Raw genomic sequence first — 57,671 nt, forward strand, 5'->3', positions numbered from 1 at the left:
AAGGGTCGCTAAAGCGAGGTGAAGGGTTTGACAGGCGCTTTGCTGGTCAAAGGTGATGGGTTTTCCGTGGGAAAAAGCTATGGATGATTTTTCTCCGCTATGCTGAGAAAAATCTTTGAACTTAAGTATATTGTCCTTCACCTTTGACGGCTTTAGCTACGATAAAAAGATTTAACCTTGTTTCACAATTTTTTTGTGGTATGCTTCATCTTAATCTTTTAATAAAACGTCTATTTGCGTAAGCTATAAAAAGGGTTAACGCATAATCACAAATTAAAAATATAAATTCAATAGCTATTACAGCAAAAGCTAAAGGCAATTTTATTTTTAGGACATCCATAAAAAGTAGCTTATATATGTAATAAATTATAAACATACAGAGGTTAAAAAATATAAGCTTTAATAATATCTCCAGTGGAAGTTTATTAATTCTTTCAATATAATATTTTATAAAGCCATAGCTGCCAAAGAATATTATATAGGCAAATACGTTCCATCTAATTCCTAGTAGTAAAATTGATAAAATGGAAGCAGCAGCATATACAATTAAGCTATTTCTTATATTTGTTGTTAAAATAGATATTGGAATTATACATGATGCTACACCTAAAACATATAATTTAGTAGTAGGAATAATGCTTGAAAGGTAGATACACAAAACTGAAAGAGCTGTGTATATTCCTCCTTTTGCTAAGAGGCTCGACTTTGACATAAAATCTTCATCTCCTTTAACCTTTAACATCCACCGCCCATGCCACCGCCCATACAGTCACAAGCCTGCTCTGTGCACCAAATTGTAATACACATGTTCATACAATCATTGTCCCTATTGCCACCCATGCCGCCTCCATAAGGATTTCTATATGAGGTATTTCTTTGTGATAAAGATTGAAGAGCATTTCTATATTCAGGATTTTGAGGTTCCATATTATAAGCAGTGTTTATGTATGTGTAGGCATTGTCATACCAGCCTTTTCTAAGGTATAGATTTCCCATTAAGAAATTCCATTCAGCATCTCTAGTTTTTATTAAGTTTAGTTTTTGCTCAGCATTTTGTAAGTTCCCATTATTTATATCCATTCTTATAGAATTATATTCACTGCTGCTACTTGATGAATAATTTTGACTACTATAGTTACCATTGTGTGCGCTTCCACTTGAACTATTTTTTAATAGATAATCATAAGCTTCATTAACTTCTCGCATTTTTTCTTCGGCAAGTTCCTTTAGTGGGTTGTTGCCATATTGGTCAGGATGATATTTTTTAGCCTGTTCTCTATAAGCTTTTTTTATTTCTTCTTGAGAGGCGCCCTCTTTAACCCCTAGTACTTCATATGGATCTCGCATGTATAATTTCCTCCTCGTTTACGCTTAAATATATATTTTTATTATTTATTTTTTGAATAAGCTTTATCAAATACACTTTTCATTTTTCCTAATAAGCCATCTTGTAGTATATTATATAGAATATCATTATTTGTTCTAAGTGACAATTTATTTAAATTGTCAAAGCAATTTCTTGCAGAAGTAACTAACAGAAAATCGATTCTGTCTTTGATTGAAGCTCTAAACTGATAAAAATCTAAATTATCTTTGTTTAAAGTTTTACATAATGCATTAAATTTACCGTCTCGCATGTCTTCTTCAAGATCGTCAAAAGCATCGATAATATATATCCATTTTCCAAGGTTATAACCAAGATTATAAAGAGAATCCTTTTCTTTATTATTACCTTTATATTCACTAACTATAAATGCAGTTAATTCAGCAAATGGGTGTGACAATTCATCTATGCTTACATTATCTTCAGCATCCTCTAATATATACAAAGATTTTAATCTATCTTTTATAAAATCACTATGTGATTTAAGTGTGTCAGGAAATTTGTGAACATAATTCTTAATAAGCAGTGTAAACAATTTTGCTTTTAATGATTTATCATCTTTTATATCATCAGCAAGTTTATAATAAGCTAGAGCCACATTTAGAAAACTTGCGTAATCTAATGCTAAATTGTTAGTAATAAATATTCTTTTTTTCAGAGGATGAACAACACATCTAGCAGTTATAAAGTCACACGGTTTATCTTCAAGGGCATCTAAAAGTACTGCAATAAAAGTCATATCGTAATTAATAAGAAGCCTTGGAATATTGCCATAATTTTTTTTTATAGACAAGCAAAGCCCACAATAATAGGCTTTAAATTTCTCATAGTCTTTCATTTTAAGTTCAGGTTTAAATGGTGTAACATAACCAAACATTAAGGATAAAACAACACCTTTCTTTTTTGTCCACCAAATGGGTGAAATTTATTTTATTATAACATAGTAGACTTAATTGATATATGTTTTTCATTACAATTAGGTGGTTAAAACTTTTAACATATACGTACTGCAGCCTCTTAATATTTTGTAGGTCTAAAATAATTTTATATGTTATAATTATTTTATGAATTTTAAAAGTCTTAGGAAGGTGAAAAATTGGAATACGTTAATGAAGTTAATTTAAATGGGGCAACTATACATATATTAGATAATAATAGTGAAGAACCTGTTTATAATGAGTATCAACTTAAACTTATGGATGAAACATATGAATATATTTTAAAGCATATACAGAAGTGTCTTAAAGATGAAGAATTAAAGTACGCAGTTTTTAATAATGAAAGGAATATTGTAAAAGATGTTTCTATGGAGTACTTTAATGGTAAGATAGATTTAATTACAGCATCAAAGGATATAGCCAATCAACTTTTTGTTTTAATGAAGTCAAATGGAAGTATACCATCATGTGATTTAATGGTAGTGTCAATATCAACAGAATATGGATTAATGCTTGCAATTCTAAAAATGGATTACGTTAAAAATTATACTCACTCTATTGATTTTGTAGAAAATAAGATTGGTATAAACATTATCCCACAATTTGTAGGTCTTCCATCAGGAGGTCAAAGACTTCAAAAATGTGCTTTTATAAAACCATTAAAAGATGAAAATAAATTTGACTTAATGGTTATTGATAAACAAAGCAAAAGCAAAGATGCAGAAGACTATGGTTCTAATTATTTTATAAACAATTTTTTGGGATGTACTATTGTGAATAATGAAAGAGATGTCACTCGTAATTTTATTAAGACTACTGAAAAATGGACACGTGATAATTTAAAAGACAATGCAGATAAAGCGGAAATTGTAAGAACATCTATAAAGAAAAAGCTTAAAGAAGAAGATAACATAAATATAAATGAACTTTCAAGTGAAATATTTGGAGATAATGCTGAGGAATCACAAAACTTTGTACAGTATGCTAAAGAGCGAGGCATAACTGAAAATGTGGAAGTTGATAAGCAATGGATTGATAATAAATTTAAAAGAGTGAGACTTAAAATTGATAAAGAAATTGATATATATATCGATGAAGAAGCTTATAATGACAATTCAAAATTTGAAATTATAAGAAACGGTGATGGAACCATAAATATGTTAATTAAACATGTAAAAAATTATATTGAGAAATAGATATGAGGACATTCAAATTTGAATGTCCTCATATCTATTTTTAAAACAAGTTTTGAAGATTTATTGTTTCTAATTTCTTTATTCTTTCCAATAAAAACTCTATGCTTTCAGAAGATGCAAGTGCTTCTTCTTTATCTTTAGTTTTTATATATGCTTCAAGTTTATGCTCTTCTAGACTTAAATCATCTATCAGTGTATGATTTACGAATACAGAGCAGTTGTTAGAATATATGTGCCATTGATTAGACATTTCTTTTGATTTGCTGTTAGCTTTAGTCCAATTTTCTGATTGTATATATTTTTTTATTGAAGTATTTTCAGCATATACTTTATCAGATATATTATTTAAATATCTAACTGAAAAGAAGCAAATTAATATCACACCTATAAATAAAAATAAAGTCATAAATATGTTTTTCATATTTTCTCCTATTTTTTTGAATGCGCCTTATATGTTTGCATATAAAATTTACCTTTTGAATCTGATAGAGCGATAAAAACCTCTTTGGGAGAATTAATATTTTTACTATGTAGAGTTGTAAGTAGCCATTTTTCATCCATCCCAAGTATTTTAAGATTTTTATAATTAATCTTACCATCTAAAATTAAAGTTATAGGTATAGTGTCTTGAGAGCATTTTACATTCAAATCTTTTTTTGTAGTATTAGACAGCTCTGTTTTAGGTATAATAGACAACTGTCCACTTGTCTCAAGAATAGCAAATTCTATGTCTTCAAGGTTGTAATAACCTTTTAATCTTATTTCCTCTAAAAGGTCGTTTAGATTTAATCTTTGAGCCCGCATTATATCAATATCAATTTTACCCTTGTTAATTAATATACTTGGTTTGCCCGATATTACTAATCTTGCAGTTTCACTTTTTAGTTGTAATAAGGATATTAGTATTTCTAAAAATAATAAAGTTACAATTGGTATTACACCATGGATAAGTGGAATTCTAGTATCTTGCATTGGTAGAGAAGCAAGATCAGATATCATTATTGTGATTACAAGTTCAAAAGGTTGCAATTCTCCAATTTGACGTTTACCCATGATTCTCATAATTAATACTACTAATGTATATAATATAATTGTTCGGAGCATTATTATAAACATACAAGCCACCGCCTTATTTTAGTGCATACATATTGTTTGCAAGTTTCAAAAAAATAATACATTTATTATTTTTTTAAAGTATAATAATATTGTCAAATAAGAATGTCGAAGGTGAATGCATGAAAGCTTATAGAAGAACGTTACAATTTGTACTAATATGTGCAACTCTTGAACTATTCAAAGAGGCCAAAATAACTATAGAACATACCTTAGGAGAAGGACTTTTTGGAGAAATTCATAAAGACCACCAACTAACAGAGGAAGATGTAAAAGCAATTAAAGTAAAAATGTTAGAGATAATAAAAAAAGATATAAAAATAAATAAAGTTTCAGTGACGAGAAAGAAAGCTATAGAAATATTTGAAATGTATAAGATGGAAGACAAGGTTAAACTTCTAAAAACTATATCATATGAAAATTTGAAACTTTATGAACTTAATGGTAGATATGACTATTTTTATGGAGATATGGAGCCTTCAACTGGAGTATTAAAGGTTTTTGATCTTTTTAAATATGAATCAGGCTTTATTCTTAACTACCCAAGCGAGAAAGAACCTGATAAACTTATTGAGTTTAAGGAACAAAAAAAATTATATGAAATATTTCATGAAACAGAAAAATGGGGAAACATTTTAGGTGCTAGTGATGTTGGATCATTGAATGAAAAAGTTATAAATGGGGATATAATTAATATTATAAGAGTAGCAGAGGCACTTCATGAGAAAAAAATTGCATATATAGCAGATATGATAAAGGAAAAAAAGGACATAAAAGTAGTTCTCATAGCTGGTCCATCATCATCAGGGAAAACTACATTTTCTAAAAGGTTAGGAGTTCAGCTTAGGGTAAATGGATTTATACCTGTACCAATTTCTTTAGATGATTATTTTTTAAATAGAAAAGATACGCCTAAGGATGAAAATGGAAATTGTGATTTTGAATCAATTTATGCCTTAGATTTAAAATTATTTAATGAAAATCTTAAGGATTTAATGAATGGAAAAAAAGTTGTTTTGCCTAGATTTAATTTTAAAAATGGAGAAAGAGAATGGTGCCAAGAGGCCACTAGTTTGCCAGAGAAATCCATAATCATAATTGAAGGCATCCATGGATTAAATGAGCTTTTAACCTCATCAATACCTAAAGATAAAAAGTTTAAAATATATATAAGTGCTTTAACACAATTAAATCTTGATAATCATAACAGAATAGCTACCACAGATGTAAGAATCATAAGAAGAATAGTAAGGGATTATCTGTCAAGGGGTTATGGTGGTGAGGAAACATTAAAAATGTGGGATTCAGTTAGAAAAGGTGAAGAAAAAAACATATTCGTATTTCAAGAAGAGGCAGATGCTATGTTTAATTCAACTTTAGTTTATGAGTTATGTGCACTTAAAAAATACGCTATTATAGAATTAGATAAAATAAAAGAAGATAGTCCTGTATATGATGAAGGGGTTAGACTAAAGAGTTTCTTAAACTTCTTTAAAGAAATAGATGTAGAATATGTACCTGAAAATTCTATATTAAGAGAATTTGTTGGAGGAAGCTGTTTTTATAAATACTAAAGATAGATAGAGGTGTTTCAATGCGAGAATATAGTTGTTTCGATATTTTAGGTCCAATAATGATTGGTCCATCAAGCTCCCATACAGCAGGAGCGGCTAGGCTTGCAAAAATTGCAGCCATAATAGCAGGAGAGGATAAATTTAAAAAAGTTGAATTTTATTTACATGGGTCCTTTGCTAAAACTTACAGAGGACATGGAACAGATAAGGCTCTTGTTGCAGGAGTTTTAGGATTAAATCCTTGGGATGAAAGACTTAAAAATTCATTTGACATTGCAAAAGAAAATAATATGGAGTTTAGATTTATTGAAACTGATTTAGGTGATGAGCACCCAAATACAGTAAAAATTATATTTACAAAAGATAATGGAATTAATGTTGAAGTTATGGGATCGTCTGTAGGTGGAGGAAATATAAAAATTACGGAAATTGACGGACAAAAAATTGAATTCACAGGAAATTATCCAACACTTATAATTAAGCATAAGGATGTACCTGGAATGATATCAAAGGTAAGTACAATTATATATGAAGCGGAAATAAATATAGCCTTCTTAAAGGTATACAGAAAGAATAGGGGATATAAAGCCTCTATGATATTTGAAACGGATAGTGTTATACCAGAAGATATTGCGACAAAAATAAAAGCACTTGGAAATATAGAGAGTATAAGAATTATAAATCCAATTGTAGAAGCTGATTAAAAAAGAGAGCATAGGGAGAGAAAAGATGTTTGTAAATACAGGAGAAGAACTCATTGAGGTTTGCCAAAGTAAGAACATTAAGATATGGGAGTATACATTATCAGAAGAAATAAACAGAGATGTACAGTCTAAAAATAAAATAATAGAGAGAATGAAAAAAAACCTTGATGTAATGAGAGAAGCAGCAGAATATGGAATGAAACATGAGGTTACATCAGTAAGCGGACTTATAGGAAAAGATGCGGTAAAAGTATATAAATATGCAAAAAGTGGCAACACAATATGTGGAGAATTCTTAACTAAAGCAATGGCTAGAGCATTATCTTCTGCAGAAGTAAATTCAGCCATGGGCAAAATAGTAGCAGCACCTACAGCCGGTTCATGTGGTATATTACCAGCGGTTATCATTACTGTTGGAGAGAAGTATAAAAAATCTGATGAGGAACTTGTTAATGCCCTTTTTACAGCGTCTGGTATAGGCGTTTTAATAGCTAAAAATGCTACTTTAGCAGGTGCAGAAGGAGGATGCCAAGCAGAATGTGGTTCTGCAGCAGCAATGGCAGCGGCAGCTGTGGTGGAAATGATGGGTGGAACCGTTAAGCAATCATTAGACTCAGCAGCTATAGTTATAAAAAATATTTTAGGACTTGTATGCGATCCTATAGCAGGTTTAGTAGAAATACCTTGTGCAAAAAGAAATATAGCAGGTGCAGTTAGTGCACTGTCTACAGCAGATCTTGTTTTAAGTGGAGTGGAGAGTAAAATACCATTTGACGATTGCGTTAGTGCAATGTATAAGGTAGGGAAAGATATGCCATGTGAACTTAAGGAAACAGCTTTAGGAGGGCTTGCTGTAACTAAAAAGGGACTGGAGCTTAAAGAATTAATAAAAAATAATTAGGAGTAACAGATTAGGTTTTAAGTCATAAATTAATAGTGGGATTTTATTTGGAGGCTAATTTATGATTTTAAAGGGAAGTAAGACTGAAAAAAACTTATACAAAACATTTGCAGGAGAATCAAGGGCAAGAAATAAATATACATTTTATGCTGAAAAGGCAGGAGAAGAAGGATTACAATACATTAAAAGTGTATTTTTACAAACAGCTGAAAATGAAATGGCACATGCTAGAGAAGTTTTTAGAAGATACTTGAAGTTAGTAAAATCAACTGCTGAAAATCTTCAAGATGCATCAGAAGGTGAATCTCTTGAAAGCTCAAAATTATATAAGGAATTTGAACAAGTCGCAAGGTCAGAAGGGTTTACTGAAATAGCTGATTTTTATAAGGAACTTAGAGAAGTAGAAGAACACCATATGGAGAGATTTTCTTATATTCGGAAAAATCTAATTAACGGTAAAGAATTTAAAAGGAACCAAGATGTCATGTGGCAGTGTATGAATTGTGGATATATCCATATAGGAAAAGAAGCACCTGAAATATGTCCTTTATGTAAATTTCCAAGAGGTTATTTTAAAATTTATTGTGAAGATTTTAAATAGGAGGATTTGAAAATGTTTATATATTATCCGGAGTATTTTTTATGCCCTGATTTTGAGGTGACAGATATAGATGAAGAGCTTTCTAGAAGTAATGATTGCAGTGAGATAAATTTTGATGAGGATATAGATGTATATGAGAATATAGATGATGAATATTGTAATGAAGCAGTATATAAAGAGAATAATTAATAGGTATAACGGAACAATATAAGTAAATATAATAATTAGTAATATTCATATTTATAGGGTGAAGTTAATTGTCAAATAGAAAAGTTTTAGAAAATTACTATTCAGATATAAATAATCAAGTAGAGCTTTTGGGGAAACTTACAAATTCATATAGACTTTTAATTGGAGGAGCAGGGGAGTTAAATGGCATAGCACTAGCAACTAAAAATGATGTTAGGAATGCTATAAAAAGAGTAAATAAACTTGGGCAGGTCATAGATAACATATTGTGTGAAATGAATGAACATGATAAAGCATATATTAAGTACTGTAAGTTAAAGGATGAATTAATGCGAGAGTTAGTGGATAAAGTCTATATAAGTGATGAAATAGAAGAAGAATTTAAAAAAACTCCATAAAATGGAGTTTTTTAATTTCCTAAACTTTTTTAAACTTTAAATTACATACCATAAGGTAAGCTAACATTATGATAAATACTACGGTTATAGCAATATTTGGAGTTGAGTTCATTAAAAGTATTATTAATGAATAAAATGCAAGAATAACTCCAGCAGCAGTTATAGGAATTCCAGTAAAGTTTCCGTCGAAGGTTGTTGTATTAAACCTTGCTAATCTATATGCGCCTGCAATTGGAAAAACCAAAACTAGCACATAACCAATTGGTCCAAACTTTGAAAAATCATATAGATTATAAGCAAGTATAGATGGTGCAACTCCAAAAGAAACTAAATCTGCAAGTGAATCAAGTTCTTTACCGATTTCACTTGAAACGTTAAGAAATCTAGCAACTCTTCCGTCATATCTATCTATAAGTGCTGCTAAAAGTATAAATAAACAGGCCCATTTATAGGCTTCTACATTTTGAGACGATGCTTCAAATGTCATTAAAATAGATAACACACCACAAGCTAAATTACTAAATGTAAAAATATTTGGTACAGCATTTTTAGCCATTTTATTATCACTCCTATGTTTTCAATAAAAATATTAGATAATTCCTAAAAATAAAAGTAAAAGGTACATTAAACAATTATAACACAATAAATAAAAAAATCATGTTAATTTTTAAGTGTAATATTGTTATAATATATTATAACGCATTTTTTTTTATAAGTTAAGGGCTTATTCAATATATTATATTATAATTAGTTAGTTTTTTACAACTACTAGAAATGAAAGCATGAAAATGTTATTATATATCTTATAACGCAAGGGGAGAAAAAGTATGAAGGGTTTTATAAAAAACAACTTAAAGTACATAGGAATAGTTGTAGTGGTTATCATTATTTTACTTTCAATTTTTAGATTTAGAAATATATTGCCCAATATAAATCCAAAATATTTAAGACATTATATTTTAAGATATGGTAAATTTTCATCTTTAGTTTTTATTATAATTTACTCTTTAAGACCAATAGTACTCATAATACCTGCATCACTACTCTCAATAATAGCAGGAAATATCTTTGGATCATTTTATGCCTTTATCTTTAGTATGATCGGATGTTTTTTTTCAGCAACTTTGGCTTTTTTTCTTGGAAGAGCTTTAGGTAAACCATTTGTGGATAAAATTTTAAAAGGTAAAACTCTAAAGATAGATTCTGAATTAGAAAAACGGGGCTTTTTAATTATGTTCCTTATGAGGTTGTCATTTGTATTCCCATATGATGCTTTAAGTTACGCATCAGGACTAACTAAAGTTAAATATAAAGACTTTATTATGGGAACTATATTAGGAATAATACCTGAAATGTTTATATATTCATACATAGGTAGAAATTTAGGTAAACATACAATTAAAAGGATATTTGTGCCAATCATAATAATGATTATAATAGCACTATTAGCAAATTATATATATAAAAGCTATAAAAACAAGAAAAGGTAATAAATTAACGCTTATAATAAAAAAACTCTTGGTTAAAATACAATTAGGAGGTGTTTTTATTATGAAGGTTGGAGAAATTATGACTAAAAGCGTGGCAAGTTTAAACAGTGATGACACTGTTGAGAGAGCCGCTCAAATTATGAATGAACATAATATTGGATCATTACCTGTTTGTAGTGGAGAAAATGTAATCGGTATTATTACAGATAGGGATATTGCTGTTAGAAACGTTGCAAAAGGACAAAATCCTAGAGTTCAAACTGTAAGAGAAATAATGTCCTCTAATCCAGTGATTGTAGATCAGGATACAGACATTCACGATGCAGCTAGGATAATGAGTGAAAGACAAATAAGAAGGCTTCCAGTAGTAAAAAATGATAAATTAACTGGATTTATAGCTTTAGGAGATATAGCAACATCAAAGAACCTTAAAGATGATGCTGAAAATACACTATGTAATGTATCAGAGCCTTGTACACCAGTTATGTAGTTAAATTTGTATATAAACTGTAACATTTTATAAAAGTAGTAGAAATTTTTTATGTTTAAATATAAAATTATAATTGAAATTTGAATATAGGTTAGTATGTTTCAAATTTGGAACATACTAACCTAGTAAGAAATAATTAAATTTACATATTGATAGGAGAGTTAAGTATGAATAAAGTAAAATTTATTTATAATCCCTATTCAGGAGAAAATTCTATTGTAAATAATATAGATAAGGTTATAAAAATACATCAGAAACATGGATACACAATAATACCTTATAGAATAAGCATGAAGTTTGGAATAGAACAAGCGTTTGAAGATTTTGATAGAGATTACAAATATATACTTATAGCGGGTGGAGATGGAACTGTAGATAATGTTGTTAATTATATTAAAAACAATGACATAGATATTCCTATAGCAATACTTCCAACAGGAACTGCTAATGATTTTGCAAAATTTATTAATATGCCTATGGAAATTGAAAAGGCATGCAAACAAATATTAAATTCAAAAGTTAAAGAGATTGATTTAGGTAAGATTAATGATAAGTATTTTGTAAATGTTGCAAGTATGGGATTATTTACAGATGTGTCCCAAAAAACAGATATTAATATGAAAAATACCATGGGAAAACTTGCATATTATTTAAAAGGATTAGAACAGATACCGAATTTTAAACCACTTAAATTTAAAGTTAGTTCAAAAGAGAATAATTTTGATGGTGAAATATACTTAATGTTGATTTTTAATGGACAAACTGCTGGAAATATGAATTTTGCATACAAAGCTTCATTAGATGATGGACTTTTAGATGTAATAATAATTAAAACAAGTAAACCAGGGGATATTATTGGTCTTCTTTTTGATATGTTTAAAGGAAATCATTTAGATAAAAGTTCAAGTCTTATTTATTACAAAACAGACGAGCTGACCATTGAAAGTGATGAAGGCATAGTAACAGATATTGATGGTGAGAAGGGACCAGATTTTCCACTTAAAATTTCATGTGTAAAACGTGGACTAAAAATTTTAGGCATTGAGAATAAATAATAATAAATAATAATAATAATAAGTAATAAATGTTAGGAGGAATAGCATGCTTTTATATGCATATGTAACTCTATTATTACTTGTTATTTTTTTTGTATTCTTTGGGTTTAAAGTGGTGGCTAAGGTCCCTAAAAAAATTAGAAACTTAAGCATAATAACATTGATATTTATTTTAATTAGATATACAATATTAATTTTAATGTTTTTACAGGACAATTCAAAATATATGTATATGTTGAAAGTATTTTACTTTCTATACTTTATCTCTATACCTATGTGCGGCATGATATCTATATACATACTTCTAAGAAGTGACAAAATAAACTTTTCAAATATAAATTTAATGTCATTAATACTTATAACTTTATACTTAATAACAATTTTAAAAATACCTGCAGATATTACGTTGTCATCTAATTATGTATTAGGTTATACAATAAAATTAGAAAATAATTTTTTTTACATTGATATTCTATATCTTATATTTAATGTCATATTTTTAATTATATCAGTTAATATTTTCAATAAAAACAAATCAGACAAATTTGGAAGTTCAATTGCAATATTTTCCTCACTTTCTACTATAGTAACAATAATGCTTCCGTATGTAGTAGATAATGTGTTGCCACAATATGTGATAGGCGAATTACTTTGGTGTATAACCCTCGTATACTGCTTAAAAAAAATAGAAAAAAATAATTAACCATTTTAAGGTATTATTCTATAAAATTTCTTGAAGTGGGCAAATCTAATATATATAATTATATTATGAGATAAGCAAAAAGGGGAGGGTGTATGGGTTTGGAAAACTTATATAATATTCTAGAAGTTGATTCTTTGGCAGATGAAAAACAAATCAAAGTGGCTTATGCAAAAATGGTAAGAAAATATCCCCCAGAAAAGGCTCCCGAGCAATTTAAAAAAATAAGAGAAGCTTATGAAATACTTATAAATCCATTAAGAAGGGCTGAGTATATAGCAAGAAGTAAATACGGTAACAAAATTAATGAATTAGAGAAAAAAGCTGATGATGCTGTTGAAAATGGAGAGTATTACGAAGCTGTAAATCAGTATAAGAAAATATTGATTATAGAACCTAGCTTAAGTTATATAAAAAACAAATTGGCATTAACCTTTCTATACAATGGACAAACTAAAGAGGGCATAAACCAGCTAGAGGAATTAGTAAGGTTTAACTCTAAAAACTCAGTATATTTAGGGAATTTAGGATACGCATATAAAAAAAATGGAGACATAGAAAAGGCAGAAGAGTATTTAATTAAGTCTCTTTGTATAGATGGGAAAAATGAAGAGAATGTTTCTATAATTTCTGATATTTATATAGAGCAAAACGAATATAATAAAGCTGTACAATATTTAAGAAAAGCAGCTGAAACAAACAAAACTTATGATTTCAGGGAATTTATTTATTATTATGAAATTATTCGTGTGTGTACTTTTTCAAAAGAGATAAGCATTATAGAAGAAACTATGAATTACATGTGTAAAATAATTCCGAACGATAAAGAAACAAAAAATTATGTTTTAGGAAGGTTTTATTACCTTGCAAAAAGTCTTTATAAAATGTTAGATTATATTAGCTCAAAATTAATAAGCAAAAAAACTATTGAGATATGTGGAGACAATGAAACGGTAAAAAAGATTTATGAAGAATCAAAACGATTGTTAAGACTTACAGAAAAATTTAATAAACTTCTAGAGGATGATCGGATAATAGGTATTCTAAAAACACCTATATATTATTATTTATATAGGTTTAGATTATCAAATTCTCAGTATGAAAGAGATGCTAAAGAAAATATAAATCAAATTAATAATGCAATTTTATTAAATAATAAGGATATGTTTGACTCAGTACACATCATAAAAGAGGAATATTTAGATTTATATGATTTAAAGCGCGATTTATATGATGAGATTAATGATAAAATATGCAATATTGTTAAAGAAGTTGAAAGGGATTTTTGAAATATGAAACAAGAAAATAATATTGAGTCTAAAATAGACAATATAGAAAAAATGAATAAAAAGTTGTTGTTGTCTTTAGAATTTTTAAGGGATAATATTAACGAAAAAAAATCACTAGAAGCTGAAGAAACAAATTTAAAGATAATTAAAACATTAATATATATCCTAGATGAAATTGATAATATAAATAAGTTTGCAATAGATACTGGTAATCAAGAATTAGTAAACAACATAAATGGTGTACAGAAAAATATAAAAAAAAATTTAATAGGGATAAATGTAGAAGAAATACCTACTGCTAATGAAATATTTGATAATAAAATTCATAAATGTGTTCAAGTTATAGAGAGTTCAAATGAAGATAAATTTAAAATAGTTAATGTAATAAAAAAAGGGTATAAATACAATGGAAATGTAATTAGACCAGCAGAGGTAATTGCTACAAAGTAGGGGGGCTTTATCATGAAAATTATAGGCATTGATTTAGGAACAACCACAAGTGAAATTGCGTATATAAAAGATGGAAAACCAGAAATAATAACTAATGATCTAAAAGAAAAAGTCACACCATCCGTTATTGGAATAACAGAAGAAGGAAAATATGTTGTTGGGGAATATGCGAAAAGGCAGCTCATATTAAAGCCGAATAAAACGGTTGCAGAGGTAAAAACTTTAATTGGAATGGATAAAAAAATAATTTTAGACAAAAGAGGTTATTTACCAGAAGAGATATCTGCAATATTACTTAAGGAACTTAAAAATTATGCTGAACAATTTTTAGAAGATAAAGTTGATGAGGCAGTAATTACAGTACCTGCTAATTTTAATTCGTTACAAAGACAAGCTACTAAAAGGGCGGGTGAAATGGCAGGATTTAAGGTAGATAGGATAATAAATGAACCAACGGCAGCAGCAATGGCATATGGACTTAGTAATTTAGAAAATGAAGAAAAAGTTTTGGTTTATGATTTAGGGGGAGGTACATTTGATGTTTCTGTATTGGAATTGTTTAGTGGAATATTAGATGTAAAGGCAAGTAGAGGGAAAAACAAGCTTGGTGGTAAAGACTTTGATAAAAGAATTGTAAATTATGTTGTTGAAGAATTTAAAAAAACCTATTGTATAGACTTATCTGAGAATATAATAGCTATGTCTAGAATTAAAGATGCAGCTGAAAAGGCAAAAATAGAACTTTCATATAGAGAAGAAACTGAAATTAATCTACCTTTTGTTGCTGTAGATAAAAACGATAAACCATTAGAAATAAAATTAAAGTTAACAAGAGAGAAAATGGACGAATTAATTTATGATTTAATTAGTACTACTGAAAAAATTATTGATGATACAATTGATGCAGCTGGTTATACTGATGAAGATATAGATGTGGTACTTGCAGTTGGTGGATCTAGTAAGATGGATTGTGTTAGAAACTTATTAAAGGATAGGTTTGGAGAAAGATTAAAACTTGGAGTAAATCCAGATGAAGCTGTGGCATTAGGTGCTGCAGTACAAGCTGGTATAAAAAAAGATGAGATAAGTTCTGAAGATGGATTAATTATTACGGATAATTGTCAATATAACCTTGGTATAAGCGTTGTTGAGTATGGAGAGTACGGAAGACGATTTGATGGTATATTTGATCCGCTGATTAAAAGGGACACAAAAATACCGTGTACAATTCAAAAAAATTATTATACAAATTATGATTATCAAACAGAGGTAATTATAGAAGTATATGAAGGAGTATCAAAATCCGTTAATGAAAACATCCATATTGGAAGTGTGGTGCTTACTGGAATACCAAGTGCTTTAAAAGGAGAAGAGGCTCTAGAAGTAAGCTTTTCATATGATTTAAACGGAATACTTGAGATAATTGCAAAGGTTATAAGTACAGGGAAAAGTATATCAGCTAAGTTTGATTTGAATGGATTTGATAATTCATTAGTTTCAATTTCTGACTTTATTAATACAAAGAAAGAGGAGAAAGGTAAGTTAGATGAATGGAAAGATTCAAAACTTGCTAATGAAATAAAATTTACTATTGAAATAGCTGAAAAGAAACTTGAAAAATTAGATGATGATAACAAAATAGAAGTTGGTATTGTATTAAACAAACTTAAAAAGGCTGTTATTGAAAATAATAAGGAATTAGTAGAGGTGTATGATAAGAAATTAACGGATATGCTTTTTGATTTGAGCTGATTTAAAAAACATAATATTAAAGCTTGAAAAACAACTAACACTCAGAGGGGTAATAAGCAGCAGCCCAACTGAGTGTTAATTTCATTTTACCTTGTTTTTTTACTATTTGAATTATTCTTTAGTGGAGTATGTTTTCTATGCCCACTTGATCTTTTATGCCTAAAATTAGGGGATGCTGGAATAAGACAATCAGGCCCGCCACCAATTAAGTCGTCCCTATTAGCAGCTAATAAAGCTTCTTTAACTATTTTATAGTTTTCTGGTTTACTGAATTGAAGCAAAGCTCTTTGCATGTTTTTTTCATGTTGTTTTTTAGGAACATACACGGGCTCACCTGTCATTGGATCAAGACCTGTATAATACATGGTTGTAGATATACTTCCAGGGGTTGGGTAAAAGTCTTGAACTTGTTCAGGTGTATATCCCATCTCTTTAATGTATAATGCAAGCTCAATAGAAGCATTTAAATCACTTCCTGGATGGCTAGACATAAGATAAGGTACAAGATATTGTTTCATTCCTAAACGATTATTTATCTCGAAATATTTTTTTACAAATTTATTATAAACGGATTTTCCAGGTTTACCCATTTTATTTAAGACTCTGTCACTTATGTGTTCAGGAGCAACCTTTAATTGACCACTTATATGATATTTACAAAGTTCTTCAAAAAATTTTGTGTCTTTATCATAAATTAAATAATCATATCTGATACCAGAACGTATAAAAACTTTTTTAACCTTTGGTAATGCTCTTAACTTTCTTAAAAGACTTAAATATTCAGTATGATCCACCTTTAAATTTTTGCAAGGAGCTGGAAACAAACATTGCTTTGTTTTACATACACCACGTTCTAGCTGCTCTTTGCAGGATACATGCCTAAAGTTTGCAGTAGGTCCTCCAACATCATGGATATAGCCTTTAAAATCATCATAAGTTGTCATTGTCTTTGCTTCATCAATTATAGAATCTTGACTTCTATTTTGTATTGTTCTTCCTTGATGAAAGGTGAGTGCACAAAATGAACACCCGCCATAACAGCCTCTATGACTTGTTATGGAAAATTTAACTTCATTTAAAGCTGGAATTCCACCACTTTCATTATAAATTGGATGGTAAGTCCTTGTATATGGCAAATTGTATGTCTTATCCATTTCAGCTTGAGATAGTGGATATTGAGGAGGATTTTGTACAACATATCTATCTCCATGTTTTTGTATTAATGTTTTGCCTCTAAAAGCATCTTGCTCCATAGATTGAAGTTTATACGCATTTGCATATGCTTTTTTATCCTCTAAAACCTCTTCAAAAGATGGTACTTCAACATAGTCTTTTAAAGAACTTATATCTGAAGTTACATAAGTTGTACCAAGAATATCATTCATAGATTTTATATTCATACCATATTTAAATAAGTTTGCAATTTGAACTGTAGTTTTTTCTCCCATTCCATAGGATAAAAGATCAGCTTTAGAGTCAATAAGTATACTTCTTCTAACTTTGTCTTCCCAATAATCGTAATGAGCAAAACGTCTAAGACTAGCTTCTATACCGCCTATAATTATAGGAACATCTTTATAAGCTTCTTTTGCCCTATTGCAATAAACAATAACAGCTCTATCTGGTCTGTGACCACCTTCCCCACCTGGTGAATAAAAATCATCATGCCTTTTTTTCTTTGCAGCTGTATAGTGATTAACCATAGAATCTATATTTCCTGAATTTATAAAAAACGCATATTTAGGTTTTCCTAAAGCTTTGAAATCATCTGAATTATGCCAATTTGGTTGAGGAATTATGCCAACTGAAAAACCTTCACTTTCAAGCGTTCTACCAATTATAGCAGTACCAAAAGATGGGTGATCTACATAAGCATCACCTGTAATTATTATAAAATCAAGTTGATCTATTCCTCTTTCTTCTAAATCCTTTTTACTTATAGGTAAAAAAATGTTCTTATCTTTCATTGTATTGAATCTCCTAATTAAAATTAGTTGTTAAACCATTAGATAATCTTAACATAATACGCCATAAATATAAACAGAGTTCTAAATTTTAATATGCTTAAGAGAATAGTTATTGTTTATTTGGAGAAAAATAAAGTAAATTAAGTTTTTGATAGGAGGTAAATTGAACATGCTTACGATAAAAAAGAAAAAATATATGTTTGTTTGTATAGTTGTAATATTGGTATCATATTCAGTAACATCCATAGTTTTTCCTTTTAACAATGAATGTAGAGATGCAGCTAGTTATAAATATGGAGCTAGTGGAGCTATTGTTACTCAAATACAAACTAAATTAAAAAATTGGGGATATTATAAAGGTAATGTAGATGGAAAGTTTGGATATAATACTTATCTTGCAGTTAAGGCTTTTCAAGGAAAAAATGGATTAAAATCAGACGGAATCGCAGGTGATTCAACACTAGCAGCATTAGGTATAAATCAGGCACCAGCAAGTACAAGTAAATACTCAGGAAACAGCCAAGAACTTATGCTTTTAGCAAGACTTATTAATGGAGAAGCAAGGGGAGAGCCTTATGAAGGGCAGGTTGCAGTAGGTTCAGTCGTAATAAACAGAACGAGGGATCCAAGATTTCCATCAACTATAGCAGGAGTAATATATGCTCCAGGTGCCTTTACTGCTACTGTAGATGGGCAAATTAATGCTAAAATTGAGCAGAATTCTATAAATGCAGCTAGAGATGCGCTTAATGGATGGGATCCATCTGGAGGAGCCTTCTATTATTTTAATCCTGCAAAAACAACAAATGCATGGATATGGTCAAGACCACTTATTAAGATAATTGGTAAACATAGATTTTGCAGATAGGATAAATTAAGTTTGTTCATAATATAAAGAGATTGCAAAGTAATGGTGAAGGGTTTTATCCTTGCAAAGGCTCGGATAAAAGGTGAAGAGTTTACTGATAAATCAGTAAAGGATAAGGAAATTTTTCCTCCTACGTCAGAAAAATAATGAATTTAAGTTCAAAGATTTTTCGTAGCACAGCGGAGAAAAAGCATCCATAGCCTTTTCCCACGGAAAACCCTTCACCCTCTCCACTATACTTTGCAATATCTTCTTATTAAATAAAACTAACTATTTAATAGGGCATTCTCTTCTTGGTATTTTAAATTTAATGGCCTTTTCTATTTCATTAAGGGTTCTCTCATCCTTTGGATCTATAAATAAACATGTATATCCAGCCTCGCCAGCACGACCAGTTCGGCCAATACGATGTATATATGACTCCACGTTTTCTGGAATATCATAATTGTACACGTGAGTGACACCACTTACGTCAAGTCCCCTAGCTGCAACATCTGTAGCTATTAAATATTGAATGTCTGCAGCTCTAAAAGATTTCATAACGCGTTCACGTTTTGATTGAGCTATGTCACTATGAAGTTTTTCACAATTATATCCACGCCTGTGAAGTGAAAGTTCAAGGTTATCAACCCTTCTTTTAGTTCTACAAAAAATTATGCTCATAAACGGATTATCTTGGTCCAAAATAGTACATAATGCATCCTCTTTTTTTCTGTCAGTAGTTTCTATAACATATTGTTTAATGTTATCAAGTGTAACTTCTTCTTTTTTCACAGTAATAGTTAAAGGGTCACTCATATATCTGTAAGCTAATTTTTTTACATCAGAATTCATAGTTGCAGAGAAACAAAGTGTCTGATGTTTTTTTGAAGTTTCTTTTATAATGGACTCAACATCATTTTTAAAACCCATAAGCAACATTTGATCTGCTTCATCTAAAACCAAAGTTTTTAATTTGGTAAGATCTATTGTTTTTCTAGCAATATGATCTAAAAGCCTACCAGGAGTTGCAATAATTAATTGAATGTTTCTTTTGAGTTTTTTAAGTTGTGCACCAATATCTTTACCACCATATGTGGCTAAAATGTTTATATCTTTAGCTTCCTTAAGTTTCATTGCTTGTTCAGTTATTTGAAGGGCTAATTCGCGTGTTGGAGTTACAATTAACGCCTGAACTGAATCAATATTAGGCGATAAGTTCTCAAAAATAGGAAGCAAAAATGCAAGTGTTTTTCCAGTTCCGGTTTGTGCTTCAGATATAACATCCCTACCGGCTTTTATCGGAATAATACTTTCTTCTTGAATTTTTGTAGGCGCTGCAATACCTGAGTTTTCTAACACATTTATTATATCTTCACTAATACCTAGCTCTTTAAAATTCATAAAAATTCACCTTTTCTTTAAATAATTTTGTTGTGTTGAATTAACAGTTTACTTTATTATAGACTATTTCACAATAACAAAATAAAAATTTTAACGGCAATAATATATCGAATGTTTAAGATTTAAAAAGTCAGTTGACAAAAAAAATATATAGAATATAATGATATTAGGAATGCAGAGTAAATTACTTGGAAATACGTTGAAAAAGGAAAGTATCCTAAATGGAATTTTAAGAGAGAGAATCGGAAGCTGAAAAGATTCTTAAAGGAAATTTATGAGAAGTGCCCTTTGGAGTAGTATCTTTGAATTACAGTAAAGGATACCGGGAGAGCCCGTTATAGCGGCTGAACATTTATGTGTTTGTAGCTGACTTATTGTTAGAGTGGATAATTGGGTTTATTGGCTTCGTCTCTATAGGGACGGGGATTTTTTATTTTTTGAGGTTATTAGGCACATTTAAGTATGTACCTAAATATTGAGAATTTTGAGGTGAAGGTATGTTTAAAAATTTGTTTTATGATTTAGATAGAATAATTGAAAATGATCCAGCAGCAAGAAATAGGTTGGAAGTGTTTTTATTATATCCAAGCGTACATGCAATATTATGGCATAGAATTGCTCATCCATTTTATAATGCAAAAATGTTTTTTATTTCAAGACTTATTTCACAATTAGGAAGGTTTTTTACAGGGATAGAGATTCATCCTGGTGCTAAAATAGGAAAAGGATTGTTTATAGACCATGGAATGGGAGTTGTAATCGGAGAAACTGCTGAAGTTGGAGATGACGTAACAATTTATCATGGAGTAACCTTGGGTGGTACAGGTAAACATCAAGGAAAGAGACATCCAACAGTTGGCAATAATGTTATGATTGGAAGTGGAGCAAAAGTATTAGGCCCAGTTAAAATTGGCAATAATGTTAAGGTTGGGGCAAATGCGGTAGTTTTAAAAGATATTCCAGACAATTCAACCGCGGTTGGGATACCAGCAAAAGTTGTTAAAAATAGTAAGGAAGAAAATGTAATAGATATGGTGGATTTTAGAAAATGAATAAAAAGAATCAAATAATAGAGTTTTGCAATGGGTTAGGACTTTTGGAAGTTGGATTTTGCAGTTTACAAGTTTTTCATGAGCTTGACCCATTTCTTAGGAAAAGGAAAGAGTCTGGACTCCAAAACGAATTTGAAGAAGATAATATTGAAAAAAGAATAAATCCCAAATTGTATATGGAAGAAGGAAAAACAATTATTTCTGTTGCTTTTCCTTATTTGTTTCATAAACCAAATAAGGAAGAAATATATTTTTCAACATATACTAAAGGTAAGGACTATCATAAAGTAATAGGAAAATATTTAAATGAAGTTTGTAAGTTCGTAAATGCATTAGGAGGAGACTCCAAATATTTTGTTGATAGTAATGCATTACCTGAAAGATATATAGCAGTGAAGAGTGGAATTGGATTTATTGGAAAAAACAATATGTTAATAAATAAAAGATATGGATCTTATGTGTTTTTAGGAGAAATTATAACTGATTTAGATTTGCAGCCGGATAATGTAGTTAAAACAAAATGTGGAAAATGTGAAAAATGTTTAAATGCATGCCCAACTAAATGTATTTCTAAAACTAAATGCAATCCTAATATATGTTTATCATATATTACTCAAAAAAAGAATATTGAGGATCAATGGTTTGAAAAGTTTAATGGAAGAATGTTTGGCTGTGATACATGCCAAAAGGTTTGTCCATTTAATGAAGAAAGTGAGTTTTCAAATTTGGAGGAATTTAAGCCTTTTGAATTTATGGATAAATTAGATTTAGATGAACTTCTAAATTTAGACAAAGCTGTTTTCAAAGAAAAATATAGTTTGACCTCTTCAGGGTGGCGTGGTAAAAACACTCTTCAAAGAAATGCACTTATTAATGCATTTATGAGTGATAAATACATTAATAAGGAAGAATTTCATATTAATTCAACATATGTAAAGGAGTATTATCATAGACTTTTAAAATATAATAAATTATAATAAATAGATGTATGGGGTTTTTAAGCAATTTATATATTTTGAAAGGCGTGATTTACTTGATACTTTCTCCAAAGCTTTCAAGGATTCTAGAATGTTGTCCTGAGGGAGTTATTAAAATTTTCGGAAAATGGTTTTTAAATCATTTAATTAATAAATATGCAAAGGTTCATCTAACTGGAGCTGAAAATCTAAAAAATAAAGATGGAGCTGTTATTTTTATATGCAATCATTTAAGTAATTCAGATTCTCTTGTTTTATGCAGAGCTTTAAAGCAGTGGGAACCTACCTTCGTTGCTGGTGTAAAACTAAATGCAGATCCAGTTACACATTTGGGTATGATAACTATGAAAAATACACCAATAGTACCCAATTCTGCTGATAAAGCTGGAATCTCTAGAATTATAAATTTACTTAAAAGTGGTGAGAATATACTTATATTTCCGGAAGGTACAAGGAGTAGAAAAAAATCTTTAATTAAAGCAAAACCTGGACTTAGTCTTTTTGCTAAAATGAGTAAGGCTAAACTTGTGCCGATTGGTATGTATGGCACTGAAAAACTTTTACCTATAGGTGAGGATGGCAACATGAGTGGTGAAACCTTTCATCATGCAGATGTGTACTTAAATATAGGGAAGCCATTTGAAATAGCTAAGAGAAATAGGGAAGAAGACAGAAAAGAATATGAGGAAAGAGCTACTGATGAAGCAATGAAAAAAATAGCAGAGCTTTTACCAGAGGAGTATAGAGGCGTATATAAATAAAAGTTGGTGATATGGATGAGAAAAAAGGATATTCAGAATGTTTTAAAAGTTTTAAATGACGTGTACAGTGATGCAGAGTGTGCGCTTAATTTTAGAACACCTTACGAACTTTTAGTTGCAACAATACTATCTGCACAATGTACAGATGTAAGAGTAAATATGGTTACAGAGAAGTTATTTAAAGAATATAACACACCGCTTAAAATGGTTGAATTAACTGAAGTAGAACTTCAAGAAAAAATAAAAACATGTGGTTTTTATAGAAATAAAGCAAAAAATATTTTAGAGACCTCTAGAAAACTTCTATTTGAATTCAATTCACAAGTACCTAGTAACATGGATGACTTAACAAAACTTCCAGGGGTAGGAAGAAAGACAGCAAATGTGGTTATGTCAAATGCATATAATATACCAGCAATAGCCGTAGATACTCATGTCTTTAGGGTCTCAAAAAGGATAGGACTTGCTAAAGGGGATACGCCACTAAAAGTTGAAGAAGAACTTATGGAGGTTGTTCCTAAAAAAATGTGGAGTAAAGCCCATCATTTTATAATATGGCATGGAAGAAAAATATGCAAAGCAAGAAAACCAGAGTGCAATATTTGTCCTATTAGTAACTTCTGCGATTATTATAAAGACATAACATAAAATTACCACTTTTATTTTTGAACAATACGTGGTATATGTATTGTAAGGTGATGTTATTATGAACAATATATTAATTATAGAGGATGAAAGAAAGGTTTCAGAGGTTATAAAGGCTTATCTTGAAAGAGATGGGTATTGTGTATATATTACAGATAAAGGTTTAGAAGGAATAGATTTATTTAATAAAATTGAATTTAAACTTGTCATATTGGATTTAATGCTTCCAGATATTGATGGGGAAGAAGTGTGCAAGGTATTAAGAAGGATTTCAGACGTACACATATTTATGTTAACTGCTAAAGCAGGTCTAAATGATAAAATTGAAGGACTTAATATTGGGGCAGATGAATATTTAACTAAACCATTTAGCCCAAGAGAACTTACTGCAAGAGTTAATGCACTTTTTAGGAGATTTTGTAACAATAGTTGCTTGATGTTTAATAATGGAAAATTAGAAGTAGATAATGACAAAAGAACAATAAGAGTGAATGGTGAAGTTATATCATTAACACCAAACGAATTTGATATTTTATATGTTCTTGTATTAAATAAGGATAAAGTTCTTAGCAGAGAACAAATTATTGAAAAGGTGTTTGGTATTGATTTTGATGGATCAGATAGGACAGTGGATGTTCATATAAAAAATATAAGAAAAAAAATTGAGGAAGATAGTAAAAATCCTCAATATATAATAACAGTAACAAAGTTAGGATATAAATTTGTTGACGAAGATTAAACTTAATTGAAATTAACCTTTATATTTACAATTTCACATTTGGTTGCCACACGTATTAGTGGTCCCCAGGTTCCGTATCCAGAAGAAACAATTAATTGATAATTTTTATCTCTTAAATAACCGTAAGAATTATCAAAGATAATCTTGGTAATAAGATTATTTGGAAAAAATTGACCATGATGAGTATGCCCGGAAAGCTGAAGGTCAATTTTTTCTTTTTCTTTATCATCAATTCTTACAGGCTGATGATCTAGAACTATTATTGGTAAGTTTGTATCGCAGTTATTTAAAATTGAAGAAATATCATTTCTAGCCTCTAATGATTTTTTTTCACTACTAAAATCATCGCGTCCAATCAGATAAAAGCCGTTATCTATTTTTAAAAACTCATCTTTTAATAAAGTAACATTTCCCAAACTTAAATTTTTAATCGTATCTTCAACATTTCCAGCACCATATTCATGATTGCCAAGAACTGCAAAAGTTCCATATTTTGAATCTAAATTTTTTAGTACTCCAGATATTTCTTTTTTTAAAGTTTCGGGAGTATTTTCATCAATCAGGTCGCCACATATAAATATAATGTCTGGCTTTATAAGATTTATATTAATAACCATTTTTTCTAAAGATCTTTTACCAAAACCAGTACCAAGATGTATATCTGAAACCATGGCTATATTTAGATTGCTAAGTTCAGAAGTTTTTTTATCAATAGTTATTTTATAAGTTGTTACTACACGTTTTGTTCCAACATAAGCGCCATATATTATAATAAAACATACTATTATTAATGATATTAAACTGTTATAATGGTTAATCATATTATAAAAAGCTGAATTTTTACTTATAAGATTAAAATTAAAAATAAAAAGTTTTATTATGTCCAGTATAAAGGTTACAAGTAAAAAATAATAAAATAATCCAATCCAAAAAAAACCTATATTTAAAAATACATTTGAAATTTTACCTTTAAAAAATGTACTTAATAGTAGGCCTATTATGTATGAAAATGCTACAATCCAAAATAATATCCAATATAATGTTACATTTATATTAGGATTTAAAGAAGAAAAAGTTATAAAATTTTCCTTACCTATATAAAAACTTAATGATACATACAATAACATAATGAGTATAAGTATTATTATAGGAATGATACTAAAAGAACCTTTCAGTTTTTTAGACTTCATAGAACACAACTCCAATCGGCAATTTAAATTTATATATACATTATAACAGTTTAAGAGAAATAAGGAGGATGAAATCTTGCATAGTATAAGAAAACGTCTTGGTATTATAATGATATTTTGTACAGTTATTTCCATAACTATATCTACATTTTTTGTGAATATAGCTATTAATAATACTTTTAACAAATATATTATAAACAATCAAAATGAAAGAAATAATAAAATAGTAGCATATTTTAAAGATATATATTTAAAGGATAAAAAATGGACACAAGACTCTGGTAAGGAATTAATTCACGAGGCTCATATGGGAGATTACTGTATAACCCTTTCAGATAATAATAAAAAAATTTTATGGGCTATGGATCCAAAAGATTTAACAAATAATGATAGTGAAAAAAAAGGTGTATACAAATCAAATACTTTTAAAATAAATGTAGATAATAAGACAGTTGGGTATGTTATCATTGGTCAATATTCACCGCTATTATTGTCACAATCCGATATTAATTTTAAAATGTCAATAAACAAAAGTATATTTTTAAGCGTACTTTTAGCAGTAGTTATAACCATAATATTAAGTCTTATAACAACTAGACAGTTTACAAAACCAATAAAATTAGCTTCAGAAGCATCTGTTAATTTATCAAATGGAGATTATAATACAGAGCTCCTAGAAAGCAGCAGTATAAGTGAACTTAGTAAACTTATGAAAAGCATAGAAATATTGAGAAAAAAATTAGAAAATCAAGATGGAATAAGAAGAAGGCTTGTATCGGATATATCTCATGAAATAAGGACGCCTTTAAATATACTTCAAAATAATTTGGAGGCAATGCTTGATGGTGTATTTCCTGTAAATGAAGAGAGATTAAACTACATAAATGAAGAGGTGATAAGATTTGGCAAGTTACTAAACAATCTAAACTCCTTAAAAGAATTCGAACAAGAAAAAGTAAATTTAAAATTAGAAAAGGTTTCACTTTCAGATGTAATTAATTCAGTTTGCAAAGAATATTATATAGATTTTAGTAATAAATCCATAAAATTAAAAATTGATTATATAAAAAATAAAGAGTTTATGGTGTTAGGCGACAAAGATAAATTGAAACAGGTGTTCATAAATATTATATCAAATTCTATAAAGTTTACAAAAGAAAATGGAAATGTATGGATTAGTATGAAAAATTATAAAAATAAAATTTTGGTCGTAGTAGAAGATGATGGAATAGGTATAAAAAAAGAAGATATACCATATATTTTTGAAAGGTTTTATAGAGGTGATAAAAGTAGGGAAAAGATTAAAGGAAATGGCGTGGGGCTTACTGTTGTTAAGAATATATTAAAACTTCATTCTGCAAAAATTACCGTGGAGAGTCAAGTTGACATAGGGACTACCTTTAAATTATACTTTAATAAGATTTAATAATTAGTGTTAAGAGGAGTGTTTTTATGAGATCGCAAGTTAATGATATTCTTGATGTAGTTACAAGTAAAAGTAGTACGTATCAGCAAAAACTTTTTAATTTAGCAAATGTAGCAGAAAGACTTGTTGACCCAAAAGAAGTTTTAGGATATACAGATGAAGAAATGATGTATATTGAAAATAATATGATATGTGATTTAAATGAGGGTTATGCAATATATAGACCAAGATATATTGTTCCAGATTACAATGTACTTTTAATAAATGGATGTAAATTCTTAAGTATAGAACCACCAAAAGATTTAGATGAACTTCTTGATAGTTTACTTATTTTATATAGTCATGTTCCATCAATAACATCTTTTCCTGTTTTTATAGGAGATTTGGATAAACTTATGGAGCCATTTATAACAGATGATGAGAAGGACTATATAAAAATAAAAAGATTTTTAAATCATATTGATAAAACAATAGTAGATTCTTTTTGTCATGCAGATATTGGTCCAGAAAAAACAAGGGCTGGAGAGCTTATATTGAAGGCTGTAGTTGAACTACAAAATCCAACTCCAAATATGACAATAAGATATGATAAAGATATAACACCAAAAGATTTTGCACTAAAAGCAGCAGAAGCATGCTTAAAAGTATCAAAACCTTCATTTAGTAATAACAAAATGTATAACCAAGATGTTGGAGATCACAGAATAGTAAGTTGTTATAATGCGCTTCCACTTGCTGGTGGAGCTTATACCCTTCCAAGACTTAGACTTGGAACTATAGTTAAGGGGGTAAAGTCCTTTGATGAACTTATAAATGATAGATTGCCTAAAGTTACAAAGGCAATGGCAACAATGATAGACAAGAGGGTACGGTTTATTGTTGAAAAATCAAATTTTTTTGAATCTTCTTTTCTTGTTAAGGAAGGTTTTATTAAAAGAGAAAATTTCTCTGCAATGTTTGGAATTGTAGGACTTGCAGATGCAGTCAATTATGTTTTAAAACTTGAGGGACTTGATGAAAAGTTTGGAACTTCAAAAAGAGGTGACGAAATTGGTCACAGCATATTAGAACTTGTTGATAATATAGCAAATACTCACGAAGCAGTATATTGTGAAAGAACAAATAATAGATACCTTATGCATGCACAAGTTGGTGCAGACCTTAGTGAAGAAGATAAGGATAACACACCAGCACATAGAATAAGAGTTGGTGAGGAGCCAATTTTGCCAAAGCACCTTAAACAAGCTGCACCTTTCCACAAATACTTTACGTCAGGTACAGGTGATTTATTTGCTTTAGATCAAACTTATTTAAATCATGTAGATGCAGTACTAGATATTATTGAAGGTGCCTTTGAAGAAGGTGCAAGATATATAACAACTTATCTTCACAATACTGATCTTGTAAGGGTAACTGGATATTTGGTTAAAAAGAGTGATGTTATGAAGGTACAAAATGGTGAACCTGTACTTAGAGATACGGAAATAATGGGCTTTGGTACAAATAATAATGCTCATGTATTTGAAAGAAGAGTAAGAAAAGATGGAAAATAAGGCTATTGTAAACAAAATAATACCTTTTTCTAATGTGGATGGACCTGGCAACAGGCTGTCCATATTTTTTCAAAAATGTAATGTAAGTTGTATTTATTGTCACAATCATGAAACAATAAATGAATGTAGGAATTGTAAAATATGTATAGGTAAATGTCCCAAAGGTGCTATAAGTTTTGTAGAAAATAAAGTTGTGTATAATGAAGAAAAATGCTCGGAATGTGATACTTGTATAAAAGTTTGTCCTTACAGTTCATCTCCAAGGACAAAGGAATATACAGTTAAAGAACTGGTAAAGATTATTGATGAATATAAATCCTTTGTACGTGGAATTACGGTTTCAGGTGGAGAGGCGACTTTAAGAGCACCTTTTGTAACAGAATTGTTTAAAGAGGTAAAAAAACTTGGGCTTACATGTTTTGTAGATACAAATGGATTTTTTAATATAGATTCCATAGGTGAACTTATAGATGTAACAGATAAGTTTATGGTAGATATAAAAGCAGTGGATAAAATTAAAGAACTATGTGGTGTAAATTTAGAAAACAATTTGGAAAATTTAAAGTATCTTTTAGATTTGGATAAAATTTATGAGGTCAGAACAGTTCTTATAAAAAAATATATGGATTTAGAAAATACAGTTAAAACTGTTTCTAATATTTTAAAGGATTATCCGGATGTTATATATAAACTTATAAGAGTTCATAGCATTGGACTTAGAGAAGAACAAAAAGAAATAATAAATGGAAACATACCAACTCAGGAAGAAGTAAAGAAGCTCGGGAAAACGGCAGAAAAAATGGGAGTCAAGAAAGTAGAATATATTTTGTAATCTTTGAATTGTATTCAGTCATAATAGTGAGAAATTGCGAAGTATTGGTGAAGGGTTTTTCACCTATGCTTCGCAATTTCTTTATAGTATAAAACATATTATGATTCCTTGTGAAGATTGAAGCCTCTACCAAGAACCTCATGGGTATTACTAATTATAATAAACGCAGATGGATCTATTGCTTCAACCATATTCTTAAACCTTGTAATTTCTGATTGCTCCATAACTACCATCAAAACAGTACGGCTTTCTTCAGTATAACCACCTAGACCTGATAACTTAGTTAGACCTCTATTTAAATTTTTTAAGATAATCTTACTTATTTCATCTGATTTATCTGAAACTACAAAGGCAACTTTAGAACTTGTAAAACCAAGCTGTATTAAGTCTATTGCTTTGCTTGTTAAAAAAATTGAAATAAGGGCATATAGAACCTTATCAGGGCTAAAAACTATTGAAGCAGATATTACAACACATGCATCGGTTAGCATTTGACATTTGCCCATACTAAACCCAGTATACTTATTCACTATGCTAGCAATTATTGATAGACCACCTGTGGATGCATTTCCTTTAAATACTAATCCAAGGCCTATACCAACCACTAAGCCCCCATATATGGAGGCTAGAAGTGGATTTAATGTAATAGCAGGTATATTTTTTGTTAGGAAAATAAAAAATGGTAAAAAGAAAGAACCAACAACTGTTCTAAGACCATACAGTTTACCAAGTATAATTAAACCTAGAAAAAAAAGTGGTATATTTAAGGCAAATTGGGTAATAGCAGGTTGAACTCCAAATACATGTTTGATAATAACTGAAATACCAGCCACTCCTCCAGAAGCAATATCATTTGGATTAAGAAAAACGTTAAAACCCAAAGCTGTTAAAAAAGAGCCGAGCAGTATTTCTAAATTTTCAACTATTTGAGAATGAACTTTGGGCAAGCTTCTAATCATAAAAAGTCCTCCAACCTCGTAATTTTATTATTACTTAACTACGCAATATTTCAAAATTAAGTCTAATGTAGAAGTTATACCATCCATATGAGTTCTTTCATATCCATGTGAGGCAAAAACTCCTGTTCCTATTAAAGCTGTACGTATATCAAAACCAGCTTTTAAAGCAGCTGAAGCATCAGAACTGTAATTAGGATAAACATCCACCTTATATGAAATATTTTCTTCTTTGCATAGGTCTACAAGTCTTTTCCTAAGGTGTAGATCATAAGGACCAGAGGAGTCTTTAGCACATATACAAACACTGTATTCAGAAGAATTTTGTCCAGTACCTGGTGCCCCCATGTCTACAGCTATAAATTCAGTAGTATTATTAGGAATTGAGGAAGCACCATGGCCAACTTCTTCGTAAGTACTAAATAAAAAATTTGTGGTATATGGTAATTTAATATTGTTTTCTTTAATATATTTTAATGTATATAAGAAAATAGCGGTACTTGCCTTATCATCAAGATGTCTACTTTTTACATAACCACTATCCGTGAAAGTAGTTCTTGAATCAAAGGTTATAAAGTCGCCGACTTCTATAGAAAGATTTAGAACGTCTTCCTTTGAAGTAACTTTTTCATCAAGAACAACTTCCATATTTGAAGGTTCCCTTTTTAAATCTTTTGCATCACTATGAATGTGAACAGATGGTTTTATAGTTTGAATAGTTCCAGTATAGCTTTTGCCATCAAGGGTTTCAATAGTACAATTTTCACCTTCAATTGAATTCATCATAAAACCACCAATTGGTGTAAGTGCAAGGCGACCATCAGATTTTATTTCCTTAACCATTGCACCTAAGGTGTCTATATGACAGGAAAAGGTTCTAACTTTATCTTTATTTTCACCTTCAAAAGTTGCAACTACATTACCTTTGTTTGTTGAATAGTAATATATATCCAAAAGATGAAGCTCTTCTTTAATATAGTCCATTAAATTATCAGTAAAACCAGTTGGACTTGGAATTGTAAGGATATTTTTTAAATAATATTTTAGTTTGTCTAAGTTATACATTTTTTTCCTCCTATATGTTGTGTTTAAATATAAAATATATAATTAGGATAATTTTATCATATAAATCAGTTTTTAAAAACTTTATATTTTATTAAGATTATATAAGTATTATCATAAGGACTTTTGTAGTATAATAATAAAGAAAAAAGTGAGAGGGGGGTACTTATGAAGAAAAATGTACTTATTATAGGAATCATAAGTTTTATAGTTATTATAGCAGGAATTTCTATTCCAACATACAAAATTTATTCAAAAGTAAAAAGTTTTGATAATTACATTTATCCTACTGTAAAAATAAATGGCGAAGATGTATCGGGAAAAACAGTAGATGAAGCTAAAAAACTTTTATCGGATAAATATCAAACACCAATTGGTAATAAAAAGATAAACATTAAAGTTAATGATAAAACTTACACAATTAATTATTCCCAAATTGAAGCAAAATATGATATTGATAAAGCAGTTACAGATGCTTTTAATTACGGAAGAGATAAGAGTGTGATTGATAAATATAAACTTATAAAAACACCAGTATTAAAATCAATTCAATTATCATTTAATTACAATGTGAAACCTATTGATGACTTAATTAGTAATATAAAAAAAGATGTAAACAAGGATCCTAAAAATGGATCTGTTACAAAAAGTGGTGGAGGTTTTAGTATAACACCAGATGTAGATGGATATAAATTAAAAGATGATGAACTGAAGAAAAATATAATAGCATCAATAAATGGTGATTTAGGTCAAGATTCTAATGTTCAAGCCAATATAGAAGTTATAAAGGCTAATAGAACAAAAGAAAAACTTGCAGGAATAAATACTTTAGTGTCAACTTTCAGTACTAGTTATGGACCTATATCAAGTCCTCAAAGAGCAACTAACATTACACTTGCTACCAATGCAATTAATGGACTAGTACTTATGCCAGGAGAAACATTTAGTTTTAATGGTGTTGTAGGTGAAAGAACGGCGGCAAAAGGATATCAGGCAGCACCAGTAGATATAGGAACAAAAACAGCTATGGGATTAGGCGGTGGAATTTGCCAGGTATCTACAACTCTATACAATTCAGTGTTGCTGGCTGGAATTAAGGCAACGGTAAGAATGCATCATACAATTCCATCAGTTTATGTGCCACTTGGATTTGATGCTACAGTTGATTATGGAAATCTAGATTATCAATTTAAAAATACTTTAAGCTATCCAATATATATTGAAGGAAGTTCAGCCAATGGTACAGAAACTTTTAATATATATTCAGACAAGAGTTTACTAATCAAAACCTACAAGGTAGTTAATAATGTTGATCCTAGCGGTAAAAAGGTAAAAGTTTACCTTCAAACTTACCAAAATGGACAAATGACAGCAAATGATTTAATAGCAAATGATGTTTATCCACCATCAAATTAGTATATAGAGGTTTAAGTTTCAGACAAAGATATATAACTTTGTCTGAAACTTATGATATAATATATAAGAATTATTTATGCGGGTATGGCGGAATTGGCAGACGCGCTAGTTTCAGGTATTAGTGGCTTAGCCGTGCAGGTTCGAATCCTGTTATCCGCACCAAAACAACTCAGAGTTATATAAATTCTATTGATTATCCTAAGTGATGGAAAATATCACAAAAGCATAAGGAGGGACTATAGTCACCTCCTTTTTGTGCGTGATTTGTAAATTAATGTAAAGATTTTAATAAATATATGCTAGGTCAGCTGATTAGCAAAAGTGGAGATACAGTCTTTATGATTGGATTACTATGGCTAATACTAGACAGGACAAAATCACCAAAACTGATGGGAGTAGTATTATTCTTTACATATTTACCTCAATTTGCATTAGGACTAATAGCTGGTTCAATAGTTGATCAATTTGATAGACGTAAGATAATGATAATTTGTGATATTGTTAGGGGAGTAGTGTTATTTATATTTTGCATAATGATAGAATTAAAAATTTTTTCAATTTATTTAGTAATTATATTGACGTTTTTATTAGCAAGTGCCAGCGTATTTTTTGGACCTGCTAGCCAAGCTTTTATACCTAACATTGTGCAAAAAGATTTATTGGTAAGTGCTAATGCTGTAAGTAGTGGGATAGATCAACTGTGTAAGATTATTGGGAATGCAATTGCGGGAATAATTATTGCTACAATAGGTGTTTATCCACTTTTCATGTTTGATGGCTCTTCATTTTTATTTTCTGCTTTAATGTTATATTTAATTAAATATATTGTAAAGAATAATAAATTTGAAGATGTTGATAACAAAATAAGCATAAGTAAAATTGTCAGCGATTCTAAAATGGGCATAAATTTTACTTTAAAAGATAAATTTATAAAAACATTCATTATTCTATTAGTTATTTCTAATATATCTTATAGTATAGTCACAACGTTAACTCCTGTATTTTCTGAAAGAGTATTAAAGGCAGGGCCTAAAGGATATGGATATCTTGAAGCTGTTTTATCTGTGGGCATGTTACTGGGAATATCATTTATAGGCTCAATAAAAGTAAAGAAAGTTGGATACATGTTCATATTTGGAATCATATTTTCAGGGGTGTCATTGATTTTAGTTGGATTAAATTCAAAGCTTATAATTGTAATGTTTTTATATCTATTATTTGGGTTATCTGATGCCTTTACAGCACCCATGTTTGCATATTTTAGATTATATGTAAAAGATGAAATTAGAGGAAGAGTGTTTAGCGTTTTTAATTTAATAGTTTTAAGTGCCGTACCAATATCTATGGCAACAATAGGAGTGTTAATGGAGTATTTTGGAACAAAAAACTTCTATATATGTTGTGGAGTAGTATTAATGATGTCATCAATACTAGCATGTTTTTCTCGAAATTTCATAAATGCCAGTCTTGAGAATGTTTAAAATCATATTGAAAATAATATAGGATATTTTAAAGGTATTATCAAAGGCAACAAGTACCGCCATCCCAATGCAAGTTCCAATTTGTCTTCCAGCATGGATTATTTCCGAGTCTATCTTTCCATTAAAAATTTTTCACTTGATAGGAAACTTGCGCCAATAGCTGTAGAATTACCATTTAAATTTGATTTGGTAATTACAACCTTATTATTAATTTTAGAATGAAGACAATTTTTAATTTTTTCTATAGTACCATCTATTTCATTAGTGAATCTGCTATTAATAATAATCTTTTCTGGATTGAAGGTGTTATTTAAGTTATTGATGGCTATTGATATATAGCTAATAAACTCATCAAGCATTTCTATAGCTGTTTTCTCTCCTAATAAAATATTATTCTTAAACTGGTTAAAATCTAGGGCATTTCCACCTTTTTTTTGTCTATACATATTTAAAATGGTTAATTCGGAAGCATATTGTTCTAGGCAGCCTTGATTACCACAAGGGCATGGCCTTCCACCTTTTAATACTATTGTATGACCTACTTCACCACTGGAACCATTAAATCCGTGGAATAATTTTCCGTCTAAAATGAGTCCAGCACCTACGCCTGAATGAACATTAATACAAATAATATTATCTATGCTGACATTTGTATTTTTCTCAGCAATTGCAGATAGGCTTGCTTCATTTTCAATGAAAACTGGCATATTAAATTCTTTAGATAATTTATCAGCCAAGGGGAAGTCTTTAAGATCATAATAAGGTGTGAAATTAATATTATTATTTTCAACAGTACCATGAATACCTATACCAACGCCTATAATACCATAGTAGGTAGGGGGCATAGAAGAACAAAAATATTGTATGGTTCTATTAATATAATATAAAATGTTTTCTTTAGTTATGCTATCTACTTTTATATTGTAATGATCTACAATTGTGCCATTTAAATTTGTTAATACTGAGGAAATATAATCAACTCTTATGTCGATTCCTACGGAAAGTCCTGCATCTTGGCGAAATTTTAACATGATTGGTTTTCGACCACCGTTACTTTCGCCTATTCCTTCTTCATAGACTAGTTTTCTTTCTAATAAAGTTTGGACTATAGCTGATATTGTTGCCTTGTTCAAATCTAACGCTTTGGCTATATCAGCACGATAAACTAAATCTTTTTGTATTATCATAGATAAAACAGAGTTTTCATTCTTCTTCCTAATTATATACTTGTTAACAGGTTTCATATCATTTAAAACTCCTTATATGTAATATTATATATTATAAGGTTAAAAATAAATAATGTAAATGTACCTTGGATTAATTAAGAAATAAAATTAAACCCTTATACACTAAAAGCATAAGGGTTTATCAGTAATCTGGATATTAGTTGTCTATAAAAGGCGATTTTACACGTTAATAGGCAAATCTTGTTTTACGTTTTTACCAGCACGATTTCGAAGAGTGGCTTCAATCTCCTCAAGTGAACGATTACGTGTTTCAAATACTTTATAGTGAACAAACCAAATTGATAGAAAACAAATCACACCATAACCGATGAATAAGCTGCCAGTACCAAAATGGTTTAACAATGTTGGAAAGGTTAATGATACTATCATATTAGCGCTCCAATTAATTACACTACTGAATGAGTTGCCTAAACCACGAATATTTAATGGGAATACCTCACCAATCATAACCCACATTACAGGTCCCCAAGTAGCTGAAAAGAAAGCAATGTAAATAGTTAAAGCAATAACGCAAATAATTGAAGCAATGGAGGAACCAGTAGAGAACTTCATTGAAAAACTCATAACCAATAAGGAAGCCCCCATTCCAATAGCGCCATAAATCAACATTTTTTTACGATCAATTTTATCCATTATAACAACAGCTATAGCAGTAACAATAACGTTAAAAATACCAATTCCAATATGTGCAAGCAAAGCTGCTTGAACACCAAAGCCAACTTGAGTAAGAATAGTTGGTGCATAGTATAAGACTGTATTACAACCCATTATTTGCTGGAAAATAGCCAAGCCTAAGCCTATAATTAGTGCTGGATGAACAGATTCACCGAATAATTCTTTGATTCCACCACTTTTAATTTCCGCTTGCTTTTTAATTTGAGCAAGTTCATTATTAACGGCACCTTCATTATGTTTGTTCATTTGTTCTAAAATGTGTCGTGCTTCATCGTGACGTCCAGTTTTAACTAAGAATCGAGGACTTTCTGGCAATAAAAGAGCTCCTAAGAAAAGAATTGCAGATGGAACGGCTGCAAAGCCAAGCATCAAACGCCAACCGCTATATAAATTAGAAAAACTGTAGTTAGTGATATAAGCTAATAAAATTCCGCTCATTACCATTAGTTGAAATAAACTTGACATAGATCCACGTTTTTTAGCAGGTGATAATTCAGCTAAATACGTTGGAATTAAAGCAGAGGAAGAACCAACGGCAATACCAAGAACGATACGTGATATAATTAATATTCCAAGTTTTGGAGAAAATGCTGAACCAAGTGCACCAAAAAAGAAAATAATGGCTGAAATCAAAATCAATCGCTTACGTCCATACCTATCTGACATTGGGCCAATAATTGCGGCTCCAAGAATAGCTCCTAATAGTACAGCGCTAACAACCCAGCCTTGTTGCCATGAATCAAGATTCATTTGTTTTTGAATAAAGAGAATAGCTCCGGAAATAACCCCTGTATCATAACCAAACAAAAGTCCGCCAAGTGCACCAAAAACATATACTATAGAATTATTGACTTTTACATTCATCTAAATCATCCCCATTTTTTTATTTTAATTAGATTTGAATTTTTATCATTGCAAAGTGATAGATAAGATTTCTTTATTATGAGTTTCAGCTCAAGTAGCACAACTTAATGTATTTTACTGAATAACCTATATAGTATCACCTCTTTTTTAAATCAAATAATCGTTTACATAAATGCAAATGCTATAAAAAACCACCTGCCTCAAAACTTAGTTTATCGTAAAAATTAAGTTCCTAAAAAAATATAAATGGTAACAATAATTATTATATTGGAGATTAATAACGTTTTCAATACTTATTTTTCCTATGAAGTAAAAAAATAGTGCAAAAAAATTAAGCATATATCAGAAGAAAATTTCCAAAAAAAGTTTTTAAATACACTTTATAAAATAACTTGAAAAACTTTGGTTTTAGAATTATACTAATAACATAGATGGAAATAAAATATATCTAATAAAAAAATTAGGAGGTAGGTAAAAGTAGATTCTAAGTGAAAACGTTTTTCTGAGAAATTAATTATAAAGAGATGGTAATGGAACTAGCTAATATTTATTTAGGGGGAAGGGATTATTTATGAAATTTTTGGGGATAGATTTAGGTACATCATCCGTTAAGATAATTGTAATGGATGAAAATGGGAAAGTCATTGAAAATGTTTCAAAAAATTATGATGTAAGTTATCCTCATGTGGGATGGGCTGAGCAAAACCCAGAAGATTGGTGGAACAGTACCAAAGAAGGAATTAAAGAATTGGTTTATGGAGGTAACATAAAAGCAGAAGACATTAATGGAATAAGTTTTAGTGGACAGATGCATGGTTTAGTTTTACTTGATAAAAAAGATGAAGTTTTAATGCCAGCTATTTTATGGTGCGATCAAAGAACACAAAAACAATGTGATTATTTGAACAATGAATTTGGTCAAGATAAGCTTGCAGGATATACGGGAAACAAAGCGTTGACGGGTTTTACATTACCAAAAATATTATGGGTTAAAGAAAATAGACCAGAAATATATAAAAAAATAGCACATATAATGCTTCCTAAGGACTATATAAGTTTTAAACTTACTGGAAAATTTTCTTCAGATGTGTCAGATTCATCAGGTACATTAATGTTTGATGTAGAAAATAGGAAATGGTCAAAAAAGATGTTAGATTTATTAGAGATAGATGAACTTACTCTACCAAAAGTTTATGAATCTTGGCAGGTAGTGAGCAATGTTTCTAATGAAGCTGCAGAAGAAACTGGTTTATCTGTTAAAACCTTAGTCGTAGCTGGTGCAGGTGATCAAGCTGCCGGCGCAGTTGGATCAGGTACAGTAAAGTCAGGTGTATTATCGGTTGTGCTTGGAACTTCAGGAGTAGTTTTTGCTTGTGATGAAAAATTTTCTGTGGATAAAGAAAATAGATTACATTCCTTTTGTCATGCTAATGGGAAGTGGCATCAAATGGGAGTTATGCTTTCTGCAGCATCTTGTTTGCAATGGTGGGTAGACAATATTAACATGGATATTGCTGGAGATGCTTTCCAAAAATTACTTGATGAAGCTGAAAAAGCTCCAGTAGGTAGTAATAAATTATTGTTTTTGCCTTATCTTATGGGAGAAAGAACTCCTCATAGTGATCCAAATGCGAAAGGAAGCTTTATCGGATTAAACATAACACATAAAAGGGGAGATATGACAAGGTCAATATTAGAAGGTGTTTGCTTTGGGTTAAGGGATTCTCTTGAGATATTAAAAAGTTTAAATGTTGAAGTTAAGGAAGTTAGGGTTAGTGGAGGTGGAGCTAAAAGCAGATTTTGGAGACAAATACTTGCAGACATATTCAACTTAAATGTAGATGTAATAAACTCTAAAAATGGACCAGCATATGGAGCAGCAATATTGGCATCAGTAGGTTGTGGTTTATATAAGACTGTGGATGAGGCTTGTGGCCAATTGATAAACATTACAGATAGAGTGGAACCTATAAAAGAAAATGTAGAAAAATATAATAAAATATATAATACTTATACCTCACTATATGATTGTTTAAAAGAAAAATTTCAAGAGATAAATGATTTATAAGCTTAATTTGAAAAGAGAGTTACTTATGTTATATAATGTTTTTAATAGTAGAATTTATCAAAAGAAAAAACTTTAATAAAATTTAAGTGGTGGTATAAAATGAATAACTTTAAAGCTATAGACCAAGAGACAATAAAAGAATTGAATCAAAAAAAAATAATTCAAATGTTGTATAGGAAAAATCAGCTTACAAAACAGGTGATAGCTCAGAATCTTAAGATAAGTATTCCAACCGTTATAAGTAATGTAAGAGAGCTTATTGAACGAGGATTTTTAGATGAGATTGGTGTTGCTGAATCTTCTGGAGGAAGAAAACCTGTAATTGTTAGATTTCTACCGGATGCCAGGTATTCTTTTGGTGTGCTTATTACGAAGGAGCAGGTTAGAATTATTTTAACAAATCTAAAATTTGATATAATGGCAGAAAAAATTTTTGATATAACTGATGAAGTGAACAAATTTAATGATATTATCGCAGAAGTTAGAAAAGAAATTGACAACATTATTAGTGCGAATAATATACCTAGAGATAAGATACTTGGAGTTGGATTTTCATTGCCAGGTACTGTTAATGAGGAAAAACTGCTTTTAAAAAATGCTCCAAACTTAAAGCTTAAAGATATATGCTTTAAAGAATTTGAACAGGATTTTCAAATTCCTATATTTATAGAAAACGAAGCTAATGCAGCAGCTTATGCAGAAGCATTTATCAATTTTAATTATATTAAAAACAGTTTAGTATTTATATCTATTACGGAAGGTATTGGTACTGGCATAATAATTTCTGACAATGTTTATAGAGGCTACAATAAACGTGCAGGAGAATTTGGACATATGACAATTGTAAAAGATGGGAAACAATGCAATTGTGGTAGAAAAGGTTGTTGGGAGTTATATGCATCTAGAAAGGCATTAATTGATGAATATAGAAAAACATTTAATATTAAGGATAAAACGCTGAAAGATTTTTTAGAAATGACAAAAATAGATTCCAGGGCGAAAGAGATATTAAATAATTATTTGGAATTTCTTGCAGAAGGTATTAGAAATATAATTCTAATATTAGATCCACAATGCATAATTATAGAAGGTGAATTATCAAATTATAAAAACTTAATAGAAGATGATTTAAAAAATAAAATATTTCAAGAAAATAACTTCTATGACGAAAAAGAATGCAAGGTATTATTTTCTAATTTAGAAGGAAATGCATCTATATTTGGTGCTGCTTTTCTACCAATGAAAAAGTTGTTTTTTTTAGATGAGAAGGTAATTTAATTTATTTCCACTACAGATAAAGATACATTAGAAAGTTTATGAAAATGTATTAATTATCATGGATAGAATAAATACGATAAACTTGTTAAAATGAGTTTATAAAGTCATTTTATAATATTGCAATAAATAGATAACGATTGAATAGAAATATTTATGAACTATCAAAACATTGTAATTTATATATAAAGTAAATGAAGGGTGGAGGTAATATGGTTATTAAAAAAGTGACGGATGATAAATTCAAAAGATATGGACAAATTCTACAAAATTATGATTGCTCTGAATTAATTGAAAAAATGAAAAAAACACCAGTGCCAAGTGACGTAATCTATGAGGCATCAATTGAGGAATTAGAAGAACTACAAATTGCTAAAGAATTAAGAACAAGAGAATTTGGTGAATTACCAATTGAGATAGGATATTGTAATGGCAATAATTATTTATTAAATGCAGTTGAATATCATCGTTCATCTGAAATAAATGTTGCAGTGACGGATCTTATTTTACTCATAGGTTTTAAACAGGATATTGAAGACGATTACACATATGATACGTCAAAGATAGAAGCATTTTTTGTGCCAGCTGGTACCATTCTAGAAGTGTATGCAACAACACTTCATTATGCACCTTGCAATGCAAATAAAGATGGTTTTAAGTGTGTTGTCGTTTTGCCAAAGGAAACTAATCTATCTCTAGAGAATAGGATTAAAAAATCTGGTGAAGATGCATTACTTTTTGCTAAAAATAAGTGGCTAATTGGGCATAAAGATACTGATTTAGGTACACAGGGGGCATTTATAGGTTTAAAAGGAAAAAATATTTCAATAAAATAAAAAAATGGGGGAATTAAATATGAAAAATGTACCAGAAGTAAAATTGGGAATTATTGCAGTGAGTAGAGATTGTTTTCCGATGGAGTTATCAGCTAATCGCAGAAAAGCTGTGGTGGAAGCTTATAAAAAATCTAATGGAAACATCTATGAATGTTTAACAACTGTAGAAAATGAAAAACATATGGAAAAGGCATTAGAAGAAGTGAAAGAAGCAGGTGTAAATGCACTTGTGGTATATATTGGGAATTTTGGACCTGAAACTTCAGAAACTTTGATTGCAAAACAGTTTAATGGGCCAGTAATGTTTGCTGCTGCTGCGGAGGAAAAGGGAAACAATCTAATTAATGGGCGTGGAGATGCATTTTGTGGAATGCTAAATGCAAGTTATAATTTAGCACTTCGTAATGTAAAAGCATATATTCCTGAATATCCTGTTGGAACTGCAGATGAAGTTGCAAATATGATTACAGAATTTGTGCCAGTTGCAACTGCATTACTTGGATTAAAGAAATTAAAAATTATCTCCTTTGGACCACGTCCACAAGACTTTTTAGCCTGTAACGCTCCAATTAAACAATTATATAATTTAGACGTTGAAATTGAAGAAAATTCGGAACTTGACTTATATGCAGCATTTAATGAGCATGCTAATGATTCAAGAATTCCAGAGGTAATAGCTAGTATGGAAGAGGAATTAGCTGAAGGAAATAAAATGCCAGGCATTTTACCAAAGCTTGCCCAGTATGAAATTACATTGTTAGATTGGATGGAAGCACATAAAGGTTCAAGAGATTATGTTGTTTTTGCAAATAAATGTTGGCCATCCTTCCAAACACAATTTGGATTTGTACCTTGCTATGTAAACAGTCGTTTAACAGCAAGGGGAATCCCTGTGTCATGTGAAGTGGATATTTATGGTGCATTAAGTGAATATATTGGAACATGTGTAAGTCAAGATGCCGTAACATTACTGGACATTAATAATACAGTTCCAGATGATATGTATGAATCAGAAATTAAAGGCAAATTTAATTACACACTAAAAGACACATTTATGGCATTCCATTGTGGTAACACAGCTGCATGTAAATTGACAACTCGCACTATGAAAAATCAAATGATTATGGCAAGGGCATTAGAGCCAAATCAAGAACCTAACATAACTAGAGGTACACTTGAAGGTGATATTGTTCCTGGAGATATAACCTTCTTCCGTTTACAAAGCAATGCAGATGCAGAGCTAACAGCATATGTTGCAGAAGGTGAAATTTTACCAGTTGCAACTCGTTCGTTTGGATCTATTGGTATTTTTGCAATTCCCGAAATGGCAAGATTTTATCGTCATGTGCTAATAGAGAAGAGATATCCACATCATGGTGCAGTTGCATTTGGACACCATGGAAAAGCAATTTACAATTTATTTAAATATCTAGAGGTTAAAGAATTAGGATTTAATCAGCCAAAAGGAATGCTTTATAAAACAGAGAATCCTTTTGAATAATTAAATGATGACAATGACTTCCCTTTTTGTTATTTTTGTTTGAATAGAGATTCAATTATAACAAAAAAGGGAGCCATTGTTTTTTATTATAACGGCAATTTTCTATTAGCAGTTAAGTCCGATTTCATTAGCGCTCCAGATTGCATCCATTATGTTGGCAGTCTGATATGCATCACCAATTAGATACAAATCGGTAATTTTGCTGTGAAGTTTATTGTATAATTCTTTGTCAGATTTAAATCCAACAGAAATTACAATAGTATCAGCAGCTACATTCTGCTTTTTAAATTTATTACTGATTAACACTGCACCTTCATCTGTTACTTCAAGTAAAGAGTTGTTTGTTATAATTTTTATATTTTGCATTTTAAGAAGATCAAGAAGCATAATTTTATTCATATGTGGAATTGGTTTTCCTGCATCTAATATATTACTTTTGGCTTCAACAATTGTAACAGTTTTACCTTGTTTTGAAAGGTAGAGAGCAGTTTCACAGCCAACAAGTCCACCACCTACCATAAGTACATTTTCTCCAGTTTTCTTTTTGCCATTTAAAATCTCAACTGCTGATGAAACTTTATCTTTTTCCATGCCAGGTAAAGTGGGTATAATTTCCTTTGCACCAGTTGCAATAATGACAACGTCCGGATTTTTGTTTTTTACAAGTTCTTCTGTTACTTTTGTATTTAAAACTACTTCAACTTTAGATTCCTGTATTTCATTTCTATACCAGTCAAGTAGTCTCCTATCATCTAATTTAAAAGCAGGTACCGAACCTGGAATGACTTCTCCTCCAAGTTCACTTGTGCTTTCATATAAGGTAACCTTATGACCTCTCAATTGGGCAATTCTTGCTGCTTCCATTCCTGCAAGGCCACCACCTACAACCATTACTTTTTTTGATGCAGGAGCAGGTTCTATTCTATAATATCTTTCTCTACCAGCAGCTGGATTTACTGCACAACTTAAAGGTTTTCCTTCAAAGCCTCTGCCAAGACAGCCTGCATGGCATCCTATGCATGGACGAATTCTTTCAGGATGATTTGAAAGAACTTTTTTTGGCCAGTATGCATCTGAAAGAAGTGGTCTTCCAAGTCCAATCATATCAGCAGCTTGGTCATCAAGAGCTTTTTGAGCCACATCAGGTACACCTAGTTTTCCTGCAACTATAACAGGGATTTTTACAGCTTTCTTTAATTCCTTGGTATATGGAAGATAGAGTCCGTCTTTCTGATAAAGAGGTGGATGTGACCAGTACCATGCATCATAGGTTCCTATATCTGTATTTAATTCATCATATCCTGCAGCTTCAAGAATTTTTGCAGCCTCAATGCCTTCCTTTAAATCACGACCTTTTTCAACAAAGTCCTCATCTGGAAGCCCGCCTTGTCTCCAATCCTTTATGCAGCTCTTAACACTATATCGTAAGCCAACTGGAAAACTTTGTCCCAATCTAGCCTTTATTCCTTGTACTATTTCTATTGGTAATTGAAGTCTTCCTCTTAAATCCCCACCATATTTGTCAGTTCTTTTATTGAATATGGAAAGTGTGAACTGGTCAAGTAAATAACCTTCATGTACAGCATGTATTTCAACACCATCAAAACCTGCTTTCTGTGCAATTTCAGCAGATTCAATAAATTTTGTAACTACCCATTCTACTTCTGAAGTTGTAAGTTCTCTACAGGTAACTGTTGGATTCCAGTAATTTGGAATATTTGAAGCTGAAACAGGCTGTGAGGTTAGTAGTGTGCCTGGGGCACCACTTCTTCCAAAACCCATAGTAAGTTGTAAAAAAATTTTTGTACCGTAAGCATGAACTCTTTCTGTCATTTCTGCCGAGGTCATTAAAAACCTTCCAGGGTTAATAGAGATTATTGGAATTACACCAGGTACAACCTTATCAAGTTCATTCTCAACCTTAGTGATGCTTGTTACAATAAGCCCTGTACCACCTTTAGCCCTTTCAACATAATAGTCGATAGCTCTTTGATTGTAACAACCTTCGTTGTCTATAAGTCCGAAAGCTCCCATAGGTGCCATGGATATTTTATTTTTTATTTCCACACTACCTATTTTAATAGGTTCAAACAAAGATTTATTTTTCATATCAATTCGCCTCTTTGTATAAATTTATTTTACAAAATAAGTATATCACTTTAAATATGTCTTGATACCGTTTACTTAAAAATATTTGTAAATTAATGAATACTTAACTGAAAAATCAAATAATTATGGCAATATTTTATCATTGTGTATTTACATTTTGAAATGTTTATTGTATAATCATGTAAAGCTTTGATCAGAAATAGTAAAGATATATGAAATTTTCAGAGAGCCGAAGGTGCTGTGATTCGGTAATTTCAAAATCTCGAACTCGTCTGTGAGCTGTCTCCTGAAATTAGTAGGGTAGAACGTATTTCCCACGTTATAGGGATAGATGGTAATAGCCATTGATATTTATGGAAAGCCATCGAAAGCGAATTTTAGAAATAAAATTAATTAGAGTGGTACCGCGGGTTAACCTCGTCTCTTCATTGAGATGAGGTTTTATTTTTTTATAAAAAGGGGTGTTTATATTGTCTTACACAAAATACACAAAATTTAATAAAATTGAACTTGAAAAACGTGAATGGCCAACTAAACAAATTGAAAACGCACCAACTTGGTGTAGTGTTGATTTGAGAGATGGTAATCAATCACTACCTACACCAATGAATGTTGAAGAAAAACTAAAAATGTTTAAACTTCTGGTCAATATGGGATTTAAAGAAATTGAAATTGGATTTCCATCTGCTTCAAAAACTGAATATAAGTTTTTGCGAACACTCATAGAAGAAGACCTTATTCCAAAGGATGTTACAGTTCAAGTTTTAACTCAGGCAAGAGAACAGTTGATAGAGAAAACATTTGAGGCATTGAAGGGGGCTAAAAGTGCCATAGTTCATGTGTATAATTCAACTTCAGAATTGCAAAGAAGAGTAGTTTTTAAAAAGTCTAAGGAAGAAATAATAGAAATCGCTGTTCATGGAGCAAAACTACTAAAGGAATACAGCAAAAAATATCCAGAAACAAATTTTACTTTTGAATATTCACCTGAAAGTTTTACTGGAACAGAACTTGATTATGCACTTGAGGTGTGTGAAGCAGTATTAGAAGTTTTAGAACCTACAGCTGAAAAAAAGGCTATTATTAATTTGCCTTCAACTGTAGAAATGGCTACACCTAATGTATATGCAGATCAGATTGAGTGGTTCTCAAAAAATATTAAAAATAGAGATAATGTTATTATAAGTTTACACACACATAATGATAGGGGGACTTGTACAGCCTCTAGCGAGCTTGGACTTTTAGCTGGGGCAGATCGTGTTGAAGGTACATTGTTTGGAAATGGAGAGAGGACTGGAAATTTAGATATAATAACTATGGGTATGAATTTATACTCTCAGGGAATAGATCCTAAATTGGATTTTTCAAATTTAAATAATATAATAAAGGTGTATGAGGAGTGTACAAAGATGACAGTTAATGAACGTCATCCGTATGCAGGAAAACTTGTATATGCAGCATTTTCAGGTTCTCATCAAGATGCTATTAGAAAGGGTTTACTTGCTATAAAAGAAGAAAACAATAATAAATGGGAAGTTCCATATCTTCCAATAGATCCTCATGATGTAGGAAGAGAATATGAGGAAATCATACGTATAAATAGTCAATCTGGTAAAGGTGGAACAGCTTATATTTTAGAAAGTGAATTTGGGTTTATTTTGCCTAAGGCTATGCATGAGGAATTTGGTAAAATAATTAAAGAAAAATCTGATGCCTTGGGATCAGAACTTAATGCAGATGATATATTTAAATATTTTAAAAATGAGTATTTGGAAAGAAAACAACCTTATAGACTTAAAACCTATGAAATTAAGTCCTTACAGAATGTGGAGACAGATAAAAATATGGTAAACATAAAGGCTACTATATCTATAAATGACAGTGATAAAATTATTGAAGGGACAGGGAATGGTCCAATAGATGCATTTTTTAATGCGTTCCATAAATATCATGTTAATGGATGTAAATTTATATCTTATGATCAGCAGGCATTAGAAAGTGGTTCAGAGTCAAGAGCCGTTTCATATATACAGGTGGAGAGTAATAATAAACGTTATTTTGGAGTAGCAATTTCAGAAAACATTGATACAGCAGCTTTAAATGCATTAGTCTGTGCAATAAATAGAAGCAACAGCTGATTAAAAAATATTTTCTATTTATTAAAAAGATGAAGTATGATGGATTATCTATAGTTAAGATAATACCTTGCTAAATTTCATTCATGTTACTATAATAAGCCAATTTGCATGTTTTTACAAATATGAAAATTGGCTTTTACATGAATTTATCTACACAATATTAATAGGCTTCCCAGTAGCGAAAGCAGCTATATTATCAGCTAAAAAATCAATAAGTCTTTGCCTTGATTCAAAACATTTCCAGCCTATATGTGGAGTAAGAATTACATTGTCCATTGAAAATAAAGGATTTTCAATTGATGGTGGTTCTGGATCTTGAACGTCTAAGGCAGCACCGGAAATTACACCTTTCTTTAAAACCTCAATTAAATCGACCTCATTTATAATTGCACCTCTTGCAGTGTTTATTATACAGGAAGAAGGTTTCATGATTTTAAAATTATCCTTGTTAATAAGATGTTTAGTTTTATCTGTAAGTGGACAATGAATTGTTACAAAGTCACTTTCCTTAAGCATTGTTTCAAGTGAAACTGAATGTATGTTGATATCATCCCATTGCTTTGGTGTTCTACTATATACCAATATATTCATGCCTAAAGCACGAGCTACTTTAATTACTTGAGTTCCAATGGAGCCACTACCAATTACACCAAGGTTTTTCCCTTGGACTTCAAAATGGGGAACACCAAGATGTTTTGTAAAGTTATTAAAATTGCCTTGTCTAAGCATATTTTGTTGAATGGATATAGATGAACTCAAATCTAGTATAAAACCAATTACAAGTTGTGCAACGGCTTCAGTACTATACCCAGGAAGATTACAAACAGTTATGTTTTTCTCTTTTGCAGCAGCAATATCAATATTATTGTAACCTGTGCCTGCTTCACATATAAGCTCTACAGAACTCGGAAATTGTCTTATTAAATCACCACTTAAGGGTATTTCCTTAGTTATTATAATATTTTGATTTTGAACTCGCTCTAAAATTTCCTCAGGGCTACTTTCATTATATTTTGATAGAGACGTAATTCTTTCTAATGGTGAAAAGTCTAGTTTACCATCAAAGTCTACTTTAGATGCGTTTAAAAATACTGTGTTTTTCATATATACCTCCATATGTTAGTTTAATAATAATAAATTTTATATGTAATTGTAATAAATTGCTAAGCAACTGGTTAAAGCTTTTTACTCTACTACGTGAGTAAAAAGGTGAAAGGTTGCCAGAGCGGCAATATTAAAGAATTAACGTTAATGCCGTTAATGGTGAGAAAATTTGTTTTCAGCAAAAGGGTTAGGATGATTTTTCTACGCTATGCTTCGAAAAATCTTTGAACTTAAATTTATTAATCTAAAGTATTTTGTACTTCATTTTTTTCACCGAAGGTCTGTAGTGTTCGTTCATAAGTATTTGTTACAATATTAACCATAATATGAACACCAAAGGCTACGCCTAAAAACAAAACCTACGGTTTAAAATATATAAGTCCAATTACTTTAAACTATGAAATTCATCTTTTACCTGTTACGCAAGTAACTTCTCTCACCTTTGACGGCTTTATACCCGTCAAATCTTTCATCTAGCCGAAGGCTTTCTTTAATCTTTTTATTTAGCTTTAGCTATGATAAAATTCTTTAGTTTTTGCTTCGCAATTTCTTTATACGGTGAATAAATTAAGAAATAATTAAGATAAATATACTACTACTTCCGTGTGGCTGTCAAAAGTAGAAATTATAGGTTTAAATAGTTTGAATATTATGCTTATTATATGGAAGCAAAGAATTAAATGTATAATATAGTTAATAACTTGTAAAGGTGTGAATGGAATGATTAAAATAAGGGCCCATCATTTTCTTTGTATGCAGGGGTTTCAAGGGTATGGCTACAATGATGAATTTGTAAAACATATGGGAGAAATAGTTAAATATATAAAAGAAAATTCTAATGATAGCATTAAAATAGTCAATTATTGTGATGAGGTTTGCTCCATGTGTAAAAATAATACTAATGGTATATGTGAAAAATCTAGCAGTGTGGATTTTATGGATAAAAAAGTGTTATTAAAATTAAGATTAACGAATAATCAGCAAATAATAATAAAAGATGTATTTAAATTAGTAGGTGAGAAGATTAAAAGCTTTGAAGATGCATATGAAATATGTGGAAATTGTAGTTGGTCGGAAAAATGCTTGTGGATTTGCAAATTAAAATAAAAAAACAAATAAAGGGTGGAGAAAATGTTATTATTAAAATCGCTTAGTGGTATTTTAAGTATTGTAATAATGATTTCTATTGGATGGATTTTAACACATAAAGGATGGTTTAATGAAGAATCTTCAAGATTAATTACAAGGTTAGTTATAACAATTGCATTGCCAGCACTTATGATATCTACAATACTTGAAAATATAGATAGGGGTAAACTGGTGCACCTTGGAAAAGGGATTATAATACCAGTTTTATCTATGGCTGTATGTATGATTATAGCTGTTTTAGTTTCAAAATTAATTAATATAAAGAAAGAAGACAAAGGGCTTTTTATATCAATGTTTTTTAATTCCAATACAATTTTTGTTGGACTTCCTATAAATTTATCTTTGTTTGGTGAAAAAAGTGTTCCGTATGTACTTTTATATTACATAGCAAATACTACATTTTTTTGGACAATTGGTGTTTATTTTATAAGTAAAAGTGGGGAAAGGAAAACCAATGATAAAATAATTAGTATGAAAACCATTAAAAGGATAATTTCACCGCCTCTTATGGGGTATATAATAGCAATTATATTAGTTATATTAAAAATACATTTGCCAGAATTCATAATGAATACCTGTGAGTATATGGGGGCAATTACTACTCCACTTTCTATGATATTTATAGGAATATGTATACATTCGGTTAAATTAAAAGATATAAAGGTTACAAGAGATATGATGGGAATTTTAGCTGGAAGATTTATTATATCTCCAGTTACGGTATTTCTTCTAACCCTTCTAATTCCAGTACCGCTTCTTATGAAGAAAGTATTTATAATACAAGCTGCCATGCCAGTTATGACTAACACAAGTATAATTGCTAAGGCTTACAATGGAGACACAAAATATGCAGCAGTAATGACTGTTGTAACAACTGTTGTAACAATGATAACAATTCCATTTTATATGATTTTCCTAAGCCATTTGTAAAAATACGTTTACAAAATAATATTGTCATAATATAATTTAGTTGTGCAGTATTTTAAATGTTAAATTTAATTTTATTTAAATTCCGCACTAAAAATAATATATGGGGGGATCTTATGAAGTTTAAATTTGTAAATTTAGGAGTAATAAAAAGTATTATAGCAACCTGGATAATATCTTTAGTAGCTATGATAATTTTAGGTGTTGTTTCATACGTTAATACATCAAAGATGTATGCTATATCTAACAGAACTAATGTGAGCACCATACCAAAGCTTAAAAATTGGGGTGATGTAAATGCAGATATGGGTGTACTAAGAAATACACTTACTAAAATAATCGATAGACCTTTTGATGAAAAAAATGAGAAGGCAATGTTAAGTTTAAATGCAGATATTACTTCTATAATGAAAAACACTATACCTTTATCAAATTCTGACAAACAGGAACTTAAAGTAGCTAATGATGCAAAAGATGCATATGAAAAATATTATTCATACATACCGGATATAATGGAACAGAGAAAGAATGGACTAGTTCCTGATCCAAATATAACCAATGTACAGATGGGTGTATATGGAACACAATTACAAAATAAAACTGTTGCAATGGTAAATTATCAAAAAAAAATAGCAGCAAAAGAGAGTCTTGATTCAAAACAGTTGTATCAGCAAAATAATGTGATATTTACTATTATCTTTATGATTTCGTTAATTCTTATAAGTTCAATATCAATTTTAGTAATTATAATAACTAAAAAATCTATAAAAGAATTTACAAATAAATTAAAGGTTATTTCAAATGGAAATCTAGCTATAGAAAAAAGCCAGCATCTAAAAAATGAATTTGGTATTATGAATAATGAACTTGATAAAACTGTGGATTCAATTTCAAATATACTTACAGTTATTAAAAAAGAATCTAACGATGTTAAAGGCGAATCGTATACGCTAGCATCTTTAGCTGAAGAAATGAATGCATCAACACAGGAAGTATCAAAGGCAATTCAATCTGTAGCAGAAGAATCAACTACCCAGGCACAAGAACTTATTTTTATAAATAATACATTGAATTCATTTGGAGAAACCTTAGAGGGAATAAATACATCAGTGGAAAATGTAGATATGAAAACAAAACATATAAGTTCAATGTCTGGAGAAAGCAATTCACAGCTGGAGGTTTTAGCAAAATCAATAGATGGCATAAATTATTCATTTGGAACTGTTAGTGAAAAAATTTCTAGTCTGGTTAAAAGAGTTAATGATATATCGGAAATGACAGAATTAATCAATAGTATTTCTGAACAGACTAATTTATTGGCACTTAATGCTGCAATAGAAGCAGCAAGGGCAGGGGAAGCAGGAAAAGGATTTGCTGTGGTTGCTGAAGAAATAAGAAATTTATCAGAACAGTCAAAGAATTCATCTGATAGTATAACAGAATCTTTAATGGAAATTCATAATGAAGCAAAAATAGTTATGAGCACGACAGATACAACCAGTGACAAACTTAATAATCAAGTTGTGGTTGTAAATAGTGCAATAGAATCATTCAAGAAAATAATAGGTTCAATTGATGATATTCTGCCAAGAATAAATAATATAAACAGCTCTATAAATAAGATAAATGATGAAAAAAATGACATTTTAAAAGCAGTTGATAAAGCATCATCACTAGCAGAAGGAAATTCAGCATCTTCTGAAGAAATATCAGCATCTACTGAGGAAATTAGTTCATCATCAGATGAAGTGGCAAGATCCTCACAGCTTTTGACGGATAAGACGGAAAAAATGATAAATGAAGTTGGAAAGTTTGTTTTAAGAGGTTAAAAAAGTGATAGTGTTTATAGCAGGTAAAATTATTGCTTATGCATAAATTTACTTGTTATATAACACAAAATTGTTATCGTGAACAAAAAACTATTGATATATATATATAATGTATTATAATATAAAGTATGAAAACTTGTTAACGTTGTCAAGCTTTCAAATTTTTTTTGTGAAAGAAAGGCGAATCTTATGAAAAATTTTATGGATCAAGATTTTTTACTTACTACAGAAACAGCAAGAAAACTTTTTCACGATTATGCTGAAAAAATGCCAATTATTGATTATCACTGTCATATAAGCCCAAAAGAAATATGCGACGATAAAAAATTTAAAAATTTAACTGAAGCTTGGCTTTATGGAGACCATTACAAATGGAGACTCATGAGAAGTTATGGAATAGATGAAAAATATATAACAGGAAAATCAACAGATTACGAGAAATTTTTATCATATGTAAAAGCTGTAGAGACAGCTATAGGAAATCCTTTATATCATTGGACTCATTTAGAGCTTCAAAGATATTTTGGAATAAATGAAGTAATAAATGAAAAAAATGCACCTGTAATATGGGAGAAAGCAAATAAAATATTTGAAAGTGGACTTAGCGTTAGGCAAATTATTAAAAAATCAAACGTTAAAGCTATATGTACAACAGATGATCCAGCAGACTCTCTTGAGTATCATTTAAAGTTGCAAGAAGATAAAACTTTTGATGTAAAGGTATTGCCTGCATTTAGACCTGATAAAGCTTTAGGAATAAACAAGCCTACTTTTACAGAATGGGTTAAAACTCTAGAAAAAGCTTCAAAAAAGAACATAGCTAGCTATGATGAATTTTTAGATGCATTGAAGTCTAGAATAGAATTTTTCCATTCAGTTGGATGTAGAGTTTCAGATCATGCACTAGATTACGTTCCTTATTTAGAAGCCTCTAAAGAAGAGGTGGCAAGCATCTTCAAGAAAGCACTAAATGGAGAAACTATAACTCATGAGGAAGAAACAAAATATAGAACAGCTACTATGCAATTCCTAGGCAAAAACTATGCAAAATTAAACTGGGCTATGGAATTACATATAAATGCATTTAGAGATAATAACGGAGATATGTTTAAAAAATTAGGACCAGATACTGGATTTGATTCTATCAATGATAGCAATGTTACTTATCCGCTTTCAAAACTGCTTAGTTCTTTAGAAGTAGAAAACTTACTACCTAAAACTATTTTATATAGTTTAAATCCTAATGACAATTATGTTTTAGGTACATTACTTGGCTGTTTCCAAGGAAGTGGAGTTCTAGGAAAAATACAACTTGGAGCAGCATGGTGGTTTAATGATAACAAAGACGGCATGATAGAACAAATGAAAGCACTTGCAAACCTTGGATTATTTTCAAGTTTCCTTGGAATGTTAACAGATTCAAGAAGTTTCTTATCATATACAAGACATGAATATTTCAGAAGAATATTATGTGAACTTATCGGTAATTGGACTGAAAATGGAGAAATACCAAATGATATGGATTTACTTGGAAAGATAACTGAAGATATTTGTTATAATAATGCTAAGAACTATTTTGAAATGAAAATATAAAACAAGGTTTGATAAAAAAATCAACATACCTATACAAGTATTAGGGGCTTTTTATAAGAATAAGGAGTAGTTTAGTGTCAACTATTATGATATTATTATATGTAGTTATGAATTTTACTTGGAAGGTGTGTTGAAAGTATGAGTATTACTATAAAAGATATTGCAAAAATGGCTAATGTTTCACATACTACTGTTTCAAGGGCTCTTAATAATAGTCCATTTATAAATGAAGATACTAAAAGAAGAATAGTAGAAATAGCAAATGAACTTAATTACGTTCCGAATTATAATGCCAAAAGTTTGGTTTTAAATAAATCATATAATATAGGATTGTTTTTTTCTACAATACACAACGGTACCTCATCTAGCTTTTTTCACGAAGTTATAGATGGTGTAAGCAGTGTTATAAGAGGAAACTATAATTTAGTTATAAGGGGAATTGATGATTGCAAAGATTTTAATTATGTATCTAAAAAACGATTTGATGGAATCATATTAGTAAGTCAAAGCGAAAGTGACAACCCATTTATATATGATACTATTAATAAAGAAATACCATTAATAGTTCTTAATAGAGAGATTGAAGCACATAATATTGTGAATATAGTTTCTTCAGAAAAAGAAGGAGCATATGAGGCCACAAATTTTTTAATTAAAAGTGGACATAAGGAAATTGCGATTATAGAAGGGAAAATTGGGTTTAAATCTTCAATTGATAGAAAAGATGGATTTATCAATGCGTTAATTGACAATAAAATGCAAATTAAAAATGAATATTTTATAGATGGAAATTATGATGTTGAAAGTGGTTTCTCAGCAATGGAGAAGCTTTTAAATTTGCCCAAAGTACCGACAGCAGTTTTTTGTTCAAATGATGATATGGCTGTAGGGGCTATGAAAGCAATACAAAAATCAGGATTTAGTGTACCAAATGATATTTCTATAATAGGTTTTGATGACAGTATATTTTGTAATTATGTAACACCGGCACTAACTACTGTAAGAAAACTTTCAAGGAAAATAAGCATAGTAGGTGGACAAAAGCTATTAGAAATATTAGACCATTCGGATACAAATGGTGAAAAGATTTATATAGATACAGAGTTAATTATTAGAGATTCAGTTTCAAAATTAGCTAAATGAAGTGGTATAAACTAGAGGACATGCGTTAACTATAATTAATTGTTAACGTGTGTATTAACTTAAAGTGCAGAGCATAAGTATATAAAAGTATGTTACGGTTTTAACAATGTAAATGTTTAATCTAAACGCTTTTTATTCCCTTTATGTAAGCGCATAACATGGAATAACACAATATGGAGGGAAATTTAATGAAAAAACTAACGTTGAAAGAAAAAATCTCCTATGGTCTTGGGGATTTTGGAAATGGTTTTATGTTCGACTTAGGGCAAGCTTACCTGTTAAAGTTTTATACAGATGTTGTTGGAATAGCATCTGCATCAGCAGGAGGAATATTTTTATTCACTAAAATATTTGATGCTATTATGGATCCCATAGCTGGAACTATAATTGATTCAAGGAAATCCGGGAAGAATGGTAAATTTAGACCTATTATGTTTGCATCAAGTATAGCACTTGCAATACTTACAGTTATAACTTTTACAAATCCGGGAAAGACATCTACTTCCAAATTAATCTTTGCTTATATCACATACATGATATGGGGGGTTGGATATTCTTTTACAAATGTACCTTATGGATCATTAGGTTCAGTAATAACTCAAGATGTAAATGAAAGAGCATCGTTAGCTTCATTTAGACAGATAGGATCATCAGGAGCACTATTAATTACTGGAGTTATATTCATGCCGCTTGTATTGATATTTGGAAATCCAAGGCTTGGATATCCTGCTGTAGCTGCACTTATGGGAATAGTAGGAATTTTATCTTTTAGAATGACGTATAAAAATACTAAAGAAGTTGTTGTTCAAGCAGAAACTAAAAGAGAAAAAATTACACCAAAATCAATTGCAAATACAATATTTTCCAATAGAGCGCTTTTGACATTAATATTAATGACTATATTCTCAATATCTGCATATAATATTAAAACTTCACTAATAATATATTATTGTCAATATAATTTAGGAAATGTGAAATTGATTATGTATGTGAACTTCTTTACTATAGGATGTTCTGTTATAGGTGTTTCATTTATACCAAAGCTAGTAAAAAAATTTGGTAAAAAGAGAACAGTTATTATAGGTTTTTTAACAAGTGTAGTTGCTGATTCTATAAACTTCTTGTTACCTGGAAATATAGTTACATTTATAATACTTGCAAGTATAGCATTTATTGGTATCAGTATTCCTAATGGTGTAACATGGGCATTTGTTTCTGACTCCATTGATTATGGTGAATGGAAAACTGGTCATAGAAGAGAAGGCATTACATATTCAGCTTTTAATTTTTCAAGAAAATTAGCTCAATCTCTATCAGGATTTTTATCTGGAATAGGTCTAGCTATGATAGGTTATGTTGCAAATGCTAAACAAAGCGCACATACGTTACTTGGTATAAAGGTATTATTAATGCTTTATCCTGCAATTGCATTATTAATTGCAGCTATAGTAATTGGAGTGTTATATAATCTTTCAGATAAAAAATTTGAAGAAATTGTAAAAGATTTAAATTTAAGAAATGGTAAAAAGGCTTAACATTAAATATAAATTTAAAAATAAACATTTTATGTTCACGTGTGCATAGCTTTGTGTTATAATATTATTGGGAAGGTCATTTAAGTATAATGTTTTGAATACGTGAACATTATTAATTAGGAGGATAATTATGAAATTAAGTAAAACTACCTTTAAGGATTACAAGGAATACCCTGAAAGAATAATACAATTTGGTGAAGGAAATTTCTTGAGAGCTTTTGTTGATTGGCAAATTGATAAAATGAATAAAGAAGCTGATTTTAATGGAAGCGTTGTTATCGTTCAGCCACTAGCAACTGGATTAGTTGATATGCTTAATGAACAAGATGGATTATACACTTTATATTTACAGGGCTTAAAAGACGGAAAAGCTGTAAAAGAACATTCTGTAATAAATAGCATAAGTAGAAGTTTAAATCCATATTCTCAATATGAAGAATATTTGAAAGTAGCTGAAAATCCAGAACTTAGATTTGTTATATCAAACACTACTGAAGCTGGAATAGCTTTTGATGAAAATGATAAATTAGGTGATACCTGTCAAAATAGTTATCCAGGAAAGTTAACTGCATTTTTATACAGAAGATTTAAAACTTTTAATGGTGACAAAGCAAAAGGCATGATAATAATACCATGTGAGCTTATAGATAGAAATGGAGAAAAATTAAAAGCTACTATTTTAAAATTTGCAAAACTTTGGAAATTAGAAAATGAATTTGTAACTTGGCTAAATGAGGCAAACACTTTCTGCTGCACACTTGTAGATAGAATAGTTCCTGGTTATCCAAGAGATACTATAGAAGAAATTCATAAAGAATTAGGTTATGAAGACAGCTTAGTTGATGTTGGTGAACAATTCCACCTATGGGTAATAGAAGGACCACAATGGATAGCAAATGAGCTACCTTTTGAAAAAGCTGGATTGAATGTAAAATTAGTTGATGACGTTACACCTTATAGAACAAGAAAAGTTAGAATACTTAATGGAGCACATACTGCACTTGTACCAGTAGCATATCTTTATGGCTTAGATACTGTAGGACATTCTGTTGATGATGCTGTTATCGGAAAATTCTTAAGAGGCGTAATGTACGATGAGATTATTCCTACATTGGATCTTCCAGAAGATGAATTAAAATATTTTGC

The 57,671-nt window shown here is 30.0% G+C and carries 52 protein-coding genes, 1 tRNA gene and 1 other annotated feature (1 of these 54 running past the window's edge); of the genes, 38 read left to right on the forward strand and 15 right to left on the reverse strand.

Features of this window, described 5'->3' with window-relative positions; all coding sequences use genetic code 11:
- Positions 1-205: 205 nt before the first annotated feature.
- The 3 genes from B8978_RS09685 to B8978_RS09695 are packed head-to-tail and all read right to left on the reverse strand — an operon-like array spanning position 206 to position 2,261.
- Entirely contained in the window at positions 206-742 is a 537-nt protein-coding gene (locus tag B8978_RS09685) for a hypothetical protein (protein WP_242950533.1), read from the reverse strand.
- A complete protein-coding gene (locus B8978_RS09690; protein ID WP_084115619.1) occupies positions 736-1,347 on the reverse strand; it encodes a J domain-containing protein in 612 nt (203 codons plus the stop codon). Before B8978_RS09690 ends, B8978_RS09685 begins: the two co-directional genes overlap by 7 nt.
- A gap of 41 nt (positions 1,348-1,388) precedes the next feature.
- The gene (locus tag B8978_RS09695) at positions 1,389-2,261 is read right to left on the reverse strand and encodes a DUF5685 family protein (RefSeq protein WP_084115620.1); all 873 of its coding nucleotides are present in this window, start codon (positions 2,259-2,261) and stop codon (positions 1,389-1,391) included.
- 219 nt (positions 2,262-2,480) lie between these two features.
- Between B8978_RS09695 and B8978_RS09700 the strand changes: the two genes are divergently transcribed.
- Complete coding sequence (locus tag B8978_RS09700) at positions 2,481-3,518, forward strand: nucleoid-associated protein (RefSeq protein ID WP_084115622.1); 1,038 nt, start codon at positions 2,481-2,483, stop codon at positions 3,516-3,518.
- A gap of 40 nt (positions 3,519-3,558) precedes the next feature.
- Here B8978_RS09700 and B8978_RS09705 read toward each other — a convergent pair whose 3' ends face one another.
- Positions 3,559-3,939, reverse strand: coding sequence for a DUF4363 family protein (locus B8978_RS09705; protein WP_084115624.1), 381 nt, complete (start codon positions 3,937-3,939; stop codon positions 3,559-3,561).
- An 8-nt stretch (positions 3,940-3,947) separates the two neighbouring features.
- On the reverse strand, positions 3,948-4,634 hold the full coding sequence (locus B8978_RS09710) for a DUF421 domain-containing protein (protein WP_084115626.1): 687 nt from the start codon (positions 4,632-4,634) through the stop codon (positions 3,948-3,950).
- A 119-nt stretch (positions 4,635-4,753) separates the two neighbouring features.
- Here B8978_RS09710 and B8978_RS09715 point away from each other — a divergent pair, with 119 nt between their 5' ends.
- From B8978_RS09715 to B8978_RS09735, 6 genes are all read left to right on the forward strand, one after another.
- Complete coding sequence (locus B8978_RS09715) at positions 4,754-6,205, forward strand: nucleoside kinase (protein ID WP_084115628.1); 1,452 nt, start codon at positions 4,754-4,756, stop codon at positions 6,203-6,205.
- Positions 6,206-6,225: 20 nt separating this feature from the next.
- Entirely contained in the window at positions 6,226-6,909 is a 684-nt protein-coding gene (sdaAB, locus tag B8978_RS09720) for an L-serine ammonia-lyase, iron-sulfur-dependent subunit beta (protein ID WP_084115630.1), read from the forward strand.
- 25 nt (positions 6,910-6,934) lie between these two features.
- Positions 6,935-7,810 carry an L-serine ammonia-lyase, iron-sulfur-dependent, subunit alpha gene (sdaAA, locus tag B8978_RS09725; protein WP_084115632.1) on the forward strand — a complete coding sequence of 292 codons (876 nt, stop codon included), beginning with the start codon at positions 6,935-6,937 and terminating at the stop codon, positions 7,808-7,810.
- Positions 7,811-7,871: 61 nt separating this feature from the next.
- Positions 7,872-8,411 (forward strand): rubrerythrin family protein, encoded by a 540-nt coding sequence (locus B8978_RS09730; RefSeq protein ID WP_084115634.1) that lies wholly within the window; start codon positions 7,872-7,874, stop codon positions 8,409-8,411.
- Between the two features lie 12 nt (positions 8,412-8,423).
- Positions 8,424-8,600, forward strand: a complete 177-nt coding sequence (locus B8978_RS19840) for a hypothetical protein (RefSeq protein WP_176212668.1) — start codon at positions 8,424-8,426, stop codon at positions 8,598-8,600.
- Between the two features lie 68 nt (positions 8,601-8,668).
- Positions 8,669-8,998 (forward strand): hypothetical protein, encoded by a 330-nt coding sequence (locus B8978_RS09735; RefSeq protein WP_084115636.1) that lies wholly within the window; start codon positions 8,669-8,671, stop codon positions 8,996-8,998.
- Between the two features lie 19 nt (positions 8,999-9,017).
- Here the strand turns inward: B8978_RS09735 and pssA are convergent, their stop codons facing one another.
- On the reverse strand, positions 9,018-9,554 hold the full coding sequence (pssA, locus tag B8978_RS09740; protein ID WP_084115638.1) for a CDP-diacylglycerol--serine O-phosphatidyltransferase: 537 nt from the start codon (positions 9,552-9,554) through the stop codon (positions 9,018-9,020).
- 271 nt (positions 9,555-9,825) lie between these two features.
- Between pssA and B8978_RS09745 the strand changes: the two genes are divergently transcribed.
- The 7 genes from B8978_RS09745 (at position 9,826) to B8978_RS09775 (ending at position 16,224) form a co-directional block, all read left to right on the forward strand.
- Positions 9,826-10,488 (forward strand): TVP38/TMEM64 family protein, encoded by a 663-nt coding sequence (locus tag B8978_RS09745; RefSeq protein WP_084115640.1) that lies wholly within the window; start codon positions 9,826-9,828, stop codon positions 10,486-10,488.
- Between the two features lie 61 nt (positions 10,489-10,549).
- On the forward strand, positions 10,550-10,978 hold the full coding sequence (locus B8978_RS09750) for a CBS domain-containing protein (protein ID WP_084115642.1): 429 nt from the start codon (positions 10,550-10,552) through the stop codon (positions 10,976-10,978).
- Positions 10,979-11,145: 167 nt separating this feature from the next.
- The gene (locus B8978_RS09755) at positions 11,146-12,033 is read left to right on the forward strand and encodes a YegS/Rv2252/BmrU family lipid kinase (protein WP_084115644.1); all 888 of its coding nucleotides are present in this window, start codon (positions 11,146-11,148) and stop codon (positions 12,031-12,033) included.
- 46 nt (positions 12,034-12,079) lie between these two features.
- Complete coding sequence (locus tag B8978_RS09760; protein ID WP_084115646.1) at positions 12,080-12,736, forward strand: hypothetical protein; 657 nt, start codon at positions 12,080-12,082, stop codon at positions 12,734-12,736.
- Positions 12,737-12,834: 98 nt separating this feature from the next.
- Positions 12,835-14,022 (forward strand): J domain-containing protein, encoded by a 1,188-nt coding sequence (locus tag B8978_RS09765; protein WP_176212669.1) that lies wholly within the window; start codon positions 12,835-12,837, stop codon positions 14,020-14,022.
- A gap of 3 nt (positions 14,023-14,025) precedes the next feature.
- Positions 14,026-14,472: a nucleotide exchange factor GrpE gene (locus B8978_RS09770; RefSeq protein WP_084115650.1), complete on the forward strand. Its 447-nt coding sequence runs from the start codon at positions 14,026-14,028 to the stop codon at positions 14,470-14,472.
- Positions 14,473-14,484: 12 nt separating this feature from the next.
- On the forward strand, positions 14,485-16,224 hold the full coding sequence (locus B8978_RS09775) for an Hsp70 family protein (RefSeq protein ID WP_242950534.1): 1,740 nt from the start codon (positions 14,485-14,487) through the stop codon (positions 16,222-16,224).
- Positions 16,225-16,310: 86 nt separating this feature from the next.
- On the opposite strand, the gene B8978_RS09780 is transcribed toward B8978_RS09775, so the two are convergent.
- Entirely contained in the window at positions 16,311-18,191 is a 1,881-nt protein-coding gene (locus B8978_RS09780; RefSeq protein ID WP_084115654.1) for a YgiQ family radical SAM protein, read from the reverse strand.
- Positions 18,192-18,360: 169 nt separating this feature from the next.
- Here B8978_RS09780 and sleB point away from each other — a divergent pair, with 169 nt between their 5' ends.
- Complete coding sequence (sleB, locus tag B8978_RS09785; protein ID WP_084115656.1) at positions 18,361-19,059, forward strand: spore cortex-lytic enzyme; 699 nt, start codon at positions 18,361-18,363, stop codon at positions 19,057-19,059.
- A gap of 270 nt (positions 19,060-19,329) precedes the next feature.
- Here sleB and B8978_RS09790 read toward each other — a convergent pair whose 3' ends face one another.
- A complete protein-coding gene (locus tag B8978_RS09790) occupies positions 19,330-20,442 on the reverse strand; it encodes a DEAD/DEAH box helicase (RefSeq protein WP_084115658.1) in 1,113 nt (370 codons plus the stop codon).
- A gap of 497 nt (positions 20,443-20,939) precedes the next feature.
- Between B8978_RS09790 and epsC the strand changes: the two genes are divergently transcribed.
- From epsC to B8978_RS09815, 5 genes are read left to right on the forward strand one after another with little or no spacing between them, the layout of a single operon-like run.
- Positions 20,940-21,494 (forward strand): serine O-acetyltransferase EpsC, encoded by a 555-nt coding sequence (gene epsC / locus B8978_RS09795; protein ID WP_084115660.1) that lies wholly within the window; start codon positions 20,940-20,942, stop codon positions 21,492-21,494.
- Positions 21,491-22,471, forward strand: a complete 981-nt coding sequence (gene queG, locus B8978_RS09800) for a tRNA epoxyqueuosine(34) reductase QueG (protein WP_084115662.1) — start codon at positions 21,491-21,493, stop codon at positions 22,469-22,471. Before epsC ends, queG begins: the two co-directional genes overlap by 4 nt.
- Positions 22,472-22,527: 56 nt before the next feature.
- Positions 22,528-23,232, forward strand: coding sequence for a lysophospholipid acyltransferase family protein (locus B8978_RS09805; RefSeq protein WP_139796028.1), 705 nt, complete (start codon positions 22,528-22,530; stop codon positions 23,230-23,232).
- 15 nt (positions 23,233-23,247) lie between these two features.
- On the forward strand, positions 23,248-23,880 hold the full coding sequence (gene nth, locus B8978_RS09810) for an endonuclease III (RefSeq protein WP_084115664.1): 633 nt from the start codon (positions 23,248-23,250) through the stop codon (positions 23,878-23,880).
- Between the two features lie 58 nt (positions 23,881-23,938).
- Positions 23,939-24,616, forward strand: coding sequence for a response regulator transcription factor (locus B8978_RS09815; protein ID WP_084115666.1), 678 nt, complete (start codon positions 23,939-23,941; stop codon positions 24,614-24,616).
- 2 nt (positions 24,617-24,618) lie between these two features.
- On the opposite strand, the gene B8978_RS09820 is transcribed toward B8978_RS09815, so the two are convergent.
- Positions 24,619-25,806 carry a metallophosphoesterase gene (locus B8978_RS09820; RefSeq protein ID WP_176212670.1) on the reverse strand — a complete coding sequence of 396 codons (1,188 nt, stop codon included), beginning with the start codon at positions 25,804-25,806 and terminating at the stop codon, positions 24,619-24,621.
- A gap of 76 nt (positions 25,807-25,882) precedes the next feature.
- Here B8978_RS09820 and B8978_RS09825 point away from each other — a divergent pair, with 76 nt between their 5' ends.
- Genes B8978_RS09825 through B8978_RS09835 form a run of 3 tightly spaced genes read left to right on the forward strand, consistent with a single transcriptional unit; the run spans position 25,883 to position 29,617 of the window.
- On the forward strand, positions 25,883-27,232 hold the full coding sequence (locus B8978_RS09825) for a sensor histidine kinase (RefSeq protein WP_084115670.1): 1,350 nt from the start codon (positions 25,883-25,885) through the stop codon (positions 27,230-27,232).
- 26 nt (positions 27,233-27,258) lie between these two features.
- The gene (locus B8978_RS09830) at positions 27,259-28,785 is read left to right on the forward strand and encodes a YjjI family glycine radical enzyme (RefSeq protein WP_084115672.1); all 1,527 of its coding nucleotides are present in this window, start codon (positions 27,259-27,261) and stop codon (positions 28,783-28,785) included.
- A complete protein-coding gene (locus B8978_RS09835) occupies positions 28,775-29,617 on the forward strand; it encodes a YjjW family glycine radical enzyme activase (protein ID WP_084115674.1) in 843 nt (280 codons plus the stop codon). The genes B8978_RS09830 and B8978_RS09835 overlap by 11 nt, the downstream gene beginning before the upstream one ends.
- A 98-nt stretch (positions 29,618-29,715) precedes the next feature.
- Here B8978_RS09835 and B8978_RS09840 read toward each other — a convergent pair whose 3' ends face one another.
- Together B8978_RS09840 and B8978_RS09845 are read right to left on the reverse strand one after the other, a co-directional pair.
- A complete protein-coding gene (locus tag B8978_RS09840; protein ID WP_084115676.1) occupies positions 29,716-30,576 on the reverse strand; it encodes a YitT family protein in 861 nt (286 codons plus the stop codon).
- Between the two features lie 30 nt (positions 30,577-30,606).
- On the reverse strand, positions 30,607-31,638 hold the full coding sequence (locus B8978_RS09845) for a M42 family metallopeptidase (RefSeq protein ID WP_084115678.1): 1,032 nt from the start codon (positions 31,636-31,638) through the stop codon (positions 30,607-30,609).
- A gap of 165 nt (positions 31,639-31,803) precedes the next feature.
- Here B8978_RS09845 and B8978_RS09850 point away from each other — a divergent pair, with 165 nt between their 5' ends.
- The 3 genes from B8978_RS09850 (at position 31,804) to B8978_RS09860 (ending at position 34,532) form a co-directional block, all read left to right on the forward strand.
- Positions 31,804-33,051, forward strand: coding sequence for a VanW family protein (locus B8978_RS09850; RefSeq protein ID WP_084115680.1), 1,248 nt, complete (start codon positions 31,804-31,806; stop codon positions 33,049-33,051).
- Positions 33,052-33,129: 78 nt separating this feature from the next.
- A tRNA-Leu gene (locus B8978_RS09855) sits at positions 33,130-33,213 on the forward strand.
- A 134-nt stretch (positions 33,214-33,347) separates the two neighbouring features.
- Positions 33,348-34,532: an MFS transporter gene (locus B8978_RS09860; RefSeq protein ID WP_084115682.1), complete on the forward strand. Its 1,185-nt coding sequence runs from the start codon at positions 33,348-33,350 to the stop codon at positions 34,530-34,532.
- Positions 34,533-34,642: 110 nt separating this feature from the next.
- On the opposite strand, the gene B8978_RS09865 is transcribed toward B8978_RS09860, so the two are convergent.
- Entirely contained in the window at positions 34,643-35,776 is a 1,134-nt protein-coding gene (locus tag B8978_RS09865; protein ID WP_084115684.1) for an ROK family transcriptional regulator, read from the reverse strand.
- 162 nt (positions 35,777-35,938) lie between these two features.
- A complete protein-coding gene (locus tag B8978_RS09870; protein WP_084115686.1) occupies positions 35,939-37,318 on the reverse strand; it encodes a sugar porter family MFS transporter in 1,380 nt (459 codons plus the stop codon).
- A 571-nt stretch (positions 37,319-37,889) separates the two neighbouring features.
- On the opposite strand from B8978_RS09870, the gene xylB reads away from it, so the two are divergent.
- From xylB to B8978_RS09890, 4 genes are all read left to right on the forward strand, one after another.
- On the forward strand, positions 37,890-39,386 hold the full coding sequence (gene xylB, locus B8978_RS09875) for a xylulokinase (protein ID WP_084115688.1): 1,497 nt from the start codon (positions 37,890-37,892) through the stop codon (positions 39,384-39,386).
- 99 nt (positions 39,387-39,485) lie between these two features.
- Entirely contained in the window at positions 39,486-40,664 is a 1,179-nt protein-coding gene (locus B8978_RS09880) for an ROK family transcriptional regulator (protein ID WP_084115690.1), read from the forward strand.
- Positions 40,665-40,873: 209 nt separating this feature from the next.
- Entirely contained in the window at positions 40,874-41,497 is a 624-nt protein-coding gene (locus B8978_RS09885; protein WP_084115692.1) for a DUF4867 family protein, read from the forward strand.
- Positions 41,498-41,516: 19 nt separating this feature from the next.
- Positions 41,517-42,998 carry an L-fucose/L-arabinose isomerase family protein gene (locus tag B8978_RS09890; RefSeq protein WP_084115694.1) on the forward strand — a complete coding sequence of 494 codons (1,482 nt, stop codon included), beginning with the start codon at positions 41,517-41,519 and terminating at the stop codon, positions 42,996-42,998.
- A 105-nt stretch (positions 42,999-43,103) separates the two neighbouring features.
- Here the strand turns inward: B8978_RS09890 and B8978_RS09895 are convergent, their stop codons facing one another.
- Positions 43,104-45,107, reverse strand: coding sequence for an oxidoreductase (locus B8978_RS09895; protein WP_084115696.1), 2,004 nt, complete (start codon positions 45,105-45,107; stop codon positions 43,104-43,106).
- A 180-nt stretch (positions 45,108-45,287) separates the two neighbouring features.
- Positions 45,288-45,535: a binding site (T-box leader), on the forward strand.
- A 42-nt stretch (positions 45,536-45,577) separates the two neighbouring features.
- Between B8978_RS09895 and leuA the strand changes: the two genes are divergently transcribed.
- The gene (gene leuA, locus B8978_RS09900; protein ID WP_084115698.1) at positions 45,578-47,245 is read left to right on the forward strand and encodes a 2-isopropylmalate synthase; all 1,668 of its coding nucleotides are present in this window, start codon (positions 45,578-45,580) and stop codon (positions 47,243-47,245) included.
- 150 nt (positions 47,246-47,395) lie between these two features.
- On the opposite strand, the gene B8978_RS09905 is transcribed toward leuA, so the two are convergent.
- Positions 47,396-48,349 (reverse strand): NAD(P)-dependent oxidoreductase, encoded by a 954-nt coding sequence (locus tag B8978_RS09905; protein ID WP_084115700.1) that lies wholly within the window; start codon positions 48,347-48,349, stop codon positions 47,396-47,398.
- A gap of 720 nt (positions 48,350-49,069) precedes the next feature.
- Between B8978_RS09905 and B8978_RS09910 the strand changes: the two genes are divergently transcribed.
- The 7 genes from B8978_RS09910 to B8978_RS09940 form a co-directional block, all read left to right on the forward strand.
- The gene (locus B8978_RS09910) at positions 49,070-49,456 is read left to right on the forward strand and encodes a DUF1284 domain-containing protein (RefSeq protein ID WP_084115702.1); all 387 of its coding nucleotides are present in this window, start codon (positions 49,070-49,072) and stop codon (positions 49,454-49,456) included.
- A 24-nt stretch (positions 49,457-49,480) separates the two neighbouring features.
- The gene (locus B8978_RS09915) at positions 49,481-50,428 is read left to right on the forward strand and encodes an AEC family transporter (RefSeq protein ID WP_084115704.1); all 948 of its coding nucleotides are present in this window, start codon (positions 49,481-49,483) and stop codon (positions 50,426-50,428) included.
- A gap of 113 nt (positions 50,429-50,541) precedes the next feature.
- Positions 50,542-52,254: a methyl-accepting chemotaxis protein gene (locus B8978_RS09920; protein WP_084115706.1), complete on the forward strand. Its 1,713-nt coding sequence runs from the start codon at positions 50,542-50,544 to the stop codon at positions 52,252-52,254.
- 189 nt (positions 52,255-52,443) lie between these two features.
- Entirely contained in the window at positions 52,444-53,847 is a 1,404-nt protein-coding gene (gene uxaC, locus B8978_RS09925) for a glucuronate isomerase (RefSeq protein WP_084115708.1), read from the forward strand.
- Between the two features lie 138 nt (positions 53,848-53,985).
- On the forward strand, positions 53,986-54,990 hold the full coding sequence (locus B8978_RS09930) for a LacI family DNA-binding transcriptional regulator (protein ID WP_084115710.1): 1,005 nt from the start codon (positions 53,986-53,988) through the stop codon (positions 54,988-54,990).
- Positions 54,991-55,178: 188 nt separating this feature from the next.
- Positions 55,179-56,525 carry a glycoside-pentoside-hexuronide (GPH):cation symporter gene (locus tag B8978_RS09935; protein ID WP_084115712.1) on the forward strand — a complete coding sequence of 449 codons (1,347 nt, stop codon included), beginning with the start codon at positions 55,179-55,181 and terminating at the stop codon, positions 56,523-56,525.
- Positions 56,526-56,655: 130 nt separating this feature from the next.
- Positions 56,656-57,671 carry the 5' portion of a tagaturonate reductase gene (locus B8978_RS09940; RefSeq protein WP_084115714.1) on the forward strand. 433 nt of this gene lie beyond the right edge of the window, so the window shows 1,016 of its 1,449 coding nt (coding positions 1-1,016); it begins with the start codon at positions 56,656-56,658; the stop codon falls past the right edge of the window.

This window comes from Clostridium acidisoli DSM 12555 (genome assembly GCF_900176305.1).
GTDB classification, from domain to species: Bacteria; Bacillota; Clostridia; order Clostridiales; family Clostridiaceae; genus Clostridium_I; species Clostridium_I acidisoli.

Bases quoted from the DNA above. Each gene is read 5' to 3' on its own strand.
- B8978_RS09685 (WP_242950533.1), bottom strand. From the start codon at position 742: ATGTTAAAGGTTAAAGGAGATGAAGATTTTATGTCAAAGTCGAGCCTC.
- B8978_RS09690 (WP_084115619.1), bottom strand. From the start codon at position 1,347: ATGCGAGATCCATATGAAGTACTAGGGGTTAAAGAGGGCGCCTCTCAA.
- B8978_RS09695 (WP_084115620.1), bottom strand. From the start codon at position 2,261: ATGTTTGGTTATGTTACACCATTTAAACCTGAACTTAAAATGAAAGAC.
- B8978_RS09705 (WP_084115624.1), bottom strand. From the start codon at position 3,939: ATGAAAAACATATTTATGACTTTATTTTTATTTATAGGTGTGATATTA.
- B8978_RS09710 (WP_084115626.1), bottom strand. From the start codon at position 4,634: ATGTTTATAATAATGCTCCGAACAATTATATTATATACATTAGTAGTA.
- B8978_RS09715 (WP_084115628.1), top strand. From the start codon at position 4,754: ATGAAAGCTTATAGAAGAACGTTACAATTTGTACTAATATGTGCAACT.
- sdaAB (WP_084115630.1), top strand. From the start codon at position 6,226: ATGCGAGAATATAGTTGTTTCGATATTTTAGGTCCAATAATGATTGGT.
- sdaAA (WP_084115632.1), top strand. From the start codon at position 6,935: ATGTTTGTAAATACAGGAGAAGAACTCATTGAGGTTTGCCAAAGTAAG.
- B8978_RS09730 (WP_084115634.1), top strand. From the start codon at position 7,872: ATGATTTTAAAGGGAAGTAAGACTGAAAAAAACTTATACAAAACATTT.
- B8978_RS19840 (WP_176212668.1), top strand. From the start codon at position 8,424: ATGTTTATATATTATCCGGAGTATTTTTTATGCCCTGATTTTGAGGTG.
- pssA (WP_084115638.1), bottom strand. From the start codon at position 9,554: ATGGCTAAAAATGCTGTACCAAATATTTTTACATTTAGTAATTTAGCT.
- B8978_RS09745 (WP_084115640.1), top strand. From the start codon at position 9,826: ATGAAGGGTTTTATAAAAAACAACTTAAAGTACATAGGAATAGTTGTA.
- B8978_RS09750 (WP_084115642.1), top strand. From the start codon at position 10,550: ATGAAGGTTGGAGAAATTATGACTAAAAGCGTGGCAAGTTTAAACAGT.
- B8978_RS09755 (WP_084115644.1), top strand. From the start codon at position 11,146: ATGAATAAAGTAAAATTTATTTATAATCCCTATTCAGGAGAAAATTCT.
- B8978_RS09760 (WP_084115646.1), top strand. From the start codon at position 12,080: ATGCTTTTATATGCATATGTAACTCTATTATTACTTGTTATTTTTTTT.
- B8978_RS09770 (WP_084115650.1), top strand. From the start codon at position 14,026: ATGAAACAAGAAAATAATATTGAGTCTAAAATAGACAATATAGAAAAA.
- B8978_RS09775 (WP_242950534.1), top strand. From the start codon at position 14,485: ATGAAAATTATAGGCATTGATTTAGGAACAACCACAAGTGAAATTGCG.
- B8978_RS09780 (WP_084115654.1), bottom strand. From the start codon at position 18,191: ATGAAAGATAAGAACATTTTTTTACCTATAAGTAAAAAGGATTTAGAA.
- sleB (WP_084115656.1), top strand. From the start codon at position 18,361: ATGCTTACGATAAAAAAGAAAAAATATATGTTTGTTTGTATAGTTGTA.
- B8978_RS09790 (WP_084115658.1), bottom strand. From the start codon at position 20,442: ATGAATTTTAAAGAGCTAGGTATTAGTGAAGATATAATAAATGTGTTA.
- epsC (WP_084115660.1), top strand. From the start codon at position 20,940: ATGTTTAAAAATTTGTTTTATGATTTAGATAGAATAATTGAAAATGAT.
- queG (WP_084115662.1), top strand. From the start codon at position 21,491: ATGAATAAAAAGAATCAAATAATAGAGTTTTGCAATGGGTTAGGACTT.
- nth (WP_084115664.1), top strand. From the start codon at position 23,248: ATGAGAAAAAAGGATATTCAGAATGTTTTAAAAGTTTTAAATGACGTG.
- B8978_RS09815 (WP_084115666.1), top strand. From the start codon at position 23,939: ATGAACAATATATTAATTATAGAGGATGAAAGAAAGGTTTCAGAGGTT.
- B8978_RS09820 (WP_176212670.1), bottom strand. From the start codon at position 25,806: ATGAAGTCTAAAAAACTGAAAGGTTCTTTTAGTATCATTCCTATAATA.
- B8978_RS09830 (WP_084115672.1), top strand. From the start codon at position 27,259: ATGAGATCGCAAGTTAATGATATTCTTGATGTAGTTACAAGTAAAAGT.
- B8978_RS09835 (WP_084115674.1), top strand. From the start codon at position 28,775: ATGGAAAATAAGGCTATTGTAAACAAAATAATACCTTTTTCTAATGTG.
- B8978_RS09840 (WP_084115676.1), bottom strand. From the start codon at position 30,576: ATGATTAGAAGCTTGCCCAAAGTTCATTCTCAAATAGTTGAAAATTTA.
- B8978_RS09845 (WP_084115678.1), bottom strand. From the start codon at position 31,638: ATGTATAACTTAGACAAACTAAAATATTATTTAAAAAATATCCTTACA.
- B8978_RS09850 (WP_084115680.1), top strand. From the start codon at position 31,804: ATGAAGAAAAATGTACTTATTATAGGAATCATAAGTTTTATAGTTATT.
- B8978_RS09860 (WP_084115682.1), top strand. From the start codon at position 33,348: ATGCTAGGTCAGCTGATTAGCAAAAGTGGAGATACAGTCTTTATGATT.
- B8978_RS09865 (WP_084115684.1), bottom strand. From the start codon at position 35,776: ATGAAACCTGTTAACAAGTATATAATTAGGAAGAAGAATGAAAACTCT.
- B8978_RS09870 (WP_084115686.1), bottom strand. From the start codon at position 37,318: ATGAATGTAAAAGTCAATAATTCTATAGTATATGTTTTTGGTGCACTT.
- xylB (WP_084115688.1), top strand. From the start codon at position 37,890: ATGAAATTTTTGGGGATAGATTTAGGTACATCATCCGTTAAGATAATT.
- B8978_RS09880 (WP_084115690.1), top strand. From the start codon at position 39,486: ATGAATAACTTTAAAGCTATAGACCAAGAGACAATAAAAGAATTGAAT.
- B8978_RS09885 (WP_084115692.1), top strand. From the start codon at position 40,874: ATGGTTATTAAAAAAGTGACGGATGATAAATTCAAAAGATATGGACAA.
- B8978_RS09890 (WP_084115694.1), top strand. From the start codon at position 41,517: ATGAAAAATGTACCAGAAGTAAAATTGGGAATTATTGCAGTGAGTAGA.
- B8978_RS09895 (WP_084115696.1), bottom strand. From the start codon at position 45,107: ATGAAAAATAAATCTTTGTTTGAACCTATTAAAATAGGTAGTGTGGAA.
- B8978_RS09905 (WP_084115700.1), bottom strand. From the start codon at position 48,349: ATGAAAAACACAGTATTTTTAAACGCATCTAAAGTAGACTTTGATGGT.
- B8978_RS09910 (WP_084115702.1), top strand. From the start codon at position 49,070: ATGATTAAAATAAGGGCCCATCATTTTCTTTGTATGCAGGGGTTTCAA.
- B8978_RS09915 (WP_084115704.1), top strand. From the start codon at position 49,481: ATGTTATTATTAAAATCGCTTAGTGGTATTTTAAGTATTGTAATAATG.
- B8978_RS09920 (WP_084115706.1), top strand. From the start codon at position 50,542: ATGAAGTTTAAATTTGTAAATTTAGGAGTAATAAAAAGTATTATAGCA.
- uxaC (WP_084115708.1), top strand. From the start codon at position 52,444: ATGAAAAATTTTATGGATCAAGATTTTTTACTTACTACAGAAACAGCA.
- B8978_RS09930 (WP_084115710.1), top strand. From the start codon at position 53,986: ATGAGTATTACTATAAAAGATATTGCAAAAATGGCTAATGTTTCACAT.
- B8978_RS09935 (WP_084115712.1), top strand. From the start codon at position 55,179: ATGAAAAAACTAACGTTGAAAGAAAAAATCTCCTATGGTCTTGGGGAT.